Here is a 56964-nt window from a genome sequence, read left to right on the forward strand (position 1 = left end):
CGGAAAGGAAGCGATGTCCTGATGACACCCGCACCCCCCGACCCCGCCCCCGTTCCGGGCCACGCTCCGGGGCAGTCCCCCGGCCACACTCAGGGCAGGGCCCCGGGCAGGGCCCCGGCCACGGCTCCGGGCCACGTGCCGGGGCGCACGCTGCGCGTAGGCATCGGTGGCATGTCCATCGAGTCCAGCGGGTTCTGCCCGCACCGCACCACGTACGAGGACTTCCGCGTCACCCGCGGCGCCGACCTCCTCTCCCGCTACACCTGGACCGATCCCGCCGACCCGATGGCGGCGCAGGTCGAGTGGGTGCCGCTGGTGCACGCCGTCGCACTGCCCGGGGGCCCCGTAGAGCGGGAGACGTACGAGCGCATACGGGACGAACTCACCGACCGCATACGGGAGGCCGGTCCCCTCGACGGGCTCGTGTACGACATACACGGTGCGATGAGCGTGGTCGGGCTCACCGACGCCGAGGCCGGACTGACCGCCGCCGTACGCGAGGCGACCGGTCCCGACGCCATGATCTCCGCGGCCATGGACCTGCACGGCAACGTGTCGTACGAGTTCGCGCGCCACCTCGACCTCCTCACGGCCCACCGCCTCGCCCCCCACGAGGACGCCTGGGAGACCCGGGAGCGCGCGGCGCGCAAGCTCGTCGCGCGCCTGGCGACCGGTGCGGGCCGCCCGTACCGCGCCTGGGTCCAGGTGCCCGTGCTGCTGCCGGGCGAGAAGACCAGCACCCGGCTGGAGCCCGCCACGTCCCTGTACGGCTCGCTCGCGGACGTCGAAGCGCTGGACGGGGTCACCGACGCCGCGATCTGGGTCGGCTACGCCTGGGCCGACGAACCACGCTGCCGCGCCGCCGTAGTCGTCACAGGGGACGACGCCGAACTCGTCTCGGCGCAGGCCGGAATGCTGGCCCGCGGCTACTGGGAGTCACGGCATGAATTCACCTTCGTCGGCCCCACCGGGCAGGCGGACGAGTGCGTCGCGCGCGCCGTGGCCTCCCAGGCCCGCCCGTTCCTGATCAGCGACTCGGGCGACAACCCCACGGCGGGCGGCGCCGGCGACCTCGCCTACATGCTCGGGCGCCTCCTCGCCCACGACGACCTCGCCACCGGCCGCGCCACGGCCCTGCACCCCGGCATCACGGACCCCGCCGCCGTCGCCGCCTGCTTCGCAGCGGGCACGGGTGCCGAGGTCACCCTGTGGGTCGGCGGCCACGTCAGCGCCGGCACGGGCCCCCACGCCGAGCCGTACGAGCTGACAGGCGAGGTCGTCTCCCTCCAGGTCCTCGACGGGGTACGCGCGGCGGCCGTACGGCGGGGCGGGGTCACCGCCGTCCTCACCGAGCGCCGCAAGCCGTTCCACACCCTGGCCGACTTCGGCGAGCTGGACCCCCGCGGCTATGACCTGGTCGTGGTCAAGATCGGCTACCTGGAACCCGAGCTGTACGCCATGGCGGCGGACTGGCTCCTCGCCCTCACCCCCGGCGGCGTCGACCAGGACCTCCTCCGCCTCGGCCACACCCGCATCGCCCGCCCCCTCTACCCGTTCGACGACGAGGGCTTCACCGATCCGGACCTTGCCCCGGTGCTGCTGTGAACCGCCCTTCCGGCTGAAGGCCACCGCCCCCGCCCAGAGAGCCCACGCAACGAGCCCACGCAACGAGCCCGCACGACAAAGAGGAGCGGGTGAGAGGAAGTGTTCCTCTCACCCGCTCCTCTTCATGTGCGCGGGGATGGGGCGGCCCCCGGGCCGCCCCCGGTGGAGCGGCGGGCTGAGCCCGCCGGGTCCATTCCGCTCACTCAGTACGCCGAGTCGACGTTGTCCATGGAGCCGTAGCGGTCGGCCGCGTAGTTACAGGCGGCGACGATATTGGCCACCGGGTCGGTGAGCTTGTCCTTGGTGCCCTTGACGTGGAACTGGTCGAACGTGGGCTGGATCACCTGGAGCAGACCACGCGAGGGCGTGCCCTTCTTCGCATTCACGTCCCAGTCATTGGACGCGTTGGGGTCACCGGCCGACTCGCGGATGATGTTCCGCTTGATGCTGTCGTAGGACCCGGGAATGTCCTTGTCCTTCATGATGGCGCGCGCCTCACGGATCCAGCCGTCCAGGTTGTCCGCGTGCCCCTTCGCCTTGTCGTCGGCCTTGTCGGCCTTGGAGTCCTTGTCGGCCTTCGCGGCCTTGGAGTCCTTGGCCGCGGCGGCCTTCGCGGAGACCTGCGCTGCGGGCTTGGCGGGAGTGGGCGCCGCCTGCGCGGTGCCGGCCATCGCCGCGGTGGCGATACCTGCAGCACCCAGCGCGGTGATGCCGGTGGTGGTGATACGGGCGAGCTTGGTGTTACGGACGGTGCCAGTGAGGGCGTTACGCATGAGAGCGGGAAGCCTTTCTCAGGGGACGTCATCGCAGATGCCGGAGTGGCGGTGAGCGCCGGGTTCGTTCCGACGTCTTGCGATCTGCCCCCACCGTGGAGAGCACCCCCGGAGCACCGCAAATATGTGACGTACTATCCCGCTTAGTCCGTTTTGCCCCTCCTGATGGACCGAGAGCCCCACGCCCGCGAATCGGATACATCGGACATACGACAGGGGTTCGTGAGTGACGTGGCCCCTATGGGTCGCCTCACAAATACCCCCTCCCACCGGGCGCTTCAGATCGACAGCGGGTCATGGGTCATGTGCATAACGCACTCATTTTGCCGCCCCATATCCCCACCAATCACGCCAAAACGGACCCCCTTCACGCGCCCCCGCCGGAACCCACACTCGGACCCCCTACCGAACCCCCGCCCGGATCCTTGTCCGCGCCCCTGCCCGCGTCCTTCCCGCCACCCGGGGCAGCGCAGCCCAGGATCCGCAGCAGCTCACGTGAAGCGCGCTGCGGGCCGGGGCCGCGCCCATGCGGGCCCGCTTCGGTCTCGCCCGCGGCGCCATGGGCGAGCTGCACGATGCCGAGAGAGAGCCAGTCCGCAGAGAGCGCGCCGCTGCACTGGCCCGCCTCCTGACCTCGGCGAACGATCCGCTTGAGCACATCCGGTGACGGAGGCGTGCTGGGCACGGACGCATCGGGCACCTGGGGCCTGGCGGCGACCCGCTGGACCAGCCCGGACATCGCCCAGATCGCCGACGGGCACCGGACGGACCGCGACAAGCTCATCGCGCGCACCCGCCCCGTGCGCAAGACCAGGCCGGAGAGCCGGCTGGAGATGCATGAGGCGCTGACCGACGGAACACGGCTCTCGGCCCGCTGCACACCGCACGTACAGGACCGTAAGGAGCGGCTCACGACAGAGGTGCACTTCTTCGGGGAGTTCGCTCCCGACGGGGAGGCCGGGGGCGGGGCCGCCCGCACCCCGCCCGCACCTATGGCCCACCCGCCTGGGCCACCCCTGACCCACCCCGGGCTTTTCCGTAACACCCCTCGCAAGGTACTGTGCATTGCATGGAACCTGCCGAGGCAAGTAACCCTGCGACGCAGGCCGGAAAGGCGGCGAGCCAGCTGCGCAAGGGCGTACTGGAGTATTGCGTGCTCGCGCTGCTGCGCGACGGCCCGCGGTACGCCGTCGAGCTGCTGCGCGGCCTGGAAGCCGTCGAGCTGATGGCGACCAGCCAGGGCACGGTGTATCCGCTGCTGTCCCGGCTGCGCCGGGACGAGCTGGTCGCCACCAACTGGCAGGAGTCCACGTCGGGCCCGCCCCGGCGCTACTACGAACTGACCCCGACAGGGCGTGCGGCACTGGACGCGTTCGCCGCCATCTGGCCGGACTTCCGGGATGCCGTCGACCTGTTTCTCGGCACACCCCGGTCCGACCCCTCCCATCCCCCCATGAAGCACCTGAAGGAGCAACGTGAAGACCGCTGAGAACGAGGCAGTCCAGCAGTACCTGACGGCGGTCGAGCGTGAGACGTCCGGGCTGCCCGCCGACCGGCGCCAGGAGCTGCTCGCCGACCTGGCAGAGCACATCGAGGTGACCCTCGCCGAGCGGCAGGAGCAGGACGCGGACGCCGTACGGAGCGTGCTGCGCGAGCTGGGCGACCCCCGCACCATCGCCGCCACCGCGCTCGGCGAGACCGGCGTCGGCCGACCGGGACCCGCGGGCCCTACCGGCCCCACGGCACCGCGTCAGCCCTCGGCCCGTACCCGCATACCCGCCTGGATCACGGTCGTCCTGCTGGCCATAGCCACCCCGGTCGGACTGCTGGCGGCCGACTTCGGCGGGGGTGTCATCGCGAGCCTGCTGCGCATCGCGGGCGTCGTCATGCTGTGGGTGACGCTGCGCTGGACAACGGCCCAGAAGACGTGGGGCACGGTGCTCAGCTTCGCCTGCATCCTCATCCCGAACCTGGCCGTGCTCGGCGCCGACCCGGTGGGCGACGGGGCCTTGGCCGCCGTGCACACCGTGCAGGTCGTCTTCCCGCTCGCCATCTCCGTCTGGCTGTGGATGACCCACCGCCGCGACTGAACCCGCACACCACGGGACACCACGAGGGGCGGCACACCGGTAAACTTCCGGTGTGCCGCCCCTCGTTGGCGTGGAAACGCGCGGTCAGCCCTCGACGCCCAGCTTCTCCAGGATCAGCTCCTTGACCCGCCCTGCGTCCGCCTGGCCGCGTGTGGCCTTCATGACGGCGCCGACCAGGGCGCCCGCTGCGGCGACCTTGCCGCCGCGGATCTTGTCGGCGATGGCCGGGTTGCCGGCGATCGCCTCGTCGACGGCGGTGCCGAGCGCGCCCTCGTCGGAGACCACGGCGAGGCCGCGCTTCTCGACGACCTCGTCGGGGGTGCCCTCGCCCGCGAGAACGCCCTCGATGGTCTGGCGGGCCAGCTTGTCGTTGAGGGAACCCTCGGCGACCAGTGCCGAGATCCGCGCGACGTCCGCCGGGGTGATCGTCAGCGCGGCCGGCTCGACGCCTGCCTCGTTGGCGCTGCGGGCCAGTTCGCCCATCCACCACTTGCGGGCCGAAGCCGCGTCGGCGCCCGCCTCGATCGTGGCGACGATCAGGTCCACGGCGCCCGCGTTGAGCACGGACTGCATCTCGTGCTCGGTGATGCCCCACTCCTCGCGCAGCCGGTTACGGCGTTCGCGCGGCGGCTCGGGGAGGGTGGCGCGCAGCTCCTCGACCCACTCGCGTGAGGGGGCGACGGGCACGAGGTCGGGCTCGGGGAAGTAGCGGTAGTCCTCCGCCTCCTCCTTGACGCGGCCCGACGTGGTGGAGCCGTCCTCCTCGTGGAAGTGGCGGGTCTCCTGCACGATCGTGCCGCCGGACGAGAGCACGGCGGCGTGCCGCTGGACCTCGAACCTGGCCGCGCGCTCGACACTGCGCAGCGAGTTGACGTTCTTCGTCTCGCTGCGGGTACCGAACTTCTTCTGACCCTTGGGGCGCAGCGAGAGGTTCACGTCGCAGCGCATCTGGCCCTGTTCCATCCGGGCCTCGGAGACGCCGAGCGCCTTGATCAGCTCGCGCAGCTCGGCGACGTACGCCTTGGCGACTTCGGGGGCACGCTCACCCGCGCCCTCGATGGGCTTGGTGACGATCTCGATGAGCGGGATGCCCGCGCGGTTGTAGTCGAGCAGCGAGTGCGAGGCGCCGTGGATGCGGCCCGTCGCCCCGCCCACGTGGGTGGACTTGCCGGTGTCCTCCTCCATGTGCGCGCGTTCGATCTCGACGCGGAAGACCTCCCCGTCCTCCAGCTGGACGTCCAGATAGCCGTTGAAGGCGATCGGCTCGTCGTACTGGGAGGTCTGGAAGTTCTTCGGCATGTCCGGATAGAAGTAGTTCTTCCGGGCGAAGCGGCACCATTCGGCGATCTCGCAGTGCAGGGCGAGGCCGATGCGGATCGCGGACTCGACGCCGGACGCGTTGACGACCGGAAGCGCGCCGGGCAGGCCCAGACAGGTCGGGCAGACCTGGCTGTTGGCATCGGCACCCAGCTCCGTCGAACAGCCGCAGAACATCTTGGTCCTGGTGCCGAGTTCGACATGGACCTCAAGGCCCATGACGGGGTCGTACGTGGCCAGCGCCTCGTCGTACGACACCAGTTCAGTGACGGTCACGGAAACTTACCTTTCTCTCCCGCGTCGGTCGTCAGTCGTCCGCGAGCACGTCGTCGGAGGTCATCCGGCGCAGTTCTCGTACGAGCAGAGCGACGCCGGTCACGATGGCGGCGGCGGACACGACGGCGTCCACGAGCTGGAGCTTGTCGCCCTCCAGCTTCGCCTTCTTCGCCTGCTTCGCGACACTGACGGCCCCGAAGAGCGTGGTGCCGATGGACAGGTACGTACCGGGCTTCGACTTCTTGAAGTCCTTGGCCTTGCTCAGCTTTCCACTCACAGCGACGGTGCCTCCTCTAGCAGCGGGTGACCCCAACGTGCCTCCAGCGCGGCTTCGACCGCCGCACCGACACGGTAGAGCCGGTCATCGGCCATGGCGGGGGCCATGATCTGAAGCCCCACCGGGAGCCCGTCCTCGGGCGCGAGTCCGCACGGCAGTGACATGGCGGAGTTGCCCGCCAGGTTGGACGGGATGGTGCACAGGTCGGCGAGGTACATCGCCACCGGGTCGTCGGCGCGCTCACCGATCGGGAAGGCCGTGGTGGGCGTCGTGGGCGAGACCACCACATCCACCTGCTCGAACGCCTTCTCGAAGTCACGGGCGATCAGCGTACGTACCTTCTGCGCCGAGCCGTAGTACGCGTCGTAATAGCCGGAGCTGAGCGCGTAGGTACCGAGCATCACGCGGCGCTTGACCTCGTCGCCGAAGCCGGCCTCGCGGGTGAGCGCGGTGACCGTCTCGGCGGAGTGCGTGCCGTCGTCGCCGACGCGCAGGCCGTAGCGCATCGCGTCGAAGCGCGCGAGGTTGGAGGAGCACTCGGAGGGCGCGATGAGGTAGTAGGCGGCGAGCGCCTTGGTGAACGAGGGGCAGGACAGCTCCACGATCTCGGCGCCCAGTTCGCGCAGCAGCTCGACGGACTCGTCGAAGCGCTGCATCACTCCGGCCTGGTAGCCCTCGCCGCGGAACTCCTTGACGATGCCGATCCGCAGGCCCCGCACCTCGCCGTTCCGCGCGGCCTCGACCACGTCGGGGACGGGCTGGTCGATGGAGGTGGAGTCCATCTCGTCGTGCCCGGCGATCACGCTGTGCAGCAGCGCGGCGTCCAGCACCGTACGGGCGCAGGGGCCGCCCTGGTCCAGGGACGAGGAGAAGGCCACCATGCCGTAGCGGGAGACCCCGCCGTACGTCGGCTTCACGCCGACCGTGCCGGTCACGGCCGCCGGCTGGCGGATCGAGCCGCCGGTGTCCGTGCCGAGCGCGAGCGGCGCCTCGTACGCGGCGAGCGAGGCCGAGGAGCCGCCGCCCGAGCCCCCGGGGACACGGGTCAGGTCCCAGGGGTTGCCCGTGGGGCCGTACGCGCTGTTCTCGGTCGAGGACCCCATGGCGAACTCGTCCATGTTGGTCTTGCCGAGGATGACGACGTCCGCCTCCTTGAGGCGCCTGGTCACCGTCGCGTCGTACGGCGGGATCCAGCCTTCGAGGATCTTCGATCCCACCGTCGTCGGGATGCCCTCGGTCGTGAAGATGTCCTTCAGCGCCACGGGGACGCCGGCGAGCGGACCCAGCGTCTCGCCCCGCTCGCGCTTCGCGTCGACCTCGCGCGCCGCGGCGAGGGCGCCCTCGCGGTCCACGTGCAGGAACGCGTGGACCTTCTCGTCGACGGCCTCGATGCGCGCGAGATGCGCCTCCGCCACCTCGACGGCCGTCACCTCGCCCCGCGCGATCCTGCCCGCGATCTCGGCGGCCGAGAGCTTGATGAGGTCCGTGTTCATGCCGGTCATGCCTCCTCCCCCAGAATCTGTGGCACCTTGAAACGCTGCTGCTCCTGCGCGGGCGCTCCGGAGAGCGCCTGCTGCGCCGTCAGCGACGGGCGGACCTCGTCCGGTCGCATGACGTTGGTGAGCGGGAGCGGGTGGGAGGTCGGTGGTACGTCCTCGTCGGCGACATCCGAGACGGCGGCAACAGCGCCGATGATGTCGTCGAGCTGTCCGGCGAAGTGGTCGAGCTCTTCGCCTTTCAGCTCCAGGCGTGCCAGCTTCGCGAGGTGGGCGACCTCCTCGCGTGAGATGCCAGGCATGCAGCGGTCCTCTGGGTGAGTGATGGATTTTCCGCCCCAATCCTATGGGGCGGGCGGCCATGCCCGCGAAGGGCTTGTGAACGGACCCGCACACGGGCTCGTACAACCCCGGACATGCCTCGGGTGTCCACAGACAGAGACGGATTTCCGTCTCCTCATCGCGCTGACACTGGGGGATTCATGAAGCGCACCACCACCGACCGGCGCCGCTCACGTCACGTACGTGCCGCAGCGCTCGCCGCCGCCACCGCTGCCGCCGCGCTCGTCGCGGGCTCGACGACGGCAACGGCCTCGGCCGCCGCCCCTTCCGCCACCGCCTCTGCCTCTGCGGGGGCCGAAGTGGCGCCGGCCGGCAAGGCCGTTGAGGAGGAACGGATCGCCACGACCACCCTCGGCGACGACTACAAGCTCGCGCTCACGGCCCTCCGCGACACCGGCGACCCCTACGCGGCCAGCGTGCGGCTGACCGTCTACGGCCACACCTCCGGCGCGTGGAAGGAGACGGACCGGGTCACGATCGGTGAGACGGGCGGCTGGTTCTGGTATCCGCTGACCGGCAACGGCGCGGTGTGCCGCTTCACCGCCGGCTCCACGAACCCGGCACCGATCGAGGTGAGCCTCACCGTGACCCCGTCCATCGGCTGCTCGCCCACCGAGCACTTCACGCTCAAGGACGGACGGGTGTACGGACAGCCGTAGAACGGGCGGGGAGGCCGACGTCGCCGGCCTCCCCCAACGGGCCCGGCGGGTACCGGGCTCCGCCCTGCCGTAGGGCCCGGGCCGTACGTACCTGCGCCCTACGCGCCCGGGCCGTACGTATCTACGGCGTACGCGCCGGAGGCAGGGCCCGCGACGGGGCCTCGCGGGCGCGGAGCCAGGCCGTCGTCTCGCCGGGGGGCATGGCCGCGGCGACCAGCCACCCCTGCACCGCGTCGCAGCCGAGATCGCGCAGCCGCTCCCAGGTCTCGTCGTCCTCCACGCCCTCGGCCACGACCAGCAGCCCCAGCGAATGCGCGAGGTCGACGGTGCAGCGCACGATCTCGGCGTCCTCGGTGTCGACGGCCAGTCTGGCGACGAACGAGCGGTCGATCTTCAGCTCGCTGACGGGCAGCCGGCGCAGGTGTACGAGCGAGGAGTAGCCGGTGCCGAAGTCGTCCAGCGACATCTTGACGCCGTGCCCCGTCAGTCCGGCGAGCGTGTCGGCCGCCTGCTGCGGGTCCTCCAGGAGGACATGCTCGGTGATCTCCAGTTGGAGCGCGCCGGGCGGGACCCCGTGCCGGGCGAGGCGCGCGGCGACGGCGCCCGCGAAGCCCGGTGAGTGCACGTCGCGGGGCGAGACGTTGACGGCGACGGGGACCATGAGCCCGCAGGAGCGCCAGGTGGCGACCTGGGCCAGCGCGGTCTCCAGTACGTACTCGGTGAGGCGCGGCATGAGGCCCGAGGTCTCCGCGATGGCGATGAACTCGTCGGGGGGTACCCGGCCGCGCTCGGGGTGCACCCAGCGCACCAGGGCCTCCAGTCCGGAGACGGTGCCGTCGAAGCCGACCTTCGGCTGGTAGTGCAGCTCGACCTCGCCGGCGTCGAGCGCGCGGCGCAGGTCGGCGAGCAGCCCGAGGCGGTCGGGGGTGTTGCCGTCCCTGGTCGCCTCGTAGACCTCGACGGCCGTACGGTCCCGCTTGGCCTCGTACATGGCCACGTCGGCGCGGCGCAGCAGGCCCTCGGCCTCGCGCGCGTGGTCCGGGAAGACGGCGACGCCCGCGCTGGCCTCCAGTACGAGGGTGAGCCCGTCCAGGTCGAGCGGGGAGCTGAGCGCGGAGACGAGGCCGCGTGCGATGCGCTTGGCGCTGGTGGTGGAGTCGGCGGCGGGCAGCAGCACGGCGAACTCGTCGCCGCCCAGCCGCGCCGCCTCGGCCCCGCGCGGGAGCGCGGCGCGCAGGCGTTCCGCTATCTGCAACAGGAGCCTGTCGCCCGCGAGATGGCCGAGGGTGTCGTTGACGGAGCGGAAGCGGTCGAGGTCGATGAGGACGAGCGCGGCACGCGTGCCCTTGCGTTCGGCCTCGTCCAGCGCGGACCAGGTGCGCTCCAGGAGCCACAGCCGGTTGGGCAACCCGGTGAGCGGGTCGCGCAGTTGCTCCTCGGCGCGGGCGCGGGCGATGCGCAAGGTGGCGTCGAGCGCGATGAGCGGCACGGCGAACAGCGGGAGCAGCAGCGGCTTGTGGACGGCGACGACCGCGATGAGCGGGGCGATGCCGAGGAGCGCGACGCCGACGAGGCCCTGCCGTACGAGCCCGGTGCGCAGGGCCGAGGGCAGTCCGGTGGCGTGCGGCGCGACGGTGAACCACTGGAGGGCGCGGGTGACGAAGAGATAGGCCCCGGCGACGAGGATGATCTCGGGCACTGCCGAGAGCGTCCATGTCTCGGGCTCCCAGGGCTCCTCGACGGAGGGGCGCACGCCGAAGAGCGCGAGGGTGAGCGCTCCGGCTCCGACGCCGAGGATGTCGATGGCGCCGTGCACGAACGCCTGCCGCCAGCGGTGGCGGCGTGCGGCACCGACGAGCACGACGACGGCGAGGCTGACGAGCAGCGCTGGCACCCAGCCGCACAGCAGCAGGATGGCGAGGGTCAGTGCGGGCGCCGAGCCCGTGCCGCCCCACCAGCGCTCGCGGCCCGTGGCCACCAGGTGCGCGACGACGCAGCCGGTGAGCACCGCGAACGACCAGCCGGCCGAGCCGTCGGGGAAGAGCGCGTGCCCGCGTGCGAGGACACGGACGACGCCGAGGATGAGCGCCACGGCCGCAGCCGCGAGCACGACGGCGGGCAGCAGCGGAGGGCGCAGGGCCACGAACCGCTGGAGCCAGGGAGGTTCCTCACCGGTGACACGCGTGCCACCTGACGCCGGTGCCCCGGCGGCGTCCCTCCCTCGTCCTGTGCCCTGTGCCGCGCCGCCCGCGCCGTCCGAGGGCAGGCGGGAGAACGGGGGTTGGGATCCCCCGGAGAATTCCAGCATCCTGGTCCCTCTCGCAGCCGTCCGCGCCTGTCCCTCGCCACAGGCTCACGCTTCAACAGTAGGCCGCTGGCTGGGGAGAGGGGCAGCGATCGGCCGCTGTTGCCTGAATGCGTCTACGACGATCGTGCCCATCTTCCCCGCACCGTACGGGTGCTGCGACCAATCCGCGCCTGCCGGGGGGCGGAAAGGAGGGGGCATGTGGGGGCGAGTGGTGCCCGTGCGCGAAAAGGGGCGCCACGCACGGGCGTTGGGACATGACCCGGACTCGCCCCTGTCCGTTACCGGCCTATTCCTCCGTCGGAAGAGCCGCTTCGCGTGCGGCATCCGGCCCCTGCTCCAACAGGACAGCGAGGCCGTTGTCGTCCAGAATCGGCACCTTTACCTGCACAGCCTTGTCATATTTCGTTCCCGGGTTGTCCCCCACCACGACGAATCCAGTCTTTTTCGATACGGATCCGGTCACCTTGGCGCCGCGCTCCTGGAGCGCCGCCTTGGCACCGTCCCGGGTGTAGGTCGCGAGGGTCCCGGTGACGACCACGGTGACGCCCTCCAGCGGGCGCGGGCCCTCCTCGCCCGTGGCCTCTTCCTCCATCCGGACCCCGGCGGCCCGCCAGCGCTCCACGATCTCGCGGTGCCAGTCCTCGGCGAACCATGCCTTCAGCGAGGCGGCGATCGTCGGCCCGACGCCCTCGGTTGCCGCCAGCTCCGCCTCGTCGGCCTCCGCGATCCGGTCCAGCGAGCGGAACTCGTGGGCCAGTGCCTCGGCGGCGACGGGGCCCACATGCCGGATGGAAAGGCCCGTGATGATCCGGGCGAGCGGGCGGTCCTTGGCCGCCTGGATGTTCTCCAGCATGGCCAGGGTGTTCTTCCTCGGCTCGCCCTTCTGGTTGGCGAAGAGGGTGACCACCTTGTCCTCGCCGGTCTTCGGGTCGCGCTTGGGCAGGCCGCTGTCCTGGTCGACGACATAGGCGACGATCGGCAGCAGGTCTTCGACCGTGAGGTCGAAGAGGCCGCCCTCGTCCCGCAGCGGCGGCTCGGCCGGCTCCAGCGGCTGGGTGAGCGCGCTGGCCACCACGTACCCGAAGTGCTCGATGTCCAGGCACTTGCGGCCCGCCAGATAGAAGAGGCGCTCGCGCAACTGGGCCGGGCACGAGCGCGCGTTGGGACACCGCAGGTCGATGTCCCCCTCCTTCATCGGCTGGAGCGCAGAGCCGCACTCGGGGCACTCCGCCGGCATCACGAACTCCCGCTCGCTGCCGTCCCGCAGATCGGCGACAGGACCGAGGATCTCGGGGATGACGTCGCCCGCCTTGCGCAGCACGACGGTGTCCCCGATGAAGACGCCCTTGGACTTGACGACCTCCTGGTTGTGGAGCGTCGCGAACTCCACCTCGGAGCCCGCGACCGTGACCGGCTCCACCACGGCGTACGGCGTCACCCGGCCCGTGCGCCCGACGCCGACGCGGATGTCGACCAGCTTGGTGTTGACCTCCTCGGGCGCGTACTTCCAGGCGATGGCCCAGCGCGGCGCGCGCGAGGTGGAGCCCAGCCGGCCCTGGAGACGGATCTCGTCCAGCTTCACCACGACGCCGTCGATCTCGTGCTCGACGGAGTGCCGGTGCTCGCCGTAGTACGCGATGAAGTCGCGCACGCCCTGGAGCCCGTCCACCACTCTGTTGTGCGGCGAGGTGGGCAGACCCCACTCGCCCAGCAGGGCGTAGGCGTCCGAGAGGCGGTCGAAGGTGCCGGCGGCCGAGCCCTCGCGCGCGCCGATGCCGTGCACGACCATGTGCAGCGGACGGGTCGCCGTCACGCGCGGGTCCTTCTGGCGCAGCGAACCCGCCGCCGCGTTGCGCGGGTTGGCGAACGGCTTCTCGCCCGCCTCGACCAGGCGCGCGTTCAGCTCCTCGAAGCGCTCCATGGGGAAGAAGACCTCGCCCCTGATCTCCACCAGATCGGGGACACGCTCACCGCTGAGCCGCTCGGGGATGTCGGAGATCGTGCGCACGTTGGGCGTGATGTCCTCGCCCGTACGCCCGTCGCCGCGGGTGGCGGCGCGGGTCAGCCTGCCGTGCTCGTAGGTGAGGTTGACCGCGAGGCCGTCCACCTTCAGCTCGCACAGGAAGTGGTACTCCACCCCCTCCAGCTCCCGCGCGACCCGCTCGGCCCACTCGCCCAGCTCCGCGTCGTCGAACGCGTTGTCCAGCGACAGCATCCGCTCGCGGTGCGCGACCTCGGTGAACTCGGTTTCGTAGTGCCCCGAGACCTTCTGGGTGGGCGAGTCGGGGGTGCGGAGCTGGGGGTGCTCCTCCTCCAGCGCCTCCAGCTGGCGCAGCAGCGTGTCGAACTCCGCGTCGCTGACGACGGGTGCGTCCTTGACGTAGTACCGGAAGCGGTGCTCCTCGATCTGCTCCGCGAGGCGTGCGTGTTCCTCCCGCGGCCCCGGGGCCACCGCCACGTCCTGTTCGCCAGCCACCGATTCAGTCCTCCCGTTACGCAGGGTTGTCAGCGAGTGATCTCGCAGCCTGGACGCAGTGGGCGAGCGCTCCGCGCGCGTGAGCGGGCGAGGCCCCCGCCAGCCCGCACGTGGGAGTGACCACGACGGACCGGGCGAGCAGCTCGGGGGAGAGCCCGAGCCTGCGCCACAACGACCTGACTCCCCCGACGCTACCGGCAGGGTCTGACAATGCCCCTCCTTCGGGCTCCACCGGAGGCACGACACCGGCGAAGAGCGTCATGCCGTCCTCGACCGCCTCACCGATCGCCTCGTCCTCACTCTCGGTGAGCAACGAGACATCCAGGGAAACCCCGTCGACGCCCGCCCTGCGCAGCAGCGCGACCGGCACGCGGGGCGCGCACGAGTGCACCACGACGGGCCCCGCGTGCACCGCTGCGAGGTCGCGCAGCACGCCCTCGACCACCGCGCGGTCAACGGCGGCGTGGGTGCGGTACCCGCTGGCCGTGGGCACGCTGCCCTGGAGCACGCCGGTGAGCGAGGGTTCGTCGAGCTGGAGCACGAGCGTGGCGCCCGGCACCCTGCGCCGCAGGTCGGCGAGGTGCTCCCGCAGGCCCTCGGCGAGCGAGGCCGCCAGGTCGCGGTAGGCGCCCGGGTCACCGAGCATCAGCTCGCCGTTGCGCCGCTCCATACCGGCGGCGAGCGTCCACGGCCCTGTGACCGACAGCTTGAGCGCGCCGGTGTGGCCCTGGGTGAACTCCTCGACGGCGTCCAGGTCCTCGCGCAGCCAGGACCTGGCCCTGCGGGTGTCCCGTCCCGGCCTGTCGCTGATCCGCCAGCCGCTCGGCTCCAGGTGTACGTACATCTCGGCGAGCATCCCCGCCGTACGCCCCAGCATGTCGGCGCCGGGTCCGCGGGCCGGCAGTTCGGGTACGTACGGAAGGTGCGGGGGTGCCTCCAGTGACCCGGTCACGGTCTTCGCCGCCTCGCGTGCGTCCGTACCGGGCATGGACCCGATACCGCTCGCGGCGGCCGGGCCCCAGGGGGTGTTCTCTCGCTTCTGGCTCACCCGGGAAGCGTACGGCGAGTCAGCCGCCGGGCCGCACCGAGAGGTCGGTGACCTCGGCGCCCCTGGGCAGGTCGAGCGCGGTGAGCACCGTCGTGGCCACGGCGTCCACCGGGATGAAGCGCCCCTCGTCGTACTCCTTGCCCTCCTGCCTGTGCACCTTCTCCTGCATGGGGGTCGCCGTGCGGCCCGGATAGACGGAGGTGACCCGTACCCGGTTGCCGGCCTCCTCGGCGCGCAGCGCGTCGGCCAGCGCCTTGAGGCCGTGCTTGCTCGCCGCGTACGCGCCCCACTCGGGGTTGGCGCGCAGCCCGGCGCCGGAGTTGAGGAAGACGACGTGCCCGGCGGCCTGCCGCAGCTGCGGCAGGAACAGCCTCGTCAGCTCGGCCGGCGCGACGAGGTTGGCGGCGAGGGTCGCGTTCCAGAGCTTGGGGGTGGTCTCGCCGACGGTGCCCAGCTCGACGAAGCCCGCGATGTGCAGCAGGGAGTCGACGCTGTCGGGGAGCGTCTGGTGGCCGAACGCCCAGGAGAGGCGCTCGGGTTCGCCGAGGTCACCCACGAGCGTGTGGGCGCCCTCGAACTGCTCGGCCAGCTCCTTGGCCCGGCCCGCGTTCCGCGCGAGCAGATAAAGGGTGTCGCCGCGGTCCAGGAGACGGCGTGCGACCTGCGCGCCGATGCCGGAACCCGCACCTGTGATCACGTGTGTTGCCATGCCCCCATGCTCTCGCACGCCGGGCGGTGCGGCCCCACGAGCTATGCTGAGGGTGGACGTCCCGGACCCTGACGCCACCCGGATCACCGCCCGGACACCCTCCGGGCACCTCCCGGACGAAACGGCGCAGCCGCTCGGCTTCGCGCTACGGGCCCCCTCCGACGAACTGAGGCGTCATGCCCCTAACGCGGTCCCACTCCTTTTTCCCCGCTGCGCAGAGGCGTCCCGCACCCCCGGCCCGCCCGCCGGCGCCTGCCCGTCCCAGCGGCAGGGCCTCCACGCTGGAGGCCGTACGGCTCCGCCGTGTGAACCGGATGCTGGCCGACGGGCTGCGGGACGAACTGGCCGACCTGCACATGGAGCTGCGCGCCAGAACGCCGGGCGAGTTCGCCCGGTGCGGTGGGCGCGAACAGGTCAGGGAGGACTTCCTGAGCCATCTGACGGCGCGCATCAAGCGGCCGGGCTTCGCGCTCGCGGTCGCGGAGGCGAACGGCCTGGTGGGGTGCGCCTTCGGCTTCCCCGCACGGGGCGACAGCTTCCGCAGGCCCGACTCCGGCTGGTCACCGCCGGGCGACGACCTGGACCTGCTGGCGGCCTGCGACAACGTGTTCGTCGTCACCACCCTGCTCGTGCGCTCCCAGCCGCAGGAGAAGGACGTGGCCAGGCGGCTGGCGGAACGGCTGATCATCGACCACCACGCCTCGCTGGGCGCCACGTTGGTGGGCCACGAGGACTACGCCTCGCTCGCCTCCCTGCGCTCGTGGGGCTGGCAGGACGCGGGCGAGAGCTGGGGCCCCTCCAGCGCCTCGCTCTCCCGCGTCCTGGTCCTCCCCCTCACGGAACGCCCGCCCACCGCACGTTGAGCGGGCGCCCCATGAAGGGGCGCGGGGAACTGCGCGCCCGGCCACGCATCAGTGGCAGCCTGCGACGCGCAGTCAGGGGCACGCAGGACGCAGGGGCACCCTCTTCGCAGGGGCGCCCCTTGCCCGGGGGCACCCCCTCCTCGAAACGGGCCCCTCCCCGGAGGGGCTACGCGGCGAAGATCGAGTCCAGCTTGTCGAACTCCTCCAGACAGCGGCCCGTTCCCAGCGCCACACATCCCAGCGGCTCGTCGGCGACGACGACCGGCATGCCGGTCTCCTTCACCAGCCGCTCGTCCAGCCCGTGCAGGAGCGCGCCGCCGCCCGTGAGGACGATGCCGCGTTCCATCACGTCCCCGTACAGCTCCGGCGGGCAGTCGTCGAACGCCGCCTGCACGGCGGCGACGATGGAGCGTACGGGCGGCTCGACGGCTTCCCGGATCTCGTCGGGCGTCAGCTCGACGACCTTGGGCATACCGGTGTTCTTGTCGCGTCCGCGCACCGGCACCGGCTGTTCGCTGCCGAGTGACATCTTGATCTCCTCGGCGGTGCGTTCACCGACGGCGATCGCGAACTGCCGCTCCACATAGGTGGCGATGGCGGCGTCCAGTGCGTCGCCGGCCACTCGGGCGGAATGGGAGGCGACCATTCCGCCGAGCGAGATGATCGCGATCTCCGTGCTGCCGCCGCCGATGTCGACCACCATCGAGCCGCGTGCCTCGTGCACAGGAAGTCCCGCGCCGATCGCCGCGGCCATCGGCTCCTCGATCAGCCGGACAGAACGGGCACCCGCGCGGGAAGCGGTCTGGAGAACCGCACGCCGCTCGACGCCCGTCACACCGCTGGGCACGCACACCACCACACGCGGCGAACGGCCTCGTCTGCCACCGGAAGCGGCCCTGATGAAGTGCCTCAGCATTCCCTCCGTCGCCTCGAAGTCGGTGATCACTCCGCCCTTCAGCGGGCGGGTGGCCCTGATCGAGCCCGGGGTACGGCCGACCGCCTGGCGCGCTGCGGCCCCAACTGCCAGGACCTTTCCGGTGCGTGAGTCGATCGCGACGACCGAGGGTTCGTCGAGGACAACGCCACGTCCGCGCGCATACACCAGGGTGTTGGCCGTGCCAAGGTCTATGCCGATGTCGCGGCCGTTGACCGCCGTGAACGGGGTGCGCTTAGCCATGTGTTCTCGCCATGTTCGGTGCGGGGTGTACGAGACGTACTGAATTGTCGTGCTGACATCCGCAGCATACCCAACTGTCCCGTTTGCTGCGGTGGGCCGTGGCCACCGCTCCCCCAGAAATCTGGATCCGGAAAGGCGCTGGTCGGAGCTGGTTTTTACGTCAATCTAACCTGTCGGAGCGCGACTTGGTGGCATAGATCTGCCGGGCTTGGATAGCTATGCATCGGAGACCATGCGCGGTTCCTGCCCGAAGCCTGGTGCGTCCTCGGGACCGCGCCGTAGGCCACCGTCTCTTCTACTGGAGGTTTCGTCATTTCCGCGCGACCGGCTCAGGAATTCGGAGACAACCCCGTCGATGTCCGGGAAACCGGACACTACACAGAGGAGTACGTCCCAAGTTTCGTAGAAAAGTGGGATGCCCTCATAGACTGGGAAAAGCGAGCAGAGAGCGAGGGAAATTTCTTCATCGACCTGCTGAGGAAGCGGGGAGTCAAGAGCGTTCTCGATGTCGCGACGGGGACCGGGTTCCACTCGGTGCGGCTTCTGGACGCCGGCTTTGAAACCGTGAGCGCGGACGGAAGCGCCGACATGCTCGCGATGGCGTTCGAGAACGGAATGAAGAACGGCGACCACATTCTGCGGGTCGTCCAGGCCGACTGGCGCTGGCTCAACCGAGACGTTCACGGTGAGTACGACGCCATCGTGTGCCTCGGCAACTCGTTCACGCATCTCTTCTCGGAGCGCGACAGGCGCAAGGCACTGGCCGAGTTCTACGCCATGCTGAAGCACGACGGAATCCTCATTCTGGACCAGCGGAACTACGACGCGATCCTGGACGAGGGCTATTCCAGCAAGCACACGTACTACTACTGCGGCGAAGATGTCGCGGTGGAGCCCGAGTACGTGGACGAGGGCCTGTGTCGCATGCGGTACACATTCCGCGACAGCTCCTACCACCTCAATATGTTCCCGTTGCGCAAGGACTACACGCGCCGGCTCATGACCGATGTCGGCTTCCAGCGCATCGAGACATACGGGGACTTCCAGCACACGTACAGGGCCGAACAGCCCGACTTCTTCGTGCATGTTGCGGAGAAGGAATACAGAATGGAGGATTCTGAGGGCGCTTATGGCGCGACGGTCAGCACGGCGCGTACCTATTACAACTCCCCCGACGCTGACACCTTTTACGCCTCCGTCTGGGGCGGTGAGGATATTCACGTCGGCGTCTACAAGAGCGACGACGAGCCCATCGCGGACGCGAGCCGCCGCACCGTCGAGCGCATGGCGGCCGGTCTCGGTCTGACGAAGGACTCCCTGGTCCTCGACCTCGGCTCCGGCTTCGGCGGCTCGGCCCGCTACCTCGCCGACACGTTCGGGTGCCGTGTCCAGGCACTCAACCTCAGCGAGGTGGAGAACGAGCGCCACAGGGAGCTGAACTCGGAGCGGAAGCTCACCGACCGTATCGACGTCGTGGACGGCTCCTTCGAGAGCATCCCGTTCCCCGACTCCAGCGTCGACGTCGTCTGGTCCCAGGACGCGTTCCTGCACAGCGGGGACCGTATCCGCGTCCTGGAGGAGATACGCCGCGTCCTGAAGCCGGGCGGTCAGCTCGTCTTCACGGACCCCATGGCAGCCGACGGCACCTCCGTCAGCGCGATCCAGCCCATCCTGGACCGCATCCACCTCGACGACATGGGGTCCCCGGGCTTCTACACCCGTGAACTCACCCGTCTGGGCTTCGTTCCGCACGAGCGGAAGGAAGCGACGAACGGCTTCGAGGACCTCCGCGAACAACTCGTCACCCACTACGGGCGCGTCCTGCAGGAGACCGAGCGCCAGGAGGGCGAAGGTCTCGCCTCCAAGGTGAGTTCGGACTACCTGCTCCAGATGAAGAAGGGTCTGACCCACTGGGTCGAGGGCGGCACCAAGCGCCAGCTCACGTGGGGCATCTTCCACTTCACCCTGGACGAGGGCCGCTAGCCGCTGCGCGGTGCCGTGTCTCGCGGGCCGTACCGTGCATCTCGCCTGAGCTACGGGCTCGGGCTGTCCGTTCAGGCTCGCTCGCGCTCGTCCTCAGCGCCGGACCGGCTGAATTCCCAGCCGGTCCGGCGCTGCTGCCCCGCCTCCCGGCGGCCCCCCTCGTCCCCTGCTCCCTCCGGCATCCCCTACTCCCTCCAGCGCAGCGCGCGGGTGACGTCGTGCTCGCCCGTGCCCGGCATCGGCGGGGGTCCCACCTCCGGTGACTCCGCGAGGAGTTGTCCGAGGCCGCGGCGGGTGGCGGCGACCACCACGCGTTCGCCGGCCCGCAGCGGGTGGCCGGGGTCGAGCTGCCAGCTGAGCGACTGCTCGGCGGGCGGCCGGGCCGTGTGATGTGCCAGATCGAGGGCGAGCACCCGCCACGCGCCCGCGCGGAACGCCTCGGCGACGGTGCGCCCCTCCAGCAGCGGGTTGCCCGCGACATCCACGGCGGCGAACACGAGAACACGCCGCCCGACCGGGATCGCGCCGAGCACCTGCCGCCCCATCATCGCCCCGGCGAAGGCGGGCGCGGCGAGCGCCGAGACGGAACGGCTGCGGGTCTGCGCCGCTGGATACGTGTCGCGCAGCGTGCGGTAGACGGTCGTGGCGAACTCGTCGTCGAACAGCCGCATCACGACCCGCACTTCCGGCTTGAGCTGGCGCGCGTAGAGCGACGCCTCCAGATTCGTGCCGTCGCTGCTGGTCAGCGCGAGCAGCGCACGGGCCCTGCGCAGCCTCGCGTCCTGCAGGACACCGCTCTCGGTGACATCGGCGATCAGCGTCGGGACCCGCTTCTTCCTGGCGAGCGCGACGCCGCGTGCCTCCGGGTCCCGTTCGACGCAGACGACCGGAATCTCGTGTTCGAGCAGCTCCTCCAGCACCCGCGCGCCCACCTTGCCCAGCCCGAGCAGCACCACATGGCCGGAGAGCCCGCGCGGCGGGTCGGGGAGCGCGGCGGCCTTGCGGAAGGCTCCGTAGCTCTCCAGGACGATCGCGAGGAAGAGGGGCAGCAGCAGCATTCCGGCGAATCCGGCGAGGAGTTGGAGCAGCTGTTCGTCGGCGGGCTCGTCCGTCTTGGGATCATTGATCCCGAAAACATCCAGAAGCGTGACATACCCGGCATGCGCCGGAGAGTCGCCGCTCATGATCCAGTTGAACGCGGCCAGCCCGATGACGACACCGGTCAGGGCCAGCAGGGAGTAGCGCAGCCGCCGCGAGAACAGCTCCTTGAACGCGAACAGGCGGGGCAGCCGGGGCGCGCGCGGCGGCGCGGGAGCGCCGGGAGTACGGGTGATCGCCTCCAGCACGATGGCACCGCGCTGCGCAGGCAACCCTTCCAGCGAGGCGTCGTCCGGCAGCAGAACGGGCCCTTCCCGGCCCCCCTCGCGCCGCCGCTGCTGCGTGTCGGCCTCCTCCTCCGTGTCGCCCTCGTCGGCGTCGTCGGAGCCGGGCAGGAGCGCGAGCGTGCACAGCGGGTTGCGGCGCGCTGCCGTGGCGAGGGTGCGCTCCTTGGCGCGCAGCATCAGCCCGTCCGCGTACACGATCTTGTCGCTGCCGACGACGGCCGCCGCCACCAGCGAGGGCGCCGCCGTGTCGGAGTCCGAGAGCACCGTCGTGGAGGCGTCTATGGCGGACTGGTCCAGATGCGGCGTACGCACCCGCGCCGCGCGGTCGAGCAGGCTCTCCAGATAGCCGCCGAGCGTACGGTTGAACATCCGGATCACCAGCCGCAGTTCCGGGTTGATACGGCGGGCGCGCAGCGCGATGTGGATGTTGAGCTGGTCGTCGCCCGAGGTGAGGGCCAGCGCACTGGCCCCCTCGATACCGGCTCGCCGCAGCGCCTCGTCGTCCGGCACCTGCGCCTCGACCGCGTTCACCCGCAGCCGTCTGTTCCCGACCAGTCCCGCGATCTGCGGACCGTGATCCCCGCCACGCAGTGACGGCAGTACGACGGTCACACGCTGCCCGTAGACGCTGGCCAGCTCCTTGACGAGCCGCTGCGCGAGCGAGTTGTCCCCGCATACGACCATGTGTCCACGGCGCGCGTTCCCGCTTAGGCTGTAAGCCATGGCCTCCGACATCTCCCCCGCTACCGCTGCTGCCCGTACCCCGCTCAACATCTGCGTCTTCTGCTCGGCCGCAGACCTCGACGGCGTCTACACCGACGCCGCCCGCGAGTTCGCCGGCCTCATCGGCAAACGGGGCCACAGTCTCGTGTGGGGAGGCTCGGACTCCGGGCTGATGAAGGTGGTCGCGGACGGCGTACAGGAGGCGGGCGGCCGTCTCGTCGGAATCTCGGTCGAGTTCCTCCGCAACGTCGCGCGCCCGAACGCCGACGAGATGATCGTCACCGCGGATCTGGCCGAACGCAAGGCCGTCATGCTGGCGCGTGCCGACGCGATCGTCGTCATGGTCGGCGGCACCGGCACGCTGGACGAGGCCACCGAGATCCTCGAACTCCGCAAACACGGCATGCACACCAAGCCCATCGTCATACTCAACACCGCGGGCTTCTACGACGGCCTCCAGCAACAGATGCGCCGCATGGAAGCCGAAGGCTTTCTGCCGCTCGCCCTCGACGAGTTGGTGACCTTCGCCGATGACGGGTTGCAGGTGCTGGAGCTGCTGGGCGCCTGAGCCTTTGCCGCGCTGTGCGGTTTGCCCGTTCAGGCGGCGAGGGCGTTCTTGAGTGGCGGGCCGCCGCCCTGCCCCACCGCCTCCGGCTTGCGAAGGCGGAGGCGGAGGGCGCCGCGAGGGAAGGGCTACTTGCGCCAGAAGAGATGGTGGGTCACGCCACTGGCGCTGGGGACGATCTCCAGGTGGAAGCGGTCACGCAACTCGTCAGGGGACTCCCAGAAGCGTGAGCCTGCGCCGAGTCGTACGGGCGCGACGGCCACGTGGAGGGTGTCGACGAGGTCGGCATCGAGGAACTCCCGGATGGTGTGCGCCCCACCGCCGAGCCGCACGTCCTTGCCGTCGGCGGCATCGCGTGCCTGCGCGAGGACCGTGGCGGGGGCGGCGTCCACGAAGTGGAACGTGGTGCCGGAGAGCGTGAACGACGGCCGCGTGTGGTGGGTCATCACGAACACCGGGGTGTGGAACGGGGGTTCGTCGCCCCACCAGCCCTGCCACTCGTGGTCGGCCCAGGGGCCGCGGTGGGGGCTGAACTTGTTGCGGCCCATGATCTCGGCGCCGATGTTACGGGTGAAGTCCCGAGTGAAGTAGTCCTCGAGCCCTCGGCTCCCGCCCGGCTCGGTCCGGTTGGGCCAGCTCGCCGTGGCACCGGCCCAACTGACCAACTCCCCCGGATCGGCGTGCCCGAACGGTCTCTCCAGACTCTGCCCCTCCCCCGCGCCGAACCCGTCGGCCGAGACACAGAAGTTCTGGACCCTCACAAGCTGAGACATGCGCTGTTCTCCTACGGTTCTACGTTGCAGACGAGAAGGAGACCACCACCGCCCCGAATAATCATCGGTTCGGCGACCGCGGCGATCAGGCTCCGGATCATCTTCTGGGCCGGCCCTCGTGGAGGCCCTGAAACTACTGAGCGCCTGAGCCGTTCCCTCCGACTCAGCCCTTGACCGCCCCGCGCCACATCTTCGGCTCCGCCTGCGCGAAGCGGCGCTCCAAGTCGTCCAGGTCCGCCAGCACGAGCCGCATCCTGCGCCGGAAAGCGGGGCCGTGCGTCGCGATCCGCAGATGGGCCAGCTCATGAACCAGGACGAGGTCCAGCAGAGTCGGGTGGAGCTGCATCACCGCCCAGTGCAGGACGATCCGGCCGTCCGGTTCGCAGGCTCCCCACCGTCCTCCGAGATCGCGAACGGAGACCCCTGAAGCCTCAACACCGGCGCGTGCGGCCAGCGGCCCCATACGGGGGGAGGCCCATTCCTCGCCCCGTCGGGCGTACCACTCGCCGATACGTTGCGCCCCCTCACGCTGCGTGGCGGGCCGGGGCAGCTCCAGCCAGCCATGCCGGAGCCGCACCTTCGCACCCCTGTCACCCGAAATGTCCCCCGGAACCAGCTTGAGGCGGTGCCGGCGGCCGAGATAGGCGAAGCTCTCCCCGCCCACCAGCTCCTTCACAGGCTGCCCGCCGCCCCGCCTGCGCTTGGTGACCTCCGCCGCCAGCCGAGGAAGCTTGGAGCGCACCGCGTCCGCCACCGCGACCGGGTCGGCGTCAGGCGGCACCGCGAAGAGCACGTCGCCCTCCTCGCGGATCTCGATGCCGAGAGTCTTCCGTCGCGGCCGTATGACGACCTCCCACGACCACTCCCCGGGCAGGGGCAGCGACGCGATGGCGGACGTGACGGAGTTACTCACCGTTCCTTCGTACCACCTGGCACCGACAGCCACGTGTCACGGTCGGTCCCGGTAATCGAGGAAATCGTCACGTCTCGCCTTGGCGAGCTCAAGCAGGTCCGCTGCCAGGTCCCCCGTGTCGTCCCAGTCCATGCCGAGACGGCGCTCCAAGCGAAACCGCAGCTCCATGCGCACCTCGTCCTGCGCACCGCGTTGGGTGACGAAGTGGGGAGGCCGGACGTAATCGGCCGGGCGGGCAGCCTCGCCTCAGGATTTGTCCTTGACGATGCCCAGCCGGAGCAGCAGCCGCCATACGTCGGTCGACGGATCGCGATCCAGGATCGGGCAGTCGAGAGCGTGGCCGGACCTGGCCGACCACTTGCGCCACGACTGGGGCAGGTGGTCCGGGTTCTCCGGGCTTGTGCGATCGACCGGCTCCACTTTCCGCTGGCTGGCCTTGCACGCACCGTGCTCGCACTGTGACACCAGAGCCTTGGCGTGGGCGACGGCGTCCTGTTCCTTGCCCTTGAGGGCCGCCCTTCTCGGGCCCTGGACACTTTTGTCGTTGCGCTGATCGAACCGCTTGAACGCCGGGTGGGCGTCACGGAGCTTGTCCTTCACGAGCTTGCTGCTTCCGCTCTGCTTCCCTCCGAACGCCTGGAAGTGCAGCAGCAGCCACAGGTCGAAGGACGGATGGGAGAAGCAGATCTCAGTGCTGTCCTCCGCGGCTTCCTCGACGGCCTGCGGGATGTCCACGTGCCGGTCGCGGTCGAAGAGGACCCAAGTCTCGGCGTTCTCCGCGTGCTCCCGCACGGCCGCGACGGTCTGCTCGGGCAGCAGTCCGTTCTTGACCGAGACCGGGTGGATGCGGAACGACTGGGCTTCGCCGTAAGCCTCGTTGAGGTGGTCCAGGTAATCCGGCTCGGTGGACTCGCCCTCGCAGCCGACGTACAGGATGTTCTCCCGCTTGTTCTGCTCCGGCACGAACGGGCTGAGCGGAGGCGCCTCCTGCGCCTTGCTACGTCGCTTTTCGCTCACGCTGACGCCTTCGCCTCCCGCTCATGTTCCCGCTCCTTCTCCCGCCAGGCCAGTGCTCGGGCGATCTCTCCGGCGCTGACCCGGGGGGCTCCGCCGTACCGCCCCCGTAGGTACTCCTGCTCCAGGTCCTCGTCCTGGCGGGGGTGCGCGGCCTCCAGCGGATAGAACTCCGACTCACCCGTCGACCGCTTCGCGGCGATCCAGACCTGCTCCCGTTCGAGTGGACGCCCCAGCACCGCCTTGCCGAGCAGGGTCGCGTCGTGGGTGGTGAAGAGCAACTGGGCGTCGCGGGGGTTCGATTTGGGGTCCTGGAAGAGGCGGACAACCTCGGCCGCGAGGGTGGGGTGGAGGCTGGAGTCCAGCTCATCGACCATCAACGTGGTCCCGGCGTCCAGCACTTGCAGCATGGGGCCGATGAACGCGAACCAGGCGTGCGTGCCGAGCGATTCCTCCCCGAGGAACTCCAGCGGGGCCTCTCCCCCGTCGGGTGTGCGGTGGCGGAGGGTGAGTTCGCCGGTCTCCTCGTCCACGTCCACGCCGGTGAGGCCCAGATCGGCGATGCCCAACAGTTCGGTCAGCCAGGCGTGTTGGGCTTCGTTCCGTTGTGGCCCGCTGAGCAGGCGCTGCGTCCACGTCGTCCGCGCCGCGACATCCGCTCCCGGTGTGACCAGCCACAGGTTGTTGAGGAACCACCGGTGAATCGCCGAGAGTTGCGGGTCATTGAGCGCGGCGCCGGTCGAGAGGAAGAGGGAGTCAGGACGGGTGACGTCCACGAGCACGTCGCGCTTTCCCTGGAATCCCTCACCGGGGAAGAGGAACTCGCCGCCTTCGTCCTCGGGCCTGTCCGCCTCGCGGTCGAACCAGACGACTTGCACGCCGTCGGGATAGGCATGGAGCCATTCCGCCTCCACCCGCTCGTCCGACAGCTCGAACCCGTAGGTGTAGCGGACGGGGTTGGTGCCGAGCACCAGGTCGACCTCGAAGAGGGTGGTCTCCTCCGCGCACGCGGGATCCAGTTTGAACGGCTGACGGGGAATCCCAGGACGAGTGTTCCACTCGGAGAAGGAGACACGGACGGCCTCGCGCATCTCGTACAACGCGCTGAGCAGGTTGGACTTTCCAGAGGCATTCGCGCCGAACACCCCGAGCACGGGCAGGACCTGGATGTTCGGCCACGTACGGCGCAGCTTCGCCTGCCGTGGGGTACGGCTGTCGTCGGCTTCGTCCGCGTCGCTGATCAACGACAGCGTGCACTCGTCACGGATGGATCGATGGTTCGCCACCCGGAAGCGCAGGAGCACCGTCAACCTCCAGGGTGAGCGGGCACTGGCCCCGCTCGTTCAAGCCTCAGTGCGGACGTTCCGCAGGGGCAGCTTATGCGCACGCACAGAGCGCGACCAGTGCGGACCAGCCCGTACAGGTCAGACCCCCGCCGCCACCCGCTCCGTAGAGGCGATCGTCGCGGAGCCGACCACCCGCGTGCCGTCGTAGAGGACGAGGGCCTGGCCGGGGGCCACGCCGCGTTCGGGGTGGGAGAAGTGGACGTGGAGGGTGCCGTCCTTCAGCTCGGCCTCCACCTCCGTCTCGGCGCCGTGGGCGCGGAGCTGGGCGGTGTACGTACGGGGTCCTGCCGCCGGGGGTTCGCCGCACCAGCGGGGGTTGAGGGCTGTGAGGGACCAGACGTCGAGGGAGGCGGCGGGGCCGACCGTGACGGTGTTGTCGACCGGGGAGATGTCGAGGACGTAGCGCGGCTTGCCGTCGGGGGCCGGGTGGCCGAGGCGCAGGCCCTTGCGCTGGCCGATGGTGAAGCCGTACGCGCCCTCGTGCGTGCCCAGGTGGGTGCCGGACTCGTCGACGATGTCGCCCTCGGCCTTGCCGAGGCGGTTGGCGAGGAAGCCCTGGGTGTCGCCGTCGGCGATGAAGCAGATGTCGTGGCTGTCGGGCTTCTTGGCCACCGACAGGCCCCGGCGCTCGGCCTCGTCGCGGATCTCGCCCTTGGTGGTGAGGGTGTCGCCGAGCGGGAACATCGCGTGGGCGAGCTGGCGCTCGTCCAGCACGCCGAGTACGTAGCTCTGGTCCTTGGCCGCGTCACTGGCGCGGTGCAGTTCGCGGGCACCGTCCTCGCGGGTCACGACGGTGGCGTAGTGGCCGGTGCAGACCGCGTCGAAGCCGAGCGCGAGCGCCTTGTCGAGCAGCGCCGCGAACTTGATCTTCTCGTTGCAGCGCAGGCACGGGTTCGGCGTGCGGCCCGCCTCGTACTCGGCGACGAAGTCCTCCACGACGTCTTCGCGGAAGCGTTCTGCCAGGTCCCAGACGTAGAAGGGGATGCCGATCACATCGGCGGCGCGGCGCGCGTCGTTGGAGTCCTCGACGGTGCAGCAGCCGCGCGCACCGGTACGGAACGACTTAGGGTTGGCGGACAGGGCCAGGTGCACGCCCGTGACCTCGTGTCCGGACTCGGCGGCGCGGGCCGCCGCGACGGCGGAGTCGACGCCGCCCGACATGGCGGCCAGCACACGCAGCGGGCGCGCGGAGGTCGTACCCCGCGAGGATGCAGTAGTCATAGCTCCTCCAGGGTAGACGGAACCTCCCGATGACCCGAACGCGTTAGGGAGCGCATGGGACAGGCGGCAGATCAAGGACCGGAGAGCGGCGGGCAGCAGGAGGGGCGTTCGGAGGGGAGTCCGGGCGCCGAGGGGGGCGAGAGCCCGCGGGCTGGAGGGGACGGGCGGGGCGGTGTGAGCAGACGCCGCCTGCTCATCGGGGGTGGCGTCGCCGTCGGGCTGGCCGTGGCGGGTGCCGTGGCGCACGACGACATCGCGCGCTGGTGGTGGCGCGTCCCGGGCAACGAGAAGCCCCGTAAGCAAGGCGTGGTCGATGACGCGCGTGCCCAGTGGGTCGCCGCTTCGGAGGCGAACTGGCGCCGCGCCAACCGTCCGGACGACTACAGGATCGACCGCGTGGTCATCCACGTGGTGCAGGGCACGTACCCCATCGCGCTCAAGGTCTTCCGCGACCCCGCACACGGTTCGGCGGCCCACTACGTCGTACGCAAGGACGGGCATCTCGCGCAGACGGTGCGCGAGCTGGATGTCGCGTTCCAGGCGGGCAACCGCGAGTACAACGAGCGCAGCATCGGGATCGAGCACGAGGGGTGGATAGACCAGCCGGCGTACTTCACGGACGCCATGTACCGCTCCTCGGCCAGGCTGACCGCCGGCATCTGCCGCCGTTACGGGTTTCCCGCCGACCGGGAGCACATCATCGGGCACATCGAGGTACCCGGCGCGGACCATACGGATCCGGGCAGGTACTGGGACTGGAACAAGTACATGCGGATGATCCGGGCTGAGCTGACCGAGGTGAGCGATGCGCCATCCTCGCGGGGCGTCGCCGGGTTCTTCGGTCGTTGACCCGGCTCGGGTCGGTTGGTGGCTGAGCGCGCCGTTCCCCGCGCCCCCTCCGGGGCGCCCTGTGCCATGTCCGGTCGGACGCCGGGCTCCCGTGCGTTGTGGCTGAGCGCGCCGTTCCCCGCGCCCCTTCGGGGCACCTTGTGCCAGGTCCCGTTGGGCGCCGGGCTTCCGTCCGATGTCGCTGAGCGCGCCGTTCCCCGCGCCCCTTCGGGGCGCTGTCAGGTGAGGCCCGCGTTGCGGGCTCGGGTTACTACGGGGGCGATGGTTTCGGCTACGGCCTCTATGTCGGCCTTGGTGGAGGTGTGGCCGAGGGAGAAGCGGAGGGTGCCGCGGGCCAGGTCGGGGTCGGTGCCGGTGGCGAGGAGGACGTGGCTGGGCTGGGCCACGCCCGCCGTACAGGCCGAGCCGGTCGAGCACTCGATGCCCTGCGCGTCCAGGAGCAGCAGCAGGGAGTCGCCCTCGCAGCCGGGGAAGGAGAAGTGCGCGTTGGCGGGGAGGCGGCCTGCCGGGTCGGGGTCGCCGTTGAGTACGGCGTCGGGCACGGCGTCGAGCACCGCTTCGACGAGCGCGTCCCGCAGGGGCCCGACCTCCCGCACGAATTCGTCGCGCCGCTCGACGGCGAGCCTGCCCGCGGTGGCGAAGGCCGCGACGGCCGGGGTGTCGAGGGTGCCGGAGCGTACGTGCCGCTCCTGGCCGCCGCCGTGCAGCAGCGGTACGGGCGTGTACTCGCGGCCCAGCAGGAGCGCGCCGATGCCGTAGGGGCCGCCGATCTTGTGGCCCGTGACGGTCAGCGCCGCGAGGCCGGAGTCCTCGAACCCGATGTCGAGCTGGCCGAACGCCTGCACCGCGTCGGCGTGCAGCGGTACGCCGAACTCGGCGGCGATCTGAGCGAGTTCCCGTACGTCCGTGACGGTGCCGATCTCGTTGTTGGCCCACATCACGGTGGCGAGCGCCACGTCGTCGGGGTCGCGTTCCAGTGCCTCGCGAAACGCGTCGGGCCGTACGCGGCCGTACACGTCGACCGGAAGCCATTCCACGCGGGCGCCCTCGTGCTCGGCCAGCCACTCGACGGCGTCGAGGACGGCGTGGTGCTCGACGGGGCTGGCGAGTACGCGCGTACGGGCCTCGTCGGCGTCTCTGCGCGCCCAGTAGAGCCCCTTGACCGCGAGGTTGTCGGCCTCGGTGCCGCCGCCGGTGAAGACCACCTCGCTGGGCCGCGCGCCGAGCGAGGCGGCGAGCGATTCCCTGGACTCCTCGACCGTGCGGCGCGCGCGGCGTCCCGCTCCGTGCAGGGACGAGGCGTTGCCGACGACCGTGAGCTGCTCGGTCATCGTCCGCACCGCTTCGGGCCACATGGGCGTGGTTGCGGCGTGGTCGAGATAGACGGAATGGGCGGTGTCAGCCATGGTTCCCCGATTCTACGGGCCTCCGCGGGGCGCATGACGGGCGCGTGGAGGCGTGAGCGCTCGCCACCCTCTGAATCGCCGCAAGTCCGCTATTTATTGCGTGGGTTGAGGAATCCGCCGGTCACGGTGGTGTGCTTCCCGGGGCCGCACAGGGGACGGCGCCCGGCTGCCGGTGCCGAGCGGCCGGCTGGGAGAGAGTCCGTCCGGGAGAGAGGGCGGCGGGGAGAGGGGGCGGCGGCGGGCGCAGTGGATTCGAACTAATATACGAACCATGAATGGGTGGCGTGAACTGGCGGGTCCGTGGGCGCGGGCCACCCTGCCCGACGGGCAGGAGCTGGACGTCATCGTCACCAGCCGCACGCGCACCCGCGACGGCCGCTGGTGGTACGACTGCGAGGCGATCCTGCCGAGCAGGACCGAGCACGCCGACGGGCGCACCGAGGCCAAGGGAGCGCCGACGCCGATCTGTGTGGCCGCCGACCACATCACCCCGGTCCCGGGCGAGGACTACAGCGCCGTGCCCACCGACGGCATCACGGCCGGGCGGCCCTGGCTCGCCGTCCGCGTACACGGTCCGCGTGACGAGCACCCGTGGTGGTGCCTGCACCGCCCGGACTGCGGACAGGCCACCGAATACCGCCAGCACCGCCGCCTGACGACCCAGGAGGCGGCCACCCTCCTCGCCACGGCGGAAGAGGCACACGCCTGCACCGTCTGCCGCCCCGACCGCGCCCTGCGCGCCCACTAGCGAGAGCCGCCGCGCGGGCGTCACGCACACAAGGCCCCCGACCGCGTGCGGTCGGGGGCCTTCCAGCGCCGGAGCCGAGAGGGCTCAGCGGCCGTTCTCCGCCTGGAACATCCACGCCTCCTTCTCCAGCTCCCCGATGAGCTGGATGAAGACGTCCTCGGTGACCGGGTCCACCGGGCCCACGGCCTTCATCCGCTCGCGGGCCTTGCCGATGACGGCGGCGAGAGCGGTGACCATCGCCTGTACGGCCTCGGTGTCGGGCTGCCAGCCCTCGGAAGCCGCGGGGATGGCGCTGCCGCGCGAGACGGTCGCGGAGCGCCCGTCAGGGGAGACGCCGACGGCCGAGGCACGCTCGGCGACGGTGTCGGAGTACTGCCGTGCCGTGTCGACGACCTCGTCGAGCTGGAGATGGATGGACCGGAAGCGCGGGCCGACCACGTTCCAGTGGATCTGCTTGGCGACGAGGGAGAGGTCGATCAGATCCATCAGCGTGCCCTGAAGCGCCTCACCGACGGTCTTGAGGTCTGTCTCGGGAAGCGTGCTCTTCACTGCGTAGGTCACTTGAGGTCGCTTTCTCTCGAATTGCCCCTTCTCCCCTCCAACGTAAGCACACGCGGCGAAAAGGGACACTCGTGGCGAAGAAGAGGGGAAAGGTGAGGACTTTCGGCCCCCTTCGCCCCGTGTTCGCGACCCGGGTTCCCTGCTCCTGGGGATCTACGCCCTGAGCCCGGCGATCTGCGTCCCCGGCACGGGCACCGGGCTACGTGCGCGCGAGCTGGCGGGACTGGGCGACCAGCCGGTCAGCGCTGTCCCAGACCTCGGCGTCCTCCTCCAGGTAGCCGCCCGCGAGGTTGCGGGTGGTGACGGAGACGCGCAGGGGGCCGGGCGCGGGGCGGGCGCGTACGTGCACGGTGAGTTCGACGGTGGGCAGCCAGCCGGTCAGGCCCAGCTCGAAGCCGGTGGGCGGGAGCGCGTCCACGGCCGTGAGGAGCGAGAGCGGGTCGGGCTCACGCCCGTCGGCCAGCGCGAACCAGCCACGCATCTCGCCGCGGTGACTGGGCGCACCCAGTGCCCAGCCGCTGGTCCCTGGGTCGATACGCAGGTCGAGGCGGCGTGCCATCTCGGGTACCGACTGGGTGCCATCGGGGTGGTCGGTCGGGCGGAAGCACTTCTCAAGGGGTGTGATGGCGGGCGGCTCAGCGCTCGTGCGCACGTCGTCGGACAGCCCGGCGAGGTCGCCGTACGTGGCCAGGACGCGGATGCGCTCGGTCTCCCCGCCGTTCCCGTCGGCCTGGAAGAGGCCGGCCGAGCCCGTGGAGACCGTGCGGCCCGTGCGCGCGGTGTCCGTACGGATCACGGCAGGGCCCGCGACGGTCGCGGTGAGGTAGTGGGCGCTGATCGTGAACGGGTCCTGATGCGGCAGCGCCTCGCCCAGCGCGCGGGCGAGCACGGACAGGAGGTAGCCGCCGTTGAGGGCCTTGCCTATCGCCCAGCCCGGGGAGAGCCGCGCTTCGTACACCCCGGGCTCGCGGGCCCGCACGGCGGTGTCGCGGTCGAACTCACTGGTCACGGGTGTCACCCGGGGAGCAACTACGGCGTCAACTGGTGCGTCGGACATGGCAGGAACGGTACACGGGGCGGTTACCCGTGGGTAGGGACCATGGGGCGGGCGTGGATCCGGGGTGGATCACTGCTCTGGCCCCCTTCACCAATTCCCCCTCCCCGTACTTAACTTGTGCCCCGACCGGCGAAAGGAACCCAGCGGCATGTCGTACTTCGCGGATCTCGCGCTCCAGCACGTCGACGGCGTGTGGCGGCAGGGCTCCGGCGCCTGGGACATCATCGACTTCGACCCGTACAGCGGCGAGAAGCTCGCATCCGTCACAGTCGCCACCGAGAGCGAGATCGACGACGCCTTCGCCGCCGCCGAGCGGGCGCGGCCCGCCTGGGCCGCCGCCGGGGGCCACGCCCGGCGGGAGGTCCTGGAGCGCGTCGTACGGCTGATCGAGGAGCGGGGCACGGCGCTGGCCGGGGCGCTGACCGCCGAGACGGGCACGACACGGAGCCGTGCGGAGTACGAACTGCGCCTCGCACGCGAGTGCCTGCGGGACGCGGGCGCGCTCGCCGTCGAGCCCTCGGTCCACATGCCGCCCTCGCCCGTCGAGGGCAAGGAGAACCACGTGCTGCGCGAGCCGGCCGGGGTGGTGTGCGCGATCACCCCGTTCCACCACCCGTTCCTGCGGGCGCTCGCCACCGTCGCGCCCGCGCTGGCCCTCGGCAACACCGTCGTGCTCAAGCCGCACCAGAGCACCCCGGTGGCGGGCGGCACCCTGCTCGCACACCTGCTGGAGGAGGCGGGACTGCCCGGCGGGGTGCTGAACGTCGTGATCACCGACATCGCCGAGATCGGCGACGCGCTGCTCGCACACCCCACGCCCGGCGTCATCGCGTACGCGGGCTCCGAGCGGACAGGCCGCGAGGTCGCGGCCGTCGCTGCGGGCCACTTCAAGCGGTGCGTGCTGGACGTCAGCGGCGGCGGGCCCTTCATCGTGCTCGACGACGCGGATGTGCGGCGCGCGGCCGAGGCCGCCTGCTTCAGCCGCCTGGTCCACCAGGGGCAGGGCGGCGGAGCCCCCGCGAGCAGGGTCCTGGTGGACCGCGCCGTCGAGCGGGAGTTCACCGAGGCGTTCACCGCGCTGGCCTCGGCCCTCGTCACGGGTGACCCCCGCGACCCGGCGACCCGCGTGGGCCCGCTCGTCAGCCCCGCGCAGGCCGAGTCGACAGCGGGGCTCCTGCGCCAGGCCGTCGCCGGGGGCGCCGTGGCGCTCGTACCGGGCGGGACCGAGGAGGTGGACGGCGCCCTGCTGCGCCCCACCGTGCTGGGCGAACTCCCGGAGGACGCCGCGCTGCTGCACCAGGAGGTGCACGGCCCCGTGGCGCTGGTGCTCCCGTTCAAGGACGAGGACGAGGCCGTACGGCTGGCCAGTCGGACCCCGTACGGAAGCGGCGGCGCCGTCCACACCCGCGACCTGTCCCGTGGCCTCGCCCTCGCACACCGCCTGGAGGGCGGCGCCGTCCAGATCAACGGCACGGGCGTACCGGACGAACCCCTGGTGGGCCGCGGGGCGCTGGAGGCGTTCACGAAGGTGCGGTGGCTGTCGGTGCAGCACGGCCGCAGCGTCTTCCCGTTCTGATCCCGTCCCGCGAGGCCGGGCCGCGCACCCGGAACAGGCGCTAGAGGCCCAGGTTGCCGTCCGGTCCTGCCGCCTCCGTGTCGGCCTTGGCGCTGCGGCGGTGCCAGGCGCGCGGGGCACGCCAGTTGTAGCGGAGGGCCAGGAGGCGCAGCAGGAAGGCGAGGGCGGCGGCGGTGAGCGTCGTGCTGGGGCGTACGGCGTCGAAGTGGATGAGCAGTGCGACGGCCGAGGAGCCGACGAGTGCGGGCACCGCGTAGATCTCGCGGTCCCACCGCAGCAGCGACGGCACCTCGTTCGCGAGCACGTCCCGCAGCACACCGCCGCCAGCCGCCGTGGCGAGACCGAGGACGACGGAAGAGGTGAGGCTGAGCCCGTACTCGTGCGCCTTCAGCGTCCCTGTCACGCAGAAGAACCCGAGCCCCGCCGCATCGAAGACGTTCACCGCCTTGTTGATGCGCTCGACCACCGGGTGCAGGAAGAAGACCAGAACGGTCGAGAGGAGGGGCGTCAGGAAGTATCCGAGGTCGGTGAAGGCCGCCGGCGGTACGGCCCCGATCACGACGTCCCTGAACAGCCCTCCGCCGAGACCCGTGACAGCCGCGAGCACGGCGATACCGAACACGTCGAAGTTCCGGCGCACGGCCAGCAGGGCGCCGGAGATCGCGAAGACGAAGATGCCGGCGAGGTCCAGCCAGTGCTGGAGCGAGGGGTCGAAGGCTGTGTCCACGACCCCTTTGTATCCGCCCACCGGGCGGTACGGCCCTGCGGGCCCCGCGGGCGCCCCTGCGGAAAAGAACTCGGGCCCACCGCCTGTCCCCCGGCCGCGGCTTGTCCGTGGTCACTCGCGCAGTTCCCCGCGCCCCTGAAGGGGCGCGGGGAACTGCGCGCTCAGCCACACACAACCGACGGCCGGCCGACCGGAGACCCCGCCGAGCTCTCGACCCGCCCCACGGAGGGGGCGAGCCGGACTCCCGACCCGCACCCCACGGGGCAAGGCGGCAGGCGGCGGAGCCAACCTCAGCCGGCCGTGCCCACCCCGTCGGCGAGGCGCAGCAACTTCGTGTCGCCGGGCTGCTGGTCCGGAGCGTTCTCCGGGTGATGGCACGCCACTTCGTGCCCGGTCGCCAGGGGAACGAGCGGCGGCTCGGTCGTGCGGCACACCTCGGTCGCCTTCCAGCACCGCGTGTGGAAGCGGCAGCCGGAGGGCGGGTTCATCGGGGACGGCACGTCGCCCTTGAGGAGGATGCGCTCGCGCCCCTGTGCCGCCTTGCGGCGGGGGTCGGGGACCGGCACGGCGGAGAGCAGCGCCTGTGTGTACGGGTGCATCGGTGTCCCGTACAGCGACTGCCTGTCCGTCAGCTCGACGATCTTGCCGAGGTACATGACCGCGATGCGGTCGGAGACGTGCCGGATCACCGAGAGGTCGTGGGCGATGATCACGTACGTGAGGCCCAGTTCCTGCTGGAGGTCGTCGAGAAGGTTGACGACCTGGGCCTGGATGGAGACATCCAGCGCCGAGACCGGCTCGTCGGCGACGACGAGCTTGGGGTTGAGCGCGAGGGCGCGGGCGATGCCGATGCGCTGGCGCTGGCCGCCGCTGAACTCATGCGGATACCGGTTGTAGTGCTCGGGGCTGAGCCCGACCACCTCCAGCAGCCGCTGTACCTCCTTCTTGACGCCGCCCTCGGGCTGTACGCCCTGGAGCTTGAACGGGGCGCTGACGATGGAGCCGACGGTGTGCCGGGGGTTCAGCGAGGAGTACGGGTCCTGGAAGATCATCTGCACGTCGCGGCGCAGCGGACGCATGCCGCCGACTCCGAGGTGCGTGATGTCCTTGCCCTCGAACTCGATCTTCCCGGCGGTCGGTTCGAGCAGCCGGGTGATGAGGCGGCCCATGGTGGACTTGCCGCAGCCCGACTCGCCCACGATGCCCAGGGTTTCTCCGGACCGTACGTCGAAGTCGAGCCCGTCGACCGCGAGTACGGCGCCGACCTGCCGCTTGAACAGGCCCTTGGTGACCGGGAAGTGCTTCTTGAGACCGCTGACGCGCAGCAGGGACTCGCCCTCGGGCGGGTCCGTGAGCGTACCCGTCGCGGCCCCCGCGGGTTCGGAGTTCGCGGAGTTGGTCATCGGCTCGTCGTCCTCACTCACGGCGCTCACAGCTTCGGGACAATCTCTTCGGTCCAGATCCGCTGCCTGTCCTCCGGCTCCATGTGGCAGGCGGACAGGTGCCCGGGCTGGGTCTCCCGCAGTTCGGGACGCTCGGTCCTGGTGACACCGCCGGCCGGTACGTCCGCGTAGGGGCAGCGCGGGTTGAAGGCGCAGCCCTGCGGGATGTTGATCAGGCTGGGCGGGGAGCCCTTGACCGGGATGAGGCGGTCGGCCCTGTCCCTGTCGATGCGCGGCATCGAACCGAGGAGACCCCAGGTGTAGGGGTGCTGGGGCTCGTAGAAGACCTTCTCGGCCGTGCCGTACTCGACGCAGCGGCCCCCGTACATGACCAGGATGTCGTCGGAGAGTTCGGCGACGACGCCCAGGTCGTGGGTGATGATGATGACGGCCGAGCCGAACTCCTGCTGGAGGTCCCTGATCAGGTCGAGGATCTGGGCCTGGACGGTGACGTCCAGCGCGGTGGTCGGCTCGTCGGCTATCAGCAGCTCGGGGTTGTTGACCAGCGACATCGCGATCATCGCGCGCTGCCGCATACCGCCGGAGAACTCGTGCGGGTAGCTGGAGAACCGCTTGGCCGGCTCGGGGATACCGACCCTGTCCAGCAGTTCGATCGCGCGCCTGCGTGCCGCCTTCTTGTCGACCTTGTGGTGGACGCGGTACGCCTCCACGATCTGATCGCCGACGGTGAAGAAGGGGTGCAGCGCCGACAGCGGGTCCTGGAAGATCATGGAGATCTCCCGGCCCCTGAGCTTGCGCATCTCGTCCGGGTCGGCCGTCAGCAGCTCCTGGCCGTTGAGCCAGATCTCGCCGGACAGGTGCGGGCGCTGACGCCCGTACTGGCCGACCGTGTGCAGGCCCATGAGGCCGAGCGAGGTGACCGACTTGCCGGACCCCGACTCGCCGACGATGCCGAGCGTCTTGCCCTTCTCCAGCGAGAAGGAGAGCCCGTCGACGGACTTGACGAGGCCGTCCTGGGTGGGGAAGTGCACGCGCAGGTCCCGGACCTCCAGGAACGCCTTCGGCGGCTGCTTCTCCAGCTCGGGCTCGCCGGCCGCTGTGCCGGAGGAGGCGAGACCGCCGGCCCCCCTCGCGGGAGCCGCGTCCTCGGGGGTCACGGAGGCCCCGGTCGTCCCGGTGGCCTTGGTGGACTCCGCCTTGGACTCCGCTGTGGGGGACTCGGCCTCGGGGGACTCCGCCTTGGCCGCGTCCGTCCCCTTGCCGGCTTTCACCTTCTTCGCCGGGACGGCGTCGTCTTTGTGCTCGTGGTCTGTCATCCCAGCCTCACTCGGGGGTCGATCACGCCGTACAGCAGGTCCACTATGAGGTTCGCGATGACGACGGCGGTTGCGGTGATGAGGGTGACGCCCAGGATCAGCGGGAGGTCGCGTTCGTTGATCGCCTTGAGCACCGCCTGGCCGAGGCCGGGGATGCTGAAGGTGGTCTCGGTGAGAATCGCGCCGCCCATCAGGGCGCCGATGTCGATGCCGAGGAGCGTGAGGATGGGCGTCATCGTCGAGCGCATGGCGTGCTTGCCGATGACGACGGGTTCCTTGAGCCCCTTGGCGCGGGCCGTTCTGATGTAGTCCTCGCCCATCACCTCCAGCATGGTCGCCCGGGTGAGCCGGGCGTACATCGCGCCGAAGAGGAAGGCGAGCGTGATCCACGGCAGGATCATGCCGCTGAACCATTTGGACACGTTCTCGCCGAAGGGCGTGAACGAGTTGGCCACCAGGTCGAATTGGTAGGCGAAGACCGCCAGCGAGAGCAGACCGGTGAAGTAGACGGGCAGCGAGACGCCGGCCAGCGCGCCGGTCATGGCGAGCCGGTCCCACAGGCTGCCGCGCTTGAGCGCGGAGAGCACACCGACGCTGAGGCCGATCAGCAGCCAGATGATGGCCGCGCCCAGTGCCAGCGAGAGCGTGACGGGCAGGCGGTCGGTCAGTACGGGCCAGATCTCCTGCTCGGAGCGGAAGGAGTAGCCGAAGCAGGGCGCTGAGCAGTGCGTCGTGTCACCGCCGCCGACGTAGTCCCGCCCGAAGAAGATGCCCTTGAAGAACTCGAAGAGCTGGACGAGGACCGGATCGTCGAGTTGGAGCTTCTGGCGGATGCCCTCAATGGACTCCTTGTCGGCCTGCTTGCCGACGAACATCGTGGCCGGGTCCGTGCCCGTCCACTTGGGAATCAGGAAGAAGATGCAGAAGACCGCCAGGATGATGACGACCAGCATCACTGCGACGGCGAACAGCCGCCTGATGAGGTATGTGAGCACTGCTCTCAGCCGCCCATCGGCGGCCCGGCCCTTCCTCCCGGTCAGGGAGTCACGGCCGGGCCGCCTCAGCGGCCTTCACCTGCCCTTCGTGCCAGCGGCGGGTGGCGCCGTCAGATGGTGATGTCGGTGACTGTCAGGAGTTACTTGACGCCCAGGGAAGCGAAGTCGTACCAACCGCTGAAGGACTGCGCCGAGTAGACGTTCGTCAGGCGGTCGGAACGCCACTGGACGACCTTCAGGTTCGTCAGCGGAAGGTAGTAAGCACCCGCCATGACGTTCTTGTTGACCTCGGCGTACTTGGTCGCGGCCTTCTCCGGGTCCAGCTCGGCGATGGCCTCGTCGAGCCCTTCGTCGATCTTCTTGTCGTCGATCAGCGCGTAGTTGTTGTTCGCGTTGTCGCGGATCTTGGAGCTGTGCCACAGCTCGATGCCGTAGCCCTGGCCACTCGGGAAGTCCGGGCCCCAGCCGTACAGCACCATGCCGTAGTTCTTGTCCTTGACCTTCTGCTGGTTGCCCACGATGGACGAGCCCTGGGCACCGTCGAAGGCGTCGATCTCGACCTTGATGCCGACCTTCTTCAGCGATGCCTGGATCGCCTCGGACGACTTCATGTCGGACTTGTCCGTGTTACGGACGGCCAGCGTGGTGGAGAAGCCGTTCGGCTTCCCGCACTTCTTCAGCTCTTCCTTGGCCTTGGCGACGTTCGCCTTGCCACCGTTGTCGCGCATCCCGTACTGGTCGTCGTTCTTGTCGTAGCCGGGGACGACCGGGGGAAGCATGTTGGTGGAGATGTCACCGCCCGCCATCGGACCACCGCGCGCGGTCTGGACCGACTTGTGGTCGGTGCCGTAGATCGCGGCCTTGCGGCAGTGGATGTTGTTGAACGGCTTCACGCTCTGCGGGAAGGCGACGTAGGAGATGAACCCGGACTGCGGGTTGTCGACGTTGCCCTTGTGCTGCTTGAGCGCCGTCGCACGGCCCTGCGAGTCCATGCCGCGCTGGTTCAGGTCGAGGTCCGCGTCACCGTTGATGAGGCGCTTGTCGCGCTCATCGGCGTTGGTGAGCAGGGTGACCTTGACCTGGTCGGGCAGCGCCTTGCGCAGCGGGTCGGTCTTCTTGTCCCAGTTCTTGTTGCGCACCAGCGTCAGCCCCTTGTTGGGGGTGTACGACTGGAACTTGTACGGGCCCGAGGAGAACGGCTTGAGCGCGTACTTGGACTTGGCGTCCTTGTCCTCGCGGACCGGCGAGTTCGTCGGCATCGCGAGCATCTGCTCGAAGTCACCGTTGCGCTCGGCGAGGTGGAACTCGATGGTCTTGTCATCGGGGGTCTTGATGCCCTCGAAGTCGCCCTTCTCCTCGTACGGGCCCTTCCACTTGCCGTCCGGGTCGAGGACGTCCTTGAGGTAGGTGGGGCCGCCGGAGAGCGTCTTCTGCGCCCATTGGCGCTCGATGCCGTACTTGACGTCCTCGGAAGTGATGGGCTTGCCATCCTCCCACTTCAGGCCGTCCTTCAGCTCGTACTTGTACGTCTTGCCGTCATTGGTGATCTTGGCGTTGTCCTTGGCCAGGTCCGGCTTCAGGTCGATGGCCTTCGCACCCGGCTCAGGCGTGTAGCTCACCAGCTGGCGGCTGTAGAAGCGCGCGAAGTCGAAGGCGAAGCCGTAGTACATGCGGGTGGTGTCCCAGGAGTCGGCGTCCTGGACCCCGATGAACTTCAGCGTGCCACCCTTCTTGTCCGAAGCGTTGGCGACCTTGTTGATGCCGGCGTTGAACTTGCCGCCCGCGCTGTCGCTGTCGCTGTCACCTCCGCCGCACGCCGATGTGGCGAACAGCGTGGCGACGGCTACGGCGGATACCGCCACCAGCCGGCGCCTCGATGTGCGTAGGGTTCTCACTGTCTCGCAACCTCCGTGTAGGTCACGGCCCGCACGATCGCGCGGCCGGGGGGCTCTTGGGGGTGTGGGGGTGGGGGTCGGCAAATCCGCTGTCACCGGGTCCCCTTCGGATCGAGCGCGTCGCGCACGCCGTCACCGAAGAGGTTGAAGGCGAGCACCGTGATGAAGATGGCGACGCCAGGAACGATCATGTACATCGGGTCCGACTCGTAGTACGTCACGGCGTCGGAGAGCATCGAACCCCAGGAGGCCGTGGGGGGCTTGACGCCCACGCCCAGGAAGCTGAGCGCTGCCTCGGTGAGGATGTTCGTGGGGATCATCAGTGTCGTGTAGACGGTGATCGGCGCCACGAGGTTGGGCAGCAGTTCCTTGGTCAGGATGTACCGCCGTCCCGCGCCGAGGCTGCGTGCGGCCTCGATGTACTCCCGTTCCCTCAGGGAGAGCACCTGGCCCCTGACGATGCGCCCGATGTACGGCCATCCGAAGAAGCCGATCACCAGGATCATCACCACGAGCCGTACACCCGTGCCGGTCAGTCCGAGCAGGTCGTTTGGCATGACCGAGATCAGCGAGATGATGAAGAGCAGCTGCGGGAAGGCCAGCAGCATGTCCATCACGCGGCTGATGAGCGCGTCGAGCCAGCCGCCGAAGTATCCGGCGAGGGTGCCCAGGATGGTGCCGAAGACGACCGCCACGAAGGCGGACAGGAAGCCGACGAGGATCGAGACCCGGGCGCCGTACACGATGCGGGCGAAGATGTCGCGTCCGCTGACGGGCTCCACACCGAGCAGGTGGTCGCCCGAGATCCCGCCGAAGGCGCCGTTCGGCGTACTGAACAGCGGGTCGATCAGGTCCTCGTGGCGCTCCGTCGGCGACTGCCCGGTCAGCGCGGTGATCAAGGGCGCGAAGATCGCGACCAGAACCAGCAGAAGCACGATCGCGCCGCCGATGAGCGCCACCTTGTCGCGCCTGAGCCGATCCCAGGCAATGCGGCCGAGTGAGCGGCCTTCGATCGCCTTCTCCGCGCCGGTGGGCGCCGGCTCCGCGACCGCGGACTCCGCGGACGTTTCGTGCAGTGGTGCCGTCATCGTGTTGGGGACCCCTTCTCGACCGGCAGTTGACCAGTCCACGCACACCGCTGTAGCGGCCACTTCGCAAGCAGTTCGTACACAAGGCCGAGGGGCCTCATGGCTCGGGAGTCTCCATCGCGCTCACGATCAGTTGCCAGACTTCAAGGGGAAAGGATGCGTAACTGTGATGCGACGCGTCATGTTCCGTTATGCGGACGCAAGTTGACGTTGAGCGGTGCCGGGACGGGAGTTTTGCCCGGGTCTGATCCGTCTGAGTTACGCCTCCGACTCCCGCTCAGCGCACTGCCGTTCGCTGAGCGCCGCGCGCCGCCGAAGGACTCCTTCCGCCGTGGCGGAAGAGCACACAGGCGGGCGGGAGAGGAACGCGGACATCCCGGTCAGCGGGCTCCGGGGGCGGGACGATCAAGTGGCCCACCGCAGCGGGCAGGAGGCGGCAGAAGTGACCCGGCAAGCGGTCAGGGGGAAGGCCGGGAGCGGAGCGGGAGAAGCCGGGAAGCCGGTCCTGAGAGAGCGGGAAGCGGCGTCCGGCAGGTGCTCAGTAGGCCCTGGGGTAGCCGTAGCCGAAACCCGGAGCCGCGGTGGGTGCCGCACCGGCCACGTGCGCGTCGCGGTCGAAGAACGGGCGGGACTGGCGGCGCAGCCACATCGCCACCGGGTCGTAGTCGTCGGACATGGCCACGCTGGAGACCGGCAGCCCCTCGGGGACGGTGCCGACCGAGCGGGCCATCATCGCGCGCGCCGCCTCGACCGAGGCGGGAGCGGCGTCGTACAGCTCCAGGCCGATCGCCAGATACGGCACCCCCAGCGCGGGCTGCACCCAGGCGCGGCGCAGCGACCTGACGGCGGGCGTGTGGTGCGCGTTCTGCGCGAGCAGCGCGTAGAACTGCGGGATGTCCAGGGCAGGTTCGGAGATCCGCAGCGGTCCGGGCGGCAGGTTGTCGAGGCCGGCGGCGATCCTGCGCAGATCCAGCCAGGGAATGCCGAGCCCACCGCCGGGCGCGTGCGGATTCAGCCAGATGCCCCAGCGGTCGGGGAAGAGCGCGGAGGCGATGTCACGGCCGCCGACCACCTCGTGCGCGCGGTTCCATCCGGAGGCGGCCAGCTCCTGCGCCGAGGTCACACAGGGCGCGTAGCCGTACCCGGCGACCTCCATGTTTCCGTACTGCGCCTCGGGGGACCCGGCCTGCCCGTTCCACAGCAGCATCCACAGCCGGCTTCCGGCGAGCGCCTGGAGCAGGGCCTCGTAGGTCTCGTAGGTGTCGTACCGGCCCGGCGACACCTGTCGCAGGAGCTGCTCGACGCTTCCACCCGCGCTCACCTGGCCGCCCTTCCCTTACCTCTGCCGCTTCCGACGCGCTCACCTGCACCGGGGCACGCCTGTGCGCCCCCGTTCCGCCATCCAACCAGCTTACGAGGCGGGCGGGACATCGGTCTTCGTACTCAGTCGCCCACTTCGCGTCACTCGGGCCGCACGTAGAACGGGCGCACGCACTGCCTCATCCACTCCACGACCGGATCACGCGCGGCGTCCAGAAGCACCATCTGTACGGGCCATCTGACCTCGGCACCGTGCAGCGCGCGGCCGAGGGCATCGTGCGCCGCCTGTCTCGACTCCGGCTCCAGCAGGTCGAGTTCGAGCCCGATGAACAGCGCGGGCGGGTCGCCCTCCGTGCTGGCGAGCGCGCGCCGCGCGGTCCGTACGGGCGCGAGCGCGGCGAACTGGGAGGACGCGGCGGCGAGGAAGTCCACCGGGTCGTCCTGCCAGTCGGGCTCGAACAGCCGGACCCGCGCCCCGCGTGCCACACCAGCGACGGCCTGCTCCGCCGCGGTGTTGCCGCACAGTTCGGCGACGGCCTCGGGCGGCAGCGGCATCCCCACCGTGCCCTCGGGGTTCACGGCGATGCCCACCTGCGGGGGCAGCCCGCGCGCGAACTCGCGGGCCGGGGCGATGGTGAACGACATATGAGAGCCGGCGACATGGAGGAACTGCTCCTCCGAACTGAAGACCGGCACATAGGCGGCGCCGTCCAACTCGATGGTCGGCAGGGACAGATCGCGGCTGTCGGGCCCGCCGCCCTCGGGCAGCGGAACCCATACGCTGCTGCGCCCCAGTACCTCCAGCAGCCTGGCGCCCGCGTGAGGCACCTGGAGCGAGGCGCTCAGGGCCTCCTCCAACTCGTTCCCGGGCCAACCGCCTCCGTGGCCCGGGCCGTAGTGCTGCGGCTGCGGCGGAATCGTCATGGTCCAAGCCTATCCGTGATCTCCAGCAGCCCCGAGGGCCCCGGCTGAACACGTACGGCGACGCTCCGGTTGCGGCGTGCACCCCACAGACGAAAAGTGGTTTTCGTCCCATTACGTGCTATTTGGCACGCTCACTGGAGGAAACCACACATGCGCGTGAACAGGATCACCGCCACCGCCGTCACCGTCTCGCTGGCCGGCTCGCTCGCGCTCGGCGCCGCGGGCGCCGCATTCGCCGGCCCTGCCGCCCATGGACCGGCCCGCGGCATCGGCATGGAGCAGCCCGGGGAGGCACGGTCCGACGTGACCGCCGCCAGCGCGACGGCACGCATGGCACAGCAGGTCGGTGCGATGCAGGACGTTCTCAAGCCGCTCGACCACGTCGCCAGGGTGCTGACCACCGTCAGCAAGCTCAAGGACAAGAAGCTGGCCCCCGAGCAGGCCGAGCGCCTCCGCGCGGAGATGGAGCGCACGGTCAAGCCGCTGATCACGTCCCGTGCGGCGTCCGAGGGCACGCGCGCTGCCGGTTCGGCCCCCACCGAGGACCTGACGGCGCAGGCGGCAACCGACCTGCGCAGCCGTATGAACGCGCTGCTCAACGCGTCCGTGCAGGGCACGACCGAGCAGCGGAGCACGGCAGCGAACCGCGCGCTGGCCGGCGGCAGCAACCTGCTCGCCGCGACCCTCTACAGCGGCAGACTGGCCGCCCCCGACCTCAAGGGCCTGCCGAAGGTCTCCGGCGCGGCTCAAACACCCCAGAAGCCGCAGGCACCCCAGCAGCAGAAGCCGCAGGCGCCGAAGCAGGAGCAGGCACCGCAGACACCGCCGAAGCCGCAGACACCGCCGAAGCCCCAGACACCGCCGAAGCCGCAGGCGCCCAAGCAGGAGCAGGCACCGCAGAAGCAGCAGGGGCAGGCACCTCAGACGCCGCAGGCGCCGCAGCAGGGCCAGGCACCGCAGGCCCCACAGGCTCCTCAGCAGCAGTCACCGCAGGCCGCGCAGGCGCCCGCCGCCCCTGTCACGCCTGAGCAGGGCCGCTGACGCCGGTCGCGTCCGGGGTTCTGCCGTTCGCGTCCCCCGTGTCCCCGTTCACGGTCCCGTCACCCCTCGCGGGTGGCGGGACCGTGGGCGTGGGCGCGGGTCCGTGCAGGGGCGCGGCTCCGTGCGTGGGTGCGTGCGCGGTGAAGGTGATACCGCGCAGTGCCTGGGCCGCCGCCCTGTCGAGCAGCACCGAGGAGACACAACCTGCCGGCAGCCGTCCGGACTCGGCCGCGGCCGTGAGCTTCCGTACGGCCCGCAGGTGGCGGCGGAACGCGTAACCCGAGACTCCGCGTCCGCGTGCGGCCTGGCCCGCGAGCGCGTCCTCGGGCGTGACGTCGAGCAGCAACAGGTGCAGCGCACGCCGGCGCCGCACCGCGTCCCTGGCCAGCCAGCGCCGCACCCACGACTGGGTGCCGCAGTCGTGCACGACGACGGAGGCGCCGGACGCGAGGGCCCTGCGCAGCCCGGCGTAGTGGGCCATCCGCACGAGAGGGCGGTAGACGCCGTAGGGCAGCCAGACGGGGAGGCGGCGCTCCCAGCGCTCCCTGGTGTCCTGCGAATCGATCCGGACGACATCCTTCCGGGCGGGGGCCGCCTCCTGCGCGAGGGCGGGCCGGACGAGCGCCGACTGGACGAAGGCGGACCTGATCAGCGTGGACTTGCCTCCGCCCGGCAGCCCCGACACCACCAGCACATCGCCCGCCGGGTAGCGGAGCGTACGTCTGGTGGCGGTCCCCCGCAGGTCATGGCAGGCGACGGCACCCGTACCCGCCTCCACGCCCGCACTCGTCACCGTCGCGTCAGCACCGCTCAGGCTGCCCACAGATCACCCCTCCCCGGACGCGACGGCTCTGCCGCCGCTCTCTCCAGAGAGTGTCAAGAAAAGGTAATGCGGTTCAAGACGATTGCCCCTCGCTCAGGGGCAGTCAGCGCCCGCTCACGCGTGCGATGATGTCCGGGTCAACTCCATACAGGCCGTTCGAACCCGCGCGGGAGAGTCCCCGGAGCCAGCACGTGCCGGGGCGCCGAAGGAGCAAGATCCTCCCTTGAATCTCTCAGGCCCCGTTACCGCGCAGGGCGAGGCAGATCTGAAAAGCGAACCGTCCGCCGCCGGTCAGGGCAGCGCGGGCGGTTCCACCCAAGGTGCAAGCCGGCTCCAGCCGTTCTGGGGGTCCCGGCGAACCTCTCAGGTTCCGATGACAGATGGGGAGGACATCCGCGTCACACCCAGTTCCGGGAGCCTGAATGACTGACCCCTCGGCCGGCTCGGCCACCGCGCACAAGACCGCCCTCGATGCCACGCACCGTGAGCTGGGCGCGACCATGACCGACTTCGCGGGCTGGGAGATGCCGCTGCGCTACGGCAGCGAGCGCGAGGAACACCTCGCCGTCCGTTCGCACGCCGGCCTGTTCGACCTCTCCCACATGGGCGAGATCACCATCACGGGCCCCGAGGCCGGGGAACTGCTGGACTACGCGCTGGTCGGCAACCTCACCAAGCTGGCCGTCGGCCGTGCCCGCTACACGATGATCTGCGACGAGAACGGCGGCATCCTCGACGACCTGATCGTCTACCGCCTGGCCGACCAGGAGTACATGGTCGTCGCCAACGCCTCCAACTCACAGACCGTGCTCGACGCGCTGCGTGCGCGCCAGGACGCCCCGGAGGGTAAGCGCAGCGGAGCCGAGGTGCGCGACGACCGCGACAAGTACGCGCTGCTGGCCGTCCAGGGCCCGGAGGCCGTGGGCATCCTGCGCGGGCTGACCGGCTTCGACCTGGACGGGCTGCGGTACTACGCGGGCGAGCGCGACATCGTCGCCGGCAAGAGCGCGCTGATCGCTCGTACGGGGTACACGGGCGAGGACGGGTTCGAGCTGTTCGTCGCGCCGGAGGACGCGGTGGCCGTGTGGGACGCCGTACGGGAGGCGGGCGCGGGCGCCGGTCTCGTCCCCTGCGGCCTGAGCTGCCGGGACACGCTGCGCCTCGAAGCCGGGATGCCGCTGTACGGGAACGAGCTGTCCACGGCGCTCACCCCGTTCGACGCGGGTCTGGGCAGGACGGTCAAGTTCGCCAAGACCACGAACGACGGGCGTTTCGTCGGCCGCGAGCGGCTGGAGGCGGCGGCCGAGCGCGCCGAGACCGACCCGCCGCGCAAGCTCGTCGGCCTGGTCGCGACGGGCCGCAGGGTGCCGCGTGCGGGGTACCCGGTGGTGGCGGCCGGCGACGGCACGGTCATCGGAGAGGTCACCTCCGGCGCCCCCTCCCCCACCCTGGGCAAGCCGATCGCGATGGCGTACGTCGATACCGGGTACGCCGCAGCGGGTACGGAGGGCGTCGCGGTGGACATCCGCGGCTCTCATGAGCCGTACGAGGTCGTCGCGCTTCCCTTCTACAAGCGTTCCTGACGCACGGGCGCCGTGGCTCAGCGAGCGAGTGCCTGCCGGCCAGGCGGGCTCCGCGGCTCCACGGGCATGGCTCCGCTCGCGCTCGCCGGCTCCACGGGCACCCGATTCGGCTCCGCAGGGCACCCGCGTCGGCACGCAGGGGACCGCCTACGCACCACCCGGCGGCCCCGTTTCCGGCGTGACCCTCGTCCCACCAGCCAAGACCGTTACCACCGCACGTATCTCATCCGGGAGAATCAGACCATGAGCAACCCCCAGCAGCTCCGCTACAGCAAGGAGCACGAGTGGCTGTCGACCGCCGAGGACGGCGTCTCGACGGTCGGGATCACGGCACACGCCGCCGAAGCACTCGGCGATGTCGTCTACGTCCAGCTGCCCGCAGCGGGAGACACCGTCACCGCGGGCGAGACCTGCGGTGAGCTGGAGTCGACCAAGTCCGTCAGCGACCTGTACTCGCCGGTCTCCGGTGAGGTCACCGAGCTCAACCAGGACGTGGTGGACGACCCCGCGCTGGTGAACTCGGCGCCGTTCGAGGGAGGTTGGCTGTTCAAGGTGAAGCTTTCCGAGGAGCCGGACGACCTGCTCTCGGCCGACGAGTACACCGCCTTCGCCTCGGGAAACTGAGGCTCTCGCCGCTGTCCGCCCCGCCTTCTCCTCCAGGGATGGTTCCTCCATGTCGCTCAGGGATGGTTCTTCCATGTCGCTTCTGAACAGCTCTCTCCACGAGGTGGACCCGGACGTCGCCGCCGCCGTCGACGCCGAACTCCACCGCCAGCAGTCCACCCTCGAAATGATCGCGTCGGAGAACTTCGCCCCCGTCGCCTCCATGGAGGCCCAGGGCTCGGTCCTCACCAACAAGTACGCCGAGGGCTACCCCGGACGCCGCTACTACGGCGGCTGCGAGCACGTCGATGTGGTCGAGGATCTGGCCAGGGACCGGGTGAAGGCCCTGTTCGGGGCCGAGGCCGCGAATGTGCAGCCGCACTCGGGCGCGCAGGCGAACGCCGCCGCGATGGTGGCCGTACTGAAGCCGGGCGACACGATCATGGGCCTGGACCTGGCGCACGGTGGTCATCTGACGCATGGCATGAAGATCAATTTCTCCGGCAAGCTCTACAACGTCGTCGCCTACAAGGTCGATGAGAAGACCAGCCAGGTCGACATGGAAGAGGTCGAGCGCCTCGCCAAGGAGCACCGCCCGCAGATGATCATCGCGGGCTGGTCCGCCTACCCGCGCCAGCTCGACTTCGCCGCCTTCCGCCGTATCGCCGACGAGGTCGGCGCGCTGCTGATGGTCGACATGGCCCACTTCGCCGGGCTCGTCGCCGCCGGTCTGCACCCGAGCCCCGTGCCGTACGCCGATATCGTCACCACCACCACGCACAAGACCCTCGGCGGTCCGCGCGGTGGCGTGATCCTGTCGAAGAAGGAGTACGCGAAGAAGATCAACTCCGCGGTCTTCCCCGGCCAGCAGGGCGGCCCGCTGGAGCATGTCATCGCGGCGAAGGCCGTCTCCTTCAAGATCGCGGCCAGCGACGAGTTCAAGGAGCGCCAGGCCCGCACGCTCTCCGGCGCGCGTGCCCTCGCCGAACGCCTGCTGCACCAGGACGCCGTGGACGCGGGCGTCTCCGTGCTCTCCGGCGGTACGGACGTCCACCTCGTCCTCGTCGACCTGCGCCACAGCGAACTCGACGGCCAGCAGGCCGAGGACCGCCTCCACGAGGTCGGCATCACCGTCAACCGCAACGCGGTGCCGAACGACCCGCGCCCGCCCATGGTCACCTCGGGCCTGCGCATCGGCACCCCCGCGCTCGCCACGCGCGGCTTCCAGGACGAGGACTTCACCGAGGTCGCGGACATCATCGCGCAGGCGCTGCTGCCGGGCTTCGACGAGGACACGTCGAAATCGCTCGCAGCGCGTGTCACCGCACTCGCGGAGAAGCACCCGCTGTACCCGGGGCTGTAACCCTCCTTCCCGCCGTCCCCGTGAACCGCGCGCGCTCGCCCTCCAGTGCCTCTGGGGGAACCTCCCGGCCGAAGGCCGGGGGCCCCCGGCCGAAGCTGGGGGGAGGGCCGCATTCCAGTCAGTCCGTCCGGCGCTGGAGGACCCGGGGTCGGCGGGGCAGGGGCAACCCCTCGGCCCCGACCCACGAAGCAACCGCACCACACCGCCCAGAGGGAGCCACCACCATGGCCATTTCGGTCTTCGACCTCTTCTCCGTCGGCATCGGCCCGTCCAGCTCGCACACGGTCGGCCCCATGCGGGCCGCGCGCATGTTCGCGCGCCGCCTCAAGAACGAGGGCGTGCTCGCGCACACGGCCTCCGTACGCGCGGAACTCTTCGGCTCCCTCGGCGCCACAGGACACGGCCACGGCACGCCGAAGGCCGTACTCCTGGGCCTCGAAGGCAACTCACCGCGCACCGTCGACGTGGAGACCGCCGACGAACAGGTCGCGCGCATCCGCGAGTCGGGGCGGCTGCGGCTGCTCGCCGCCGAGATCGGTGACACGCACGAGATCCCGTTCGACGAGCCCCGGCAGCTGATACTGCACCGGCGCCGCTCCCTCCCGTACCACGCGAACGGCATGACCCTCTTCGCGTACGACAGCGCGGGCACGCCGCTGCTGGAGAAGACGTACTACTCCGTCGGCGGCGGCTTCGTCGTCGACGAGGACGCGGTCGGCGAGGACCGCATCATGCTCGACGACACGGTGCTGCGCCACCCCTTCCGTACGGGCGACGAACTGCTGCGCCTCACCCGCGAGACGGGCCTGTCCGTGTCCCGGCTGATGCTGGAGAACGAGAAGGCGTGGCGGACCGAGGAGGAGATCCGCGAGGGCCTCCTGGAGATCTGGCGCGTCATGCGGGCCTGCGTCGCGCGCGGCCTCACCCAGGAGGGCATCCTGCCCGGCGGCCTCAAGGTCCGCCGCCGCGCTGCCACTTCGGCCCGCCAGCTGCGCGCCGAGGGCCATGCCGAGGCGCACTCGATGGAGTGGACCACGCTGTACGCGATGGCCGTCAACGAGGAGAACGCCGCGGGCGGACGCGTGGTGACCGCGCCCACCAACGGCGCCGCGGGGATCATCCCCGCCGTCCTGCACTACGCGCACCACTTCGTGCCCGGCACCGACGACGACGCCATCGTGCGCTTCCTGCTCGCGGCGGGCGGCATCGGCATGCTCTACAAGGAGAACGCGTCCATCTCCGGCGCCGAGGTCGGCTGCCAGGGAGAGGTCGGCTCCGCCTGCTCCATGGCGGCCGGCGGCCTCGCCGAGATCCTCGGCGGTAGCCCCGAACAGGTCGAGAACGCCGCCGAGATCGGCATGGAACACAACCTCGGCCTCACCTGCGACCCGGTCGGCGGCCTCGTCCAGATCCCCTGCATCGAACGCAACGGCATGGCAGCAGTCAAGGCCGTCACCGCAGCCCGCATGTCCCTCCGCGGCGACGGCCGCCACCATGTCTCCCTCGACAAGGTCATCAAGACGATGCGGGAGACCGGTGCGGACATGAAGGTCAAGTACAAGGAGACCGCGCGGGGCGGGCTCGCCGTGAATGTCATCGAGTGCTGAACGTATCCGCTCTGACCAGGTGATTCGCGTCTTTCAGCACTGTCACGGGCTTGCCCTTCCGCCCGGCGGAAAGTCCCTCAGAAGTCCCTGTGACAGAGCTGAAAGTCTTTGAAAAGTCCCTGGGATGTCCCTCACCGCGCTGGGCGTAGAGGGCTTCTGCTGCACCGTGAGTGGCACCCAGGGCAGTGCCTCCGCCACGCCGGAGTGCGGCGGATGCTTGGCGGTGTCCAGAGTTGAATCCGGCTGGGCTCGTGAACGCCCGGCCGCGCGACAGGACCTGCCCCCACATTCCCGCGCCCGGGACCGGCCAGAAGCTCACGCCGATACGTACTCGACTGCACTGCAGCATGGACACCGAAACGCTGTTCGCGGGGGCCGGTTCAGCGTGGAATTTCGAGGCGCCCGAGTCGCTTTCTCCCCTGCTGCGGAGGATTCGAGCCACCGCTGGCCCGGGGTAGCTCAACAACACCGTCGTCCGGCACAGCGGCTGTGGATTCCGTATGGAGACAACGTACGGACCACACTGCACTGATTCTCATCTCCTACCTCCGCGAGGGACCCACGAGTCTCGGACGGAGAGTGGAATGGCAATGGTGCTACTGCGCATCCGTCGAACGGACCACCGGCTAGCGGGACTCGACGCGGGCGGCAACGCCCTCGGCCGCGAGGTGGCTCTTCGTCGTCGGGCCGCCGCGTGAGCGGCCGATCGCATGGTGGTCGGCGGTGTGCTCCGGGCGGTGGGGGGCAACCCTGGCGGGTGCCACAGCGTCCAAGAGACTGCGTGTCCGGGTCTGTTCCTGGTGCGCCGGAACGGAACAGCAATGGGCCGGCAGTTGCGGACGAGCGGCCATGGAGGGACGTCAGACGTGCAGGTGAACGTGGAATGGGTCGATGCGCGCGAGAGGCTGCCCGAACCCGGGGAGCCCGTAGCGGCGGCCACGTACGGTATCTGGCCGCAGGACTTTCATGACCGAGAGGCCGCGGGTGAGGATTACTGGCTCGTCAGGCCCATGGTCTTCCACGACGTATACATCCCCATGACCTTTACCGAGTCCGAGGACGACAGCGAGTACTACAACTGCTTCGCGGACTCCGACGGCGTCGTTCGCTACCCTCCGGGCCGGCCGAGCCAGGAGCACGTCACCCACTGGGCGGCACTGCCCTTCCTCCCCGGCACCTCGGTGCACGAGGCGGACGGCGCCGAAGCACGGTCAGCCTTTCAGCGAGTCGGCGACCACCGCTCCCCATAGCCTGGGAACTCGACCCGCCATCCCTGGGGTTGCCGTGTTGCCCCGCCCGGCCGCTCGGGCTGGGCGGGGCAGGGGATCAGGGAAGTCGGCCATTGCCTGCGGCCCGGTGGCGCGTTCACCCCGCTGACGTTCCAACCCGCCACCGGGCCGGTCTACCGCTGCTTCCGGATCGCCATCGAGGACTGTCCGGGAGTAGGCAGCTTCCCGCGGGACGCCCGCCCTGCGCGCGAGCCTCGCCGCCGCCGGGATGTCCGTACGGGAGACGTGGGCGCCGGGCACGTTCCTGATCCTGACTGCGGTTACGGAGAGTTGACGCCGGCAGGGAGGTGAGGGTGACCGGGGCCAGGTCAGGCGTTGTCCTGACGCGCTTCCGCCGCCTGCCGCGAAGTCTCCAGGATGCCTTGCAGCGCCACCACATGACTCTCCAGCGCTGCCCTTCCGGCCTGGCTCAGATTGAGCCAGGTCCGGGGGCGTTTGCCCACGTAGCCCTTCTCGACCTCGACGTAGCCATGATTGCCGAGCGTGGTGACCTGCTTGGACAGGGCCGAGGCGGAAGCGCCCACACTCTCCCGCACCCAGGCGAACTCCGCCCACTCCACGCCCGCCAGCAGCGACACGATCGACAGCCGCGTCGGGTCGAGCAGCACAGGGTCGAGTTCAGTGGGAGCCATGGGCCACACTGCCCGGGCCGCCGCGACCGGACTTCGTCTTCGTGAACAGCCAGTCCCTGGAGCGCGGCCCGAAATAGATCAGTGTGCCGCCCAGGACGACCCCCAGCCCGGTCCGCCAGTAGGGGACCGTCAGCCCGTCCGGCACCAGCGCGGCGAGGGCGACCGTCAGGACGAGGACGAGCAGTACCAGCAGCACGTTCCGGAAGTACTGACGGGAAAACTCCTGCTTGCGGACACTGGTGGGCCGGCCGAGCACGGAGGCGCCCCGGCGCGTGCGCTGAAGGATGCCGTACGTGATGAACGTCGCGATGAACGCCCACGAACTCCAGCTGACCGCCTCCTGGCCAAGGAAGTCCGGTATCGCCAGGAACAGGAAAATCACGATGCCGAACACCACGCTGACCCAGCGGGCCTCACGTTGGGTGGAGCTGAATGCCTGGTCACGGCGCTCATCGACGTCCTGGAGTGCGCGAGCCGCCTCAGCGGCCGTGGGTCGTTCGGTCATGAGTACCTCCATGAAGCTGTCCTCAACAGAACTTCTTTCCTGACAGGAAAGTAGTTTCCCAGATGGGCTACCGTCAAGCGGCAGGTAGCAACTGGTGTGACAGGGCGCAGCGTTGGAGGTTGGGTCCGCCCTGCCGAACGGCCGCGCCGAGCCGTGGAGGAAGCCTGCTTCTCTGGCGCCCGCGCGTGCCCGGGGAACGGCTCAGCGGTGAATGTGCCGGTTGCAGGCGTGGCAGAAGGGCTTCCTCAAGGCAGGCAAACCGACGTGCCGTGGCAAGAGGCCGAAGCCGCATGGTTGTTCGAGTCGATAGGATCACGTCTGCGAAGCACCCAGCCGCCCGCACCACTTCGACGCGTCCGCCGCGGCACCTGTACGGACCGTCAGCCGTTCGGTACCCCGCACCCAAGGAGACGATGAGCATGAGCAGCGATTCCGGGCAGAACGGCGCCACGGCTGCCGCGTCCCCGCACCGGCTCGAACTCGCCGACCACATCGACGACGGCGCCACGTTCGACTACATCGTCTGCGGCGCCGGTTCGTCCGGTTCCGTTCTCGCCGGCAGACTCGCGGCCGATCCGGCCGTCACGGTGCTGCTCGTCGAGAGCGGCGGCGACGACGATGACGAGCGGGTGCGCGATCCCGACCTGTGGCCGGCCAACCTCGGCAGCGAGCGGACCTGGGACCACGTCACCGAGGAGAACACGCACCTGAACGGGCGCCGGCTCGCTTACGCGACGGGCCGTGGGCTGGGCGGGGGAGGCGCCGTCAACGCGGGCGTGTGGGCGCGTGGTCACCGGAGCGACTGGGACTCCTTCGCCGAGCAGGTGGGCGATCCCGCATGGGGCTACGCGCACGTGCTGGGGCACTACCGGAACATCGAGGACTGGCAGGGCGCGCCCGACCCCGAACGCCGGGGCAGTGGCGGGCCGATGCGGATACGGCCGTCGCAGGACGTGCACCCGCTTTTCAGCGCCTTCCTCGACGGCGCCGAGGCCACCGGCATCTCCCGTTTCGACAGTGCCAACGGCGCCATGATGGAGAAGGACTCCGGCTGCGCCGTGCGGGACGAGAACATCCACGACGGTGTACGGCAGACCCCCTTCCGCCGCTATGTCGCCGATCGTGTGGGACAGCCGAACCTCACGGTCCTGCCGCACACGACGGTCTCCCGTGTCCTGCTCCGCGCAGGCCGGGCCTTCGGCGTCGAGATCGTCCGCGAGGGCAAGCCGCTGCGCGCTCACGCGTCGCAGGAGGTGGTGCTGTCGCTGGGCGCGATCGGTACCCCGGCCGTCCTCATCCGGTCCGGGATCGGGGACGAGGCCGAACTGCGGGCCGCCGGCATCCCGGTGGTCCAGCACGTGCCCGGCGTCGGCCGTAACCTCGACGACCACATACGCCTGCCCTGCGTGTGGGAGGCGACGGACGTGCCGCTGCCTGTGCCCACACGCAGCCAGGCCGTCTGTTTCTGGGAGGACGGAACACGGCCGGGTGCACCGGAGTTCGTCATGTACGTCTCGCCGGCGCCGTCCGTCTCCCCCGAGAGCGCGGCGCAGTATCCGCCGCCGGAGCGGTGTTTCACCCTGATGCCCGCCATGCGCCTGCGCGGCGGCAGCCGCGGCCGGGTCCGCCTGGCGAGCACGGACCCGCTGACCCGACCGCGCATCGAGACGAACTTCCTCGCTGACCCCGACGACGTCCGCTCGGCTCTGTCCGCCGTCGCCATGGCCCGCGAGATCGGCAACTCCGCCGCGCTCCGCCCGTTCGCCAAGCGGGAGGTGTCCCCCGCGTCCTCCGCGACGGACACGGTTGAGCTGTTCGTACGGAACGCCGTTGAGACCTACTGGCACCAGAGCGGTACGGCCCGGATGGGACGCGACGATGACACCGACGCCGTTGTGGACGCGCGGCTCAAGGTGCACGGCATCGACGGCCTCCGCGTCGCCGACGCCTCGGTGCTGCCCCATGTGACGGTCGCCAACACCATGGCCCCTTCCATGGTGGTCGGCGAGCGGGCAGCCGAGATCCTCACGGCCGAGCACGGCTGACCGCGCGAACGGCTGCCGGCCCTCATTGCCGACCGGCGGAGCGCATCGAGTGCGACCCGTGTGCTCTGCAGCCGCTTCCGCGGGGTGCGAAGAGGTTGTCTGCGCCGTCCGGAGGGTTTGCCGAGCTGACGGCGGTGCTCCGGGGTGCGGCGGTGGTGCCGCTTCGCACGGCGGTCATCGCACCGTGGACGGGAGAAGAACGGGTTCCCCGTCGGCCACGAGTGCCGCCGTGATGCCCCGTGCTTCGGCGGCTTCACGGAAGCGCCGTTCGATGTCGGGTTGTTCGGTGTAGACGGGCGGGTTGTGGAAGAGCCCGTAGTGGATCGCGCAGGCGGTGGTGGCCCCGAGCGCCGCGGCGGCCTCGACCGCCTGCTCGGGTGTCATGGTGACGGGCACGTTGGCCTCGTAGCCTTCGAAACGCGCTATGACGCCGTTGACGGGTACGAACGCGACGTCGAACGGACCGTGGTCGCGGGCGATCTGCCACCAGTTGCCGTGCCACATGGTGTCGCCGCAGTGGATGATCCGTCGCCCGGCGCCCTCGACGATCCAGGCGACCTGGTCGGCGTCGCTGCCGCGCCAGTCCAGCGAGGTGACCGGTGTGACGGTCAACGGGCCGAGGTGGCGACGGTGCCCGATCTCCTGGGGGACCACGTCGATGCCGGCTTCCCTCAGCGTGGGTGCGATCGGTGTGTGGCAGCCGATGGTCCCGGAGGCCGCGAGCCGCGCGACCAGTTCGTGGTCGTAGTGGTCGGGGTGCAGGTGGGTGAGCAGGACGTGGGTGCCGGGAGGCGGGTCGATGGAGGGCAGAGGCTGCCGCGGGAGCCCTTGGACGGGGGCGAGTGGCTCGGCGTGCTCCAGCGGGTCGATCAGCAGACGGGTGTCGCCGAGACGGATCTCGACGCCCGCCCACGCCAGGCGACGCAGTCGGAGCGTGTCGGTGTGATCTTCGGTGGTCATGTGAATCTCCTGATGCGGCCGATCGCCGCTGGTCGGGTAAGGAAGTGCGGGGCGGCCGGTCATGGGACAGGTCCGCCGCGTGGTTCGGGTGATGCCTGGCATGCGGCCGTACGGGTGCGAGGGGGTTCCGTGGATCGGATCGTGCTTCGTTGCCGCCGTGTTCAGGACGTCAGCGATGCCCGGACGATGTCGGCCAGCGCTGTCGGCTTGTGGCCGGTCACGTCGGCGACCGTCGAGCTGACGGCCGCGAGGAAGCCGCCGCGCGCCGCGGCGCCGAACGACGTCACGACGTTCGCCGCCTCCTCCGGGAGCCCGGACGCGCGCAGGCCGGCCGAAGACGCGGCGTCGTCGATGTCGACGAGTTCGACCTCCCGGCCGGAGATCTCGCGCGCGAGCGCCGCGAGGTCGACGGCGGTCAGTGCCTCGGGACCTGTGACGTCGTAGGCCATGCCCTCGTGCCCGTCCTGGGTCAGGGCAGCGGCGGCCACCGCGGCGCAGTCCTCACGGGTCACGTAGGCGGTGGCTCCGCTGCCGGTGTTGGTCTCCAGCCGACCCGACGCGATGGCCCGCTCGATGGCCGGCACCCACATGTGCGCGTACAGGTTGTTGCGCAGCATCGTCCACCGCATGCCGCTGTCGCGCAGTGCTTGCTCCGTGCCCGCGTGGTCGGGGACCACCAGGGCGGGGTTGGCCGGGACCGGGCGGGGGACGGAGGTGTAGAGAAGGTGCTGGACGCCCGCGTCAGCCGCTGCGGTAACGGCCGCGCGCTGTTGACCGAGGCGCGCACCGACCGCGTCGGTGGAGATGAGCAGCAGGCGGTCGACACCCTCGAACGCGGTGGTGAGGGTGCGGGGATCGGCGAAGTCGGCCCGCCGTACCTCGGCACCGCGAGCGGCGAGGTCGGCGAGCGTGTCCGGGTTGCGGGTGGTGAGTACGACCTCATCCGCATCGACGGCCCTCAAGACGAGTTCAGCGGTGGCCCGTCCCAGTGCGCCGGAGGCTCCGGTGATGGCGATCGTCATGCCCGCTCCAAAATTGTAGTCAACGTGATTACGAATCACCGTTACCGTAACTGTAGTGGTTGCAATATGGCAAGATGAAGGCATGGCACGGTCGAAGAACACTCAGTTCGCGGTCGCTGCGCACGTGTTGACGTATCTCGCGGGCCGCACCGAAGGGGGCGCCTGGTGAGTTCGGGCGAACCCGCGGAGAGTACCAACGTCAACTCCACCTGCGTGCGCCGCGTTCCCGGGCCGCTGCGTGACGCCGGACCGGTGCGCTCCCGCCCCGGCGCGCACAGCGGTTCGGA

General features: G+C 70.2%; 51 protein-coding genes and 1 riboswitch (1 of these 52 only partly in view). Of the genes, 18 read left to right on the top strand and 33 right to left on the bottom strand.

The annotated features are described in order from the left end of the window. The first annotated feature begins 171 nt into the window (after positions 1–171). On the top strand, positions 172–1605 hold the full coding sequence (locus NMN56_RS35565) for a M81 family metallopeptidase (protein ID WP_347178697.1): 1434 nt from the start codon (positions 172–174) through the stop codon (positions 1603–1605). 203 nt (positions 1606–1808) lie between these two features. Here NMN56_RS35565 and NMN56_RS35570 read toward each other — a convergent pair whose 3' ends face one another. Both NMN56_RS35570 and NMN56_RS35575 read right to left on the bottom strand, forming a co-directional pair. After that, the gene (locus NMN56_RS35570; RefSeq protein ID WP_274044188.1) at positions 1809–2378 is read right to left on the bottom strand and encodes a transglycosylase SLT domain-containing protein; all 570 of its coding nucleotides are present in this window, start codon (positions 2376–2378) and stop codon (positions 1809–1811) included. 367 nt (positions 2379–2745) lie between these two features. Then, positions 2746–3162 (bottom strand): hypothetical protein, encoded by a 417-nt coding sequence (locus tag NMN56_RS35575; RefSeq protein ID WP_274044189.1) that lies wholly within the window; start codon positions 3160–3162, stop codon positions 2746–2748. Positions 3163–3447: 285 nt separating this feature from the next. On the opposite strand from NMN56_RS35575, the gene NMN56_RS35580 reads away from it, so the two are divergent. Beyond that, positions 3448–3867: a PadR family transcriptional regulator gene (locus NMN56_RS35580; protein ID WP_274044190.1), complete on the top strand. Its 420-nt coding sequence runs from the start codon at positions 3448–3450 to the stop codon at positions 3865–3867. After that, positions 3854–4468, top strand: coding sequence for a DUF1700 domain-containing protein (locus NMN56_RS35585; protein WP_274044191.1), 615 nt, complete (start codon positions 3854–3856; stop codon positions 4466–4468). Before NMN56_RS35580 ends, NMN56_RS35585 begins: the two co-directional genes overlap by 14 nt. Positions 4469–4552: 84 nt before the next feature. Here NMN56_RS35585 and gatB read toward each other — a convergent pair whose 3' ends face one another. From gatB to gatC, 4 genes are read right to left on the bottom strand one after another with little or no spacing between them, the layout of a single operon-like run. Then, complete coding sequence (gatB, locus tag NMN56_RS35590; RefSeq protein ID WP_274044192.1) at positions 4553–6061, bottom strand: Asp-tRNA(Asn)/Glu-tRNA(Gln) amidotransferase subunit GatB; 1509 nt, start codon at positions 6059–6061, stop codon at positions 4553–4555. Positions 6062–6092: 31 nt separating this feature from the next. After that, positions 6093–6338 carry a hypothetical protein gene (locus NMN56_RS35595; RefSeq protein ID WP_274044194.1) on the bottom strand — a complete coding sequence of 82 codons (246 nt, stop codon included), beginning with the start codon at positions 6336–6338 and terminating at the stop codon, positions 6093–6095. Next, positions 6335–7831 carry an Asp-tRNA(Asn)/Glu-tRNA(Gln) amidotransferase subunit GatA gene (gatA, locus tag NMN56_RS35600; protein WP_430542797.1) on the bottom strand — a complete coding sequence of 499 codons (1497 nt, stop codon included), beginning with the start codon at positions 7829–7831 and terminating at the stop codon, positions 6335–6337. Before gatA ends, NMN56_RS35595 begins: the two co-directional genes overlap by 4 nt. A gap of 5 nt (positions 7832–7836) precedes the next feature. Continuing rightward, on the bottom strand, positions 7837–8136 hold the full coding sequence (gatC, locus tag NMN56_RS35605) for an Asp-tRNA(Asn)/Glu-tRNA(Gln) amidotransferase subunit GatC (protein WP_274044196.1): 300 nt from the start codon (positions 8134–8136) through the stop codon (positions 7837–7839). 180 nt (positions 8137–8316) lie between these two features. On the opposite strand from gatC, the gene NMN56_RS35610 reads away from it, so the two are divergent. Next, a complete protein-coding gene (locus NMN56_RS35610) occupies positions 8317–8835 on the top strand; it encodes a hypothetical protein (protein WP_274044197.1) in 519 nt (172 codons plus the stop codon). A gap of 121 nt (positions 8836–8956) precedes the next feature. Here NMN56_RS35610 and NMN56_RS35615 read toward each other — a convergent pair whose 3' ends face one another. The 4 genes from NMN56_RS35615 to NMN56_RS35630 all read right to left on the bottom strand — a co-directional run bounded on the left by NMN56_RS35615 (position 8957) and on the right by NMN56_RS35630 (position 15376). Continuing rightward, positions 8957–11143: a putative bifunctional diguanylate cyclase/phosphodiesterase gene (locus tag NMN56_RS35615; protein WP_274044198.1), complete on the bottom strand. Its 2187-nt coding sequence runs from the start codon at positions 11141–11143 to the stop codon at positions 8957–8959. Between the two features lie 286 nt (positions 11144–11429). Beyond that, positions 11430–13619: an NAD-dependent DNA ligase LigA gene (gene ligA, locus NMN56_RS35620; protein ID WP_274044199.1), complete on the bottom strand. Its 2190-nt coding sequence runs from the start codon at positions 13617–13619 to the stop codon at positions 11430–11432. A gap of 16 nt (positions 13620–13635) precedes the next feature. Further along, a complete protein-coding gene (locus NMN56_RS35625; protein WP_274044264.1) occupies positions 13636–14607 on the bottom strand; it encodes a methionine synthase in 972 nt (323 codons plus the stop codon). A gap of 79 nt (positions 14608–14686) precedes the next feature. Further along, entirely contained in the window at positions 14687–15376 is a 690-nt protein-coding gene (locus tag NMN56_RS35630; protein WP_274044200.1) for an SDR family oxidoreductase, read from the bottom strand. A gap of 314 nt (positions 15377–15690) precedes the next feature. On the opposite strand from NMN56_RS35630, the gene NMN56_RS35635 reads away from it, so the two are divergent. Further along, complete coding sequence (locus tag NMN56_RS35635; RefSeq protein ID WP_274044265.1) at positions 15691–16239, top strand: hypothetical protein; 549 nt, start codon at positions 15691–15693, stop codon at positions 16237–16239. 166 nt (positions 16240–16405) lie between these two features. On the opposite strand, the gene mreB is transcribed toward NMN56_RS35635, so the two are convergent. Continuing rightward, positions 16406–17416 (bottom strand): rod shape-determining protein, encoded by a 1011-nt coding sequence (gene mreB, locus NMN56_RS35640; RefSeq protein ID WP_274044201.1) that lies wholly within the window; start codon positions 17414–17416, stop codon positions 16406–16408. Between the two features lie 312 nt (positions 17417–17728). On the opposite strand from mreB, the gene NMN56_RS35645 reads away from it, so the two are divergent. Beyond that, a complete protein-coding gene (locus NMN56_RS35645) occupies positions 17729–19399 on the top strand; it encodes a glycine/sarcosine N-methyltransferase (RefSeq protein ID WP_488199819.1) in 1671 nt (556 codons plus the stop codon). 185 nt (positions 19400–19584) lie between these two features. Here NMN56_RS35645 and NMN56_RS35650 read toward each other — a convergent pair whose 3' ends face one another. Continuing rightward, positions 19585–21507 (bottom strand): NAD-binding protein, encoded by a 1923-nt coding sequence (locus NMN56_RS35650; RefSeq protein WP_274044202.1) that lies wholly within the window; start codon positions 21505–21507, stop codon positions 19585–19587. Between NMN56_RS35650 and NMN56_RS35655 the strand changes: the two genes are divergently transcribed. After that, a complete protein-coding gene (locus NMN56_RS35655; protein ID WP_274044203.1) occupies positions 21506–22075 on the top strand; it encodes an LOG family protein in 570 nt (189 codons plus the stop codon). The genes NMN56_RS35650 and NMN56_RS35655 overlap by 2 nt on opposite strands. A gap of 125 nt (positions 22076–22200) precedes the next feature. On the opposite strand, the gene NMN56_RS35660 is transcribed toward NMN56_RS35655, so the two are convergent. The 5 genes from NMN56_RS35660 to mnmA all read right to left on the bottom strand — a co-directional run bounded on the left by NMN56_RS35660 (position 22201) and on the right by mnmA (position 27339). Further along, on the bottom strand, positions 22201–22845 hold the full coding sequence (locus tag NMN56_RS35660) for a dihydrofolate reductase family protein (protein ID WP_274044204.1): 645 nt from the start codon (positions 22843–22845) through the stop codon (positions 22201–22203). A 163-nt stretch (positions 22846–23008) separates the two neighbouring features. Beyond that, the gene (locus NMN56_RS35665; RefSeq protein ID WP_274044205.1) at positions 23009–23758 is read right to left on the bottom strand and encodes a M48 family metallopeptidase; all 750 of its coding nucleotides are present in this window, start codon (positions 23756–23758) and stop codon (positions 23009–23011) included. Positions 23759–24004: 246 nt separating this feature from the next. Next, positions 24005–24775 (bottom strand): RloB family protein, encoded by a 771-nt coding sequence (locus NMN56_RS35670; RefSeq protein WP_274044207.1) that lies wholly within the window; start codon positions 24773–24775, stop codon positions 24005–24007. Continuing rightward, positions 24772–26076, bottom strand: coding sequence for an AAA family ATPase (locus tag NMN56_RS35675; RefSeq protein WP_274044208.1), 1305 nt, complete (start codon positions 26074–26076; stop codon positions 24772–24774). Before NMN56_RS35675 ends, NMN56_RS35670 begins: the two co-directional genes overlap by 4 nt. 120 nt (positions 26077–26196) lie before the next feature. After that, positions 26197–27339, bottom strand: coding sequence for a tRNA 2-thiouridine(34) synthase MnmA (gene mnmA / locus NMN56_RS35680; protein ID WP_274044209.1), 1143 nt, complete (start codon positions 27337–27339; stop codon positions 26197–26199). A 54-nt stretch (positions 27340–27393) separates the two neighbouring features. Here mnmA and NMN56_RS35685 point away from each other — a divergent pair, with 54 nt between their 5' ends. Further along, entirely contained in the window at positions 27394–28188 is a 795-nt protein-coding gene (locus NMN56_RS35685) for an N-acetylmuramoyl-L-alanine amidase (RefSeq protein WP_274044210.1), read from the top strand. Positions 28189–28406: 218 nt separating this feature from the next. On the opposite strand, the gene NMN56_RS35690 is transcribed toward NMN56_RS35685, so the two are convergent. After that, positions 28407–29594 (bottom strand): cysteine desulfurase family protein, encoded by a 1188-nt coding sequence (locus tag NMN56_RS35690; RefSeq protein ID WP_274044211.1) that lies wholly within the window; start codon positions 29592–29594, stop codon positions 28407–28409. Positions 29595–29865: 271 nt separating this feature from the next. On the opposite strand from NMN56_RS35690, the gene NMN56_RS35695 reads away from it, so the two are divergent. Then, positions 29866–30342, top strand: a complete 477-nt coding sequence (locus tag NMN56_RS35695; RefSeq protein ID WP_274044212.1) for a DUF6233 domain-containing protein — start codon at positions 29866–29868, stop codon at positions 30340–30342. Between the two features lie 84 nt (positions 30343–30426). Here the strand turns inward: NMN56_RS35695 and NMN56_RS35700 are convergent, their stop codons facing one another. Together NMN56_RS35700 and NMN56_RS35705 are read right to left on the bottom strand one after the other, a co-directional pair. Beyond that, positions 30427–30903: a Dps family protein gene (locus NMN56_RS35700; protein ID WP_274044213.1), complete on the bottom strand. Its 477-nt coding sequence runs from the start codon at positions 30901–30903 to the stop codon at positions 30427–30429. 199 nt (positions 30904–31102) lie between these two features. Next, positions 31103–31960, bottom strand: coding sequence for a thioesterase family protein (locus NMN56_RS35705; RefSeq protein ID WP_274044214.1), 858 nt, complete (start codon positions 31958–31960; stop codon positions 31103–31105). A 148-nt stretch (positions 31961–32108) separates the two neighbouring features. Here NMN56_RS35705 and NMN56_RS35710 point away from each other — a divergent pair, with 148 nt between their 5' ends. Then, a complete protein-coding gene (locus NMN56_RS35710) occupies positions 32109–33536 on the top strand; it encodes an aldehyde dehydrogenase family protein (RefSeq protein WP_274044215.1) in 1428 nt (475 codons plus the stop codon). 40 nt (positions 33537–33576) lie between these two features. Here NMN56_RS35710 and NMN56_RS35715 read toward each other — a convergent pair whose 3' ends face one another. The 8 genes from NMN56_RS35715 to NMN56_RS35750 form a co-directional block, all read right to left on the bottom strand. Next, positions 33577–34263: a trimeric intracellular cation channel family protein gene (locus tag NMN56_RS35715; RefSeq protein ID WP_274044216.1), complete on the bottom strand. Its 687-nt coding sequence runs from the start codon at positions 34261–34263 to the stop codon at positions 33577–33579. Between the two features lie 290 nt (positions 34264–34553). Next, positions 34554–35666, bottom strand: coding sequence for an ABC transporter ATP-binding protein (locus NMN56_RS35720; RefSeq protein ID WP_430542798.1), 1113 nt, complete (start codon positions 35664–35666; stop codon positions 34554–34556). Between the two features lie 26 nt (positions 35667–35692). Beyond that, the gene (locus NMN56_RS35725) at positions 35693–36982 is read right to left on the bottom strand and encodes an ABC transporter ATP-binding protein (protein ID WP_274044217.1); all 1290 of its coding nucleotides are present in this window, start codon (positions 36980–36982) and stop codon (positions 35693–35695) included. Further along, positions 36979–37977 (bottom strand): ABC transporter permease, encoded by a 999-nt coding sequence (locus tag NMN56_RS35730; RefSeq protein ID WP_274044218.1) that lies wholly within the window; start codon positions 37975–37977, stop codon positions 36979–36981. Before NMN56_RS35730 ends, NMN56_RS35725 begins: the two co-directional genes overlap by 4 nt. 140 nt (positions 37978–38117) lie before the next feature. After that, the gene (locus NMN56_RS35735) at positions 38118–39872 is read right to left on the bottom strand and encodes an ABC transporter substrate-binding protein (protein WP_274044220.1); all 1755 of its coding nucleotides are present in this window, start codon (positions 39870–39872) and stop codon (positions 38118–38120) included. Positions 39873–39964: 92 nt separating this feature from the next. After that, positions 39965–40960: an ABC transporter permease gene (locus NMN56_RS35740; RefSeq protein WP_274044221.1), complete on the bottom strand. Its 996-nt coding sequence runs from the start codon at positions 40958–40960 to the stop codon at positions 39965–39967. Between the two features lie 538 nt (positions 40961–41498). Beyond that, complete coding sequence (locus NMN56_RS35745; RefSeq protein WP_274044222.1) at positions 41499–42281, bottom strand: enhanced serine sensitivity protein SseB C-terminal domain-containing protein; 783 nt, start codon at positions 42279–42281, stop codon at positions 41499–41501. 140 nt (positions 42282–42421) lie between these two features. Beyond that, complete coding sequence (locus NMN56_RS35750) at positions 42422–43204, bottom strand: enhanced serine sensitivity protein SseB (RefSeq protein ID WP_274044223.1); 783 nt, start codon at positions 43202–43204, stop codon at positions 42422–42424. A 150-nt stretch (positions 43205–43354) separates the two neighbouring features. On the opposite strand from NMN56_RS35750, the gene NMN56_RS35755 reads away from it, so the two are divergent. After that, positions 43355–44245: a hypothetical protein gene (locus tag NMN56_RS35755; RefSeq protein ID WP_274044224.1), complete on the top strand. Its 891-nt coding sequence runs from the start codon at positions 43355–43357 to the stop codon at positions 44243–44245. Here NMN56_RS35755 and NMN56_RS35760 read toward each other — a convergent pair. Further along, positions 44223–45068 (bottom strand): ATP-binding protein, encoded by an 846-nt coding sequence (locus tag NMN56_RS35760; protein WP_430542796.1) that lies wholly within the window; start codon positions 45066–45068, stop codon positions 44223–44225. The genes NMN56_RS35755 and NMN56_RS35760 overlap by 23 nt on opposite strands. Positions 45069–45225: 157 nt before the next feature. After that, positions 45226–45326: riboswitch (glycine riboswitch) on the top strand. 164 nt (positions 45327–45490) lie between these two features. On the opposite strand from NMN56_RS35760, the gene gcvT reads away from it, so the two are divergent. From gcvT to NMN56_RS35785, 5 genes are all read left to right on the top strand, one after another. After that, positions 45491–46651, top strand: coding sequence for a glycine cleavage system aminomethyltransferase GcvT (gcvT, locus tag NMN56_RS35765; protein WP_274044225.1), 1161 nt, complete (start codon positions 45491–45493; stop codon positions 46649–46651). A 243-nt stretch (positions 46652–46894) separates the two neighbouring features. Then, on the top strand, positions 46895–47275 hold the full coding sequence (gcvH, locus tag NMN56_RS35770; protein ID WP_274044226.1) for a glycine cleavage system protein GcvH: 381 nt from the start codon (positions 46895–46897) through the stop codon (positions 47273–47275). A 73-nt stretch (positions 47276–47348) separates the two neighbouring features. After that, entirely contained in the window at positions 47349–48617 is a 1269-nt protein-coding gene (glyA, locus tag NMN56_RS35775; RefSeq protein WP_274044227.1) for a serine hydroxymethyltransferase, read from the top strand. A gap of 224 nt (positions 48618–48841) precedes the next feature. Continuing rightward, positions 48842–50224, top strand: coding sequence for an L-serine ammonia-lyase (locus tag NMN56_RS35780; RefSeq protein WP_274044228.1), 1383 nt, complete (start codon positions 48842–48844; stop codon positions 50222–50224). Positions 50225–51090: 866 nt separating this feature from the next. Next, positions 51091–51474: an AQJ64_40280 family protein gene (locus NMN56_RS35785; RefSeq protein WP_274044229.1), complete on the top strand. Its 384-nt coding sequence runs from the start codon at positions 51091–51093 to the stop codon at positions 51472–51474. 347 nt (positions 51475–51821) lie between these two features. Here NMN56_RS35785 and NMN56_RS35790 read toward each other — a convergent pair whose 3' ends face one another. Beyond that, a complete protein-coding gene (locus NMN56_RS35790) occupies positions 51822–52145 on the bottom strand; it encodes a winged helix-turn-helix domain-containing protein (protein ID WP_274044230.1) in 324 nt (107 codons plus the stop codon). Then, positions 52132–52650, bottom strand: coding sequence for a hypothetical protein (locus NMN56_RS35795; RefSeq protein WP_274044231.1), 519 nt, complete (start codon positions 52648–52650; stop codon positions 52132–52134). The genes NMN56_RS35790 and NMN56_RS35795 overlap by 14 nt, the downstream gene beginning before the upstream one ends. Before the next feature lie 419 nt (positions 52651–53069). Between NMN56_RS35795 and NMN56_RS35800 the strand changes: the two genes are divergently transcribed. Continuing rightward, a complete protein-coding gene (locus NMN56_RS35800; protein WP_274044232.1) occupies positions 53070–54695 on the top strand; it encodes a GMC family oxidoreductase in 1626 nt (541 codons plus the stop codon). Between the two features lie 174 nt (positions 54696–54869). Here NMN56_RS35800 and NMN56_RS35805 read toward each other — a convergent pair whose 3' ends face one another. After that, entirely contained in the window at positions 54870–55655 is a 786-nt protein-coding gene (locus tag NMN56_RS35805) for an MBL fold metallo-hydrolase (protein WP_274044233.1), read from the bottom strand. A 161-nt stretch (positions 55656–55816) separates the two neighbouring features. Continuing rightward, entirely contained in the window at positions 55817–56677 is an 861-nt protein-coding gene (locus NMN56_RS35810; RefSeq protein ID WP_280842791.1) for an NAD(P)H-binding protein, read from the bottom strand. Between the two features lie 165 nt (positions 56678–56842). On the opposite strand from NMN56_RS35810, the gene NMN56_RS35815 reads away from it, so the two are divergent. Next, on the top strand, positions 56843–56964 hold the 5' end (the start) of the coding sequence (locus tag NMN56_RS35815) for an Rrf2 family transcriptional regulator (protein WP_274044235.1). The gene runs 421 nt beyond the window's last position; the window shows 122 of its 543 coding nt (coding positions 1–122); it begins with the start codon at positions 56843–56845; its stop codon lies off the right edge, out of view.

This window comes from Streptomyces iconiensis (genome assembly GCF_028657195.3).
GTDB lineage: Bacteria > Actinomycetota > Actinomycetes > Streptomycetales > Streptomycetaceae > Streptomyces > Streptomyces iconiensis.

Coding starts and splice junctions, on each gene's coding strand:
- NMN56_RS35565 (WP_347178697.1), top strand. CDS start 172: ATGTCCATCGAGTCCAGCGGGTTCTGCCCGCACCGCACCACGTACGAG.
- NMN56_RS35570 (WP_274044188.1), bottom strand. CDS start 2,378: ATGCGTAACGCCCTCACTGGCACCGTCCGTAACACCAAGCTCGCCCGT.
- NMN56_RS35575 (WP_274044189.1), bottom strand. CDS start 3,162: ATGAGCTTGTCGCGGTCCGTCCGGTGCCCGTCGGCGATCTGGGCGATG.
- NMN56_RS35580 (WP_274044190.1), top strand. CDS start 3,448: ATGGAACCTGCCGAGGCAAGTAACCCTGCGACGCAGGCCGGAAAGGCG.
- gatA (WP_430542797.1), bottom strand. CDS start 7,831: ATGAACACGGACCTCATCAAGCTCTCGGCCGCCGAGATCGCGGGCAGG.
- gatC (WP_274044196.1), bottom strand. CDS start 8,136: ATGCCTGGCATCTCACGCGAGGAGGTCGCCCACCTCGCGAAGCTGGCA.
- NMN56_RS35610 (WP_274044197.1), top strand. CDS start 8,317: ATGAAGCGCACCACCACCGACCGGCGCCGCTCACGTCACGTACGTGCC.
- NMN56_RS35615 (WP_274044198.1), bottom strand. CDS start 11,143: ATGCTGGAATTCTCCGGGGGATCCCAACCCCCGTTCTCCCGCCTGCCC.
- NMN56_RS35625 (WP_274044264.1), bottom strand. CDS start 14,607: ATGCCCGGTACGGACGCACGCGAGGCGGCGAAGACCGTGACCGGGTCA.
- NMN56_RS35630 (WP_274044200.1), bottom strand. CDS start 15,376: ATGGCAACACACGTGATCACAGGTGCGGGTTCCGGCATCGGCGCGCAG.
- NMN56_RS35635 (WP_274044265.1), top strand. CDS start 15,691: ATGCTGGCCGACGGGCTGCGGGACGAACTGGCCGACCTGCACATGGAG.
- mreB (WP_274044201.1), bottom strand. CDS start 17,416: ATGGCTAAGCGCACCCCGTTCACGGCGGTCAACGGCCGCGACATCGGC.
- NMN56_RS35655 (WP_274044203.1), top strand. CDS start 21,506: ATGGCCTCCGACATCTCCCCCGCTACCGCTGCTGCCCGTACCCCGCTC.
- NMN56_RS35650 (WP_274044202.1), bottom strand. CDS start 21,507: ATGGCTTACAGCCTAAGCGGGAACGCGCGCCGTGGACACATGGTCGTA.
- NMN56_RS35660 (WP_274044204.1), bottom strand. CDS start 22,845: ATGTCTCAGCTTGTGAGGGTCCAGAACTTCTGTGTCTCGGCCGACGGG.
- mnmA (WP_274044209.1), bottom strand. CDS start 27,339: ATGACTACTGCATCCTCGCGGGGTACGACCTCCGCGCGCCCGCTGCGT.
- NMN56_RS35685 (WP_274044210.1), top strand. CDS start 27,394: ATGGGACAGGCGGCAGATCAAGGACCGGAGAGCGGCGGGCAGCAGGAG.
- NMN56_RS35690 (WP_274044211.1), bottom strand. CDS start 29,594: ATGGCTGACACCGCCCATTCCGTCTATCTCGACCACGCCGCAACCACG.
- NMN56_RS35695 (WP_274044212.1), top strand. CDS start 29,866: ATGAATGGGTGGCGTGAACTGGCGGGTCCGTGGGCGCGGGCCACCCTG.
- NMN56_RS35705 (WP_274044214.1), bottom strand. CDS start 31,960: ATGTCCGACGCACCAGTTGACGCCGTAGTTGCTCCCCGGGTGACACCC.
- NMN56_RS35710 (WP_274044215.1), top strand. CDS start 32,109: ATGTCGTACTTCGCGGATCTCGCGCTCCAGCACGTCGACGGCGTGTGG.
- NMN56_RS35720 (WP_430542798.1), bottom strand. CDS start 35,666: ATGACCAACTCCGCGAACTCCGAACCCGCGGGGGCCGCGACGGGTACG.
- NMN56_RS35725 (WP_274044217.1), bottom strand. CDS start 36,982: ATGACAGACCACGAGCACAAAGACGACGCCGTCCCGGCGAAGAAGGTG.
- NMN56_RS35740 (WP_274044221.1), bottom strand. CDS start 40,960: ATGACGGCACCACTGCACGAAACGTCCGCGGAGTCCGCGGTCGCGGAG.
- NMN56_RS35750 (WP_274044223.1), bottom strand. CDS start 43,204: ATGACGATTCCGCCGCAGCCGCAGCACTACGGCCCGGGCCACGGAGGC.
- NMN56_RS35755 (WP_274044224.1), top strand. CDS start 43,355: ATGCGCGTGAACAGGATCACCGCCACCGCCGTCACCGTCTCGCTGGCC.
- gcvT (WP_274044225.1), top strand. CDS start 45,491: ATGACTGACCCCTCGGCCGGCTCGGCCACCGCGCACAAGACCGCCCTC.
- gcvH (WP_274044226.1), top strand. CDS start 46,895: ATGAGCAACCCCCAGCAGCTCCGCTACAGCAAGGAGCACGAGTGGCTG.
- glyA (WP_274044227.1), top strand. CDS start 47,349: ATGTCGCTTCTGAACAGCTCTCTCCACGAGGTGGACCCGGACGTCGCC.
- NMN56_RS35780 (WP_274044228.1), top strand. CDS start 48,842: ATGGCCATTTCGGTCTTCGACCTCTTCTCCGTCGGCATCGGCCCGTCC.
- NMN56_RS35790 (WP_274044230.1), bottom strand. CDS start 52,145: ATGGCTCCCACTGAACTCGACCCTGTGCTGCTCGACCCGACGCGGCTG.
- NMN56_RS35795 (WP_274044231.1), bottom strand. CDS start 52,650: ATGACCGAACGACCCACGGCCGCTGAGGCGGCTCGCGCACTCCAGGAC.
- NMN56_RS35800 (WP_274044232.1), top strand. CDS start 53,070: ATGAGCAGCGATTCCGGGCAGAACGGCGCCACGGCTGCCGCGTCCCCG.
- NMN56_RS35805 (WP_274044233.1), bottom strand. CDS start 55,655: ATGACCACCGAAGATCACACCGACACGCTCCGACTGCGTCGCCTGGCG.
- NMN56_RS35810 (WP_280842791.1), bottom strand. CDS start 56,677: ATGACGATCGCCATCACCGGAGCCTCCGGCGCACTGGGACGGGCCACC.